This window comes from Rhodanobacter umsongensis, from assembly GCF_042654965.1.
GTDB lineage: Bacteria > Pseudomonadota > Gammaproteobacteria > Xanthomonadales > Rhodanobacteraceae > Rhodanobacter > Rhodanobacter umsongensis.
Genome location: NZ_JBHSMK010000005.1, coordinates 339,875 through 397,108, shown reverse-complemented (window position 1 = coordinate 397,108; position 57,234 = coordinate 339,875). Strand labels below are relative to the sequence as shown.

General features: G+C 66.3%; 48 protein-coding genes (2 of these 48 only partly in view). 21 read left to right on the top strand and 27 right to left on the bottom strand.

The genetic code is table 11. The features are described 5' to 3' along the window. A protein-coding gene (gene fabB, locus ACFPME_RS10885) for a beta-ketoacyl-ACP synthase I (RefSeq protein WP_377305099.1) crosses the window boundary here: on the top strand, positions 1 to 1,184 show its 3' portion. The gene continues 25 nt to the left of window position 1, outside the view; the window shows 1,184 of its 1,209 coding nt (coding positions 26-1,209); the start codon falls outside the window, past its left edge; its stop codon occupies positions 1,182 to 1,184. A gap of 109 nt (positions 1,185 to 1,293) precedes the next feature. Beyond that, complete coding sequence (gene trhA, locus ACFPME_RS10880; RefSeq protein WP_377305097.1) at positions 1,294 to 1,950, top strand: PAQR family membrane homeostasis protein TrhA; 657 nt, start codon at positions 1,294 to 1,296, stop codon at positions 1,948 to 1,950. 115 nt (positions 1,951 to 2,065) lie between these two features. Here the strand turns inward: trhA and ACFPME_RS10875 are convergent, their stop codons facing one another. Further along, the gene (locus ACFPME_RS10875) at positions 2,066 to 2,953 is read right to left on the bottom strand and encodes a U32 family peptidase (RefSeq protein WP_377305095.1); all 888 of its coding nucleotides are present in this window, start codon (positions 2,951 to 2,953) and stop codon (positions 2,066 to 2,068) included. 19 nt (positions 2,954 to 2,972) lie between these two features. Continuing rightward, entirely contained in the window at positions 2,973 to 4,037 is a 1,065-nt protein-coding gene (gene ubiU / locus ACFPME_RS10870; protein WP_377305093.1) for a ubiquinone anaerobic biosynthesis protein UbiU, read from the bottom strand. A 78-nt stretch (positions 4,038 to 4,115) separates the two neighbouring features. Between ubiU and ACFPME_RS10865 the strand changes: the two genes are divergently transcribed. Further along, positions 4,116 to 4,607: a DnrO protein gene (locus ACFPME_RS10865; RefSeq protein ID WP_377305090.1), complete on the top strand. Its 492-nt coding sequence runs from the start codon at positions 4,116 to 4,118 to the stop codon at positions 4,605 to 4,607. Positions 4,608 to 4,623: 16 nt separating this feature from the next. Continuing rightward, the gene (locus ACFPME_RS10860) at positions 4,624 to 4,950 is read left to right on the top strand and encodes a hypothetical protein (protein ID WP_377305088.1); all 327 of its coding nucleotides are present in this window, start codon (positions 4,624 to 4,626) and stop codon (positions 4,948 to 4,950) included. Here the strand turns inward: ACFPME_RS10860 and ACFPME_RS10855 are convergent. The 6 genes from ACFPME_RS10855 to ACFPME_RS10830 form a co-directional block, all read right to left on the bottom strand. Next, entirely contained in the window at positions 4,942 to 6,414 is a 1,473-nt protein-coding gene (locus tag ACFPME_RS10855) for a UbiD family decarboxylase (RefSeq protein ID WP_377305086.1), read from the bottom strand. The two genes, ACFPME_RS10860 and ACFPME_RS10855, sit on opposite strands and share 9 nt — an antisense overlap. Further along, positions 6,411 to 7,232 carry a prephenate dehydrogenase/arogenate dehydrogenase family protein gene (locus ACFPME_RS10850; protein WP_377305083.1) on the bottom strand — a complete coding sequence of 274 codons (822 nt, stop codon included), beginning with the start codon at positions 7,230 to 7,232 and terminating at the stop codon, positions 6,411 to 6,413. Before ACFPME_RS10850 ends, ACFPME_RS10855 begins: the two co-directional genes overlap by 4 nt. After that, a complete protein-coding gene (locus ACFPME_RS10845) occupies positions 7,229 to 8,365 on the bottom strand; it encodes a PLP-dependent cysteine synthase family protein (protein WP_377305081.1) in 1,137 nt (378 codons plus the stop codon). Before ACFPME_RS10845 ends, ACFPME_RS10850 begins: the two co-directional genes overlap by 4 nt. After that, a complete protein-coding gene (locus ACFPME_RS10840; RefSeq protein WP_377305078.1) occupies positions 8,362 to 10,326 on the bottom strand; it encodes a pyridoxal phosphate-dependent decarboxylase family protein in 1,965 nt (654 codons plus the stop codon). Before ACFPME_RS10840 ends, ACFPME_RS10845 begins: the two co-directional genes overlap by 4 nt. Beyond that, the gene (locus ACFPME_RS10835; RefSeq protein ID WP_377305429.1) at positions 10,323 to 10,727 is read right to left on the bottom strand and encodes a SirB2 family protein; all 405 of its coding nucleotides are present in this window, start codon (positions 10,725 to 10,727) and stop codon (positions 10,323 to 10,325) included. The genes ACFPME_RS10840 and ACFPME_RS10835 overlap by 4 nt, the downstream gene beginning before the upstream one ends. A 75-nt stretch (positions 10,728 to 10,802) precedes the next feature. Beyond that, on the bottom strand, positions 10,803 to 13,121 hold the full coding sequence (locus ACFPME_RS10830; protein ID WP_377305076.1) for a nitric-oxide reductase large subunit: 2,319 nt from the start codon (positions 13,119 to 13,121) through the stop codon (positions 10,803 to 10,805). Positions 13,122 to 13,373: 252 nt separating this feature from the next. On the opposite strand from ACFPME_RS10830, the gene ACFPME_RS10825 reads away from it, so the two are divergent. Together ACFPME_RS10825 and tpx are read left to right on the top strand one after the other, a co-directional pair. Further along, on the top strand, positions 13,374 to 13,811 hold the full coding sequence (locus ACFPME_RS10825; RefSeq protein WP_377305074.1) for a CopD family copper resistance protein: 438 nt from the start codon (positions 13,374 to 13,376) through the stop codon (positions 13,809 to 13,811). A gap of 27 nt (positions 13,812 to 13,838) precedes the next feature. Then, the gene (tpx, locus tag ACFPME_RS10820; protein ID WP_377305073.1) at positions 13,839 to 14,339 is read left to right on the top strand and encodes a thiol peroxidase; all 501 of its coding nucleotides are present in this window, start codon (positions 13,839 to 13,841) and stop codon (positions 14,337 to 14,339) included. 8 nt (positions 14,340 to 14,347) lie between these two features. Here the strand turns inward: tpx and ACFPME_RS10815 are convergent, their stop codons facing one another. Both ACFPME_RS10815 and azu read right to left on the bottom strand, forming a co-directional pair. Then, on the bottom strand, positions 14,348 to 14,758 hold the full coding sequence (locus tag ACFPME_RS10815; protein WP_377305427.1) for a group III truncated hemoglobin: 411 nt from the start codon (positions 14,756 to 14,758) through the stop codon (positions 14,348 to 14,350). Positions 14,759 to 14,855: 97 nt separating this feature from the next. Then, complete coding sequence (gene azu / locus ACFPME_RS10810; protein ID WP_377305071.1) at positions 14,856 to 15,302, bottom strand: azurin; 447 nt, start codon at positions 15,300 to 15,302, stop codon at positions 14,856 to 14,858. A gap of 143 nt (positions 15,303 to 15,445) precedes the next feature. Here azu and fdxA point away from each other — a divergent pair, with 143 nt between their 5' ends. Together fdxA and ACFPME_RS10800 are read left to right on the top strand one after the other, a co-directional pair. Then, a complete protein-coding gene (fdxA, locus tag ACFPME_RS10805; RefSeq protein ID WP_377305068.1) occupies positions 15,446 to 15,769 on the top strand; it encodes a ferredoxin FdxA in 324 nt (107 codons plus the stop codon). Positions 15,770 to 15,958: 189 nt separating this feature from the next. Beyond that, on the top strand, positions 15,959 to 18,265 hold the full coding sequence (locus tag ACFPME_RS10800) for a nitric-oxide reductase large subunit (RefSeq protein WP_377305066.1): 2,307 nt from the start codon (positions 15,959 to 15,961) through the stop codon (positions 18,263 to 18,265). Between the two features lie 71 nt (positions 18,266 to 18,336). On the opposite strand, the gene gap is transcribed toward ACFPME_RS10800, so the two are convergent. Next, positions 18,337 to 19,338, bottom strand: coding sequence for a type I glyceraldehyde-3-phosphate dehydrogenase (gene gap / locus ACFPME_RS10795; protein WP_377305064.1), 1,002 nt, complete (start codon positions 19,336 to 19,338; stop codon positions 18,337 to 18,339). A gap of 160 nt (positions 19,339 to 19,498) precedes the next feature. Between gap and ACFPME_RS10790 the strand changes: the two genes are divergently transcribed. The 4 genes from ACFPME_RS10790 to ACFPME_RS10775 all read left to right on the top strand — a co-directional run bounded on the left by ACFPME_RS10790 (position 19,499) and on the right by ACFPME_RS10775 (position 23,594). Further along, positions 19,499 to 20,317, top strand: a complete 819-nt coding sequence (locus ACFPME_RS10790; protein ID WP_377305062.1) for a S1/P1 nuclease — start codon at positions 19,499 to 19,501, stop codon at positions 20,315 to 20,317. A gap of 118 nt (positions 20,318 to 20,435) precedes the next feature. After that, positions 20,436 to 21,905, top strand: a complete 1,470-nt coding sequence (gene pyk / locus ACFPME_RS10785) for a pyruvate kinase (protein ID WP_377305059.1) — start codon at positions 20,436 to 20,438, stop codon at positions 21,903 to 21,905. A 96-nt stretch (positions 21,906 to 22,001) separates the two neighbouring features. Beyond that, entirely contained in the window at positions 22,002 to 22,442 is a 441-nt protein-coding gene (locus ACFPME_RS10780) for an energy transducer TonB (protein ID WP_377305057.1), read from the top strand. 147 nt (positions 22,443 to 22,589) lie between these two features. Then, a complete protein-coding gene (locus tag ACFPME_RS10775) occupies positions 22,590 to 23,594 on the top strand; it encodes a class I fructose-bisphosphate aldolase (protein ID WP_377305054.1) in 1,005 nt (334 codons plus the stop codon). A 98-nt stretch (positions 23,595 to 23,692) separates the two neighbouring features. Here ACFPME_RS10775 and ACFPME_RS10770 read toward each other — a convergent pair whose 3' ends face one another. Together ACFPME_RS10770 and ACFPME_RS10765 are read right to left on the bottom strand one after the other, a co-directional pair. After that, positions 23,693 to 24,292, bottom strand: a complete 600-nt coding sequence (locus ACFPME_RS10770) for a porin family protein (protein ID WP_377305051.1) — start codon at positions 24,290 to 24,292, stop codon at positions 23,693 to 23,695. 203 nt (positions 24,293 to 24,495) lie between these two features. Continuing rightward, the gene (locus ACFPME_RS10765) at positions 24,496 to 25,149 is read right to left on the bottom strand and encodes an outer membrane beta-barrel protein (RefSeq protein ID WP_377305049.1); all 654 of its coding nucleotides are present in this window, start codon (positions 25,147 to 25,149) and stop codon (positions 24,496 to 24,498) included. 241 nt (positions 25,150 to 25,390) lie between these two features. Here ACFPME_RS10765 and tkt point away from each other — a divergent pair, with 241 nt between their 5' ends. Next, entirely contained in the window at positions 25,391 to 27,400 is a 2,010-nt protein-coding gene (gene tkt / locus ACFPME_RS10760) for a transketolase (protein ID WP_377305047.1), read from the top strand. 64 nt (positions 27,401 to 27,464) lie between these two features. Here tkt and ACFPME_RS10755 read toward each other — a convergent pair whose 3' ends face one another. Further along, positions 27,465 to 28,103, bottom strand: coding sequence for an HAD hydrolase-like protein (locus tag ACFPME_RS10755; protein WP_377305045.1), 639 nt, complete (start codon positions 28,101 to 28,103; stop codon positions 27,465 to 27,467). Continuing rightward, positions 28,103 to 29,287 (bottom strand): phosphoglycerate kinase, encoded by a 1,185-nt coding sequence (locus ACFPME_RS10750; RefSeq protein ID WP_377305043.1) that lies wholly within the window; start codon positions 29,285 to 29,287, stop codon positions 28,103 to 28,105. The genes ACFPME_RS10755 and ACFPME_RS10750 overlap by 1 nt, the downstream gene beginning before the upstream one ends. Positions 29,288 to 29,462: 175 nt before the next feature. Here ACFPME_RS10750 and maiA point away from each other — a divergent pair, with 175 nt between their 5' ends. Continuing rightward, positions 29,463 to 30,137 (top strand): maleylacetoacetate isomerase, encoded by a 675-nt coding sequence (gene maiA, locus ACFPME_RS10745; protein ID WP_377305041.1) that lies wholly within the window; start codon positions 29,463 to 29,465, stop codon positions 30,135 to 30,137. Positions 30,138 to 30,241: 104 nt separating this feature from the next. Here maiA and ACFPME_RS10740 read toward each other — a convergent pair whose 3' ends face one another. Next, on the bottom strand, positions 30,242 to 31,354 hold the full coding sequence (locus tag ACFPME_RS10740; protein ID WP_377305039.1) for a PilT/PilU family type 4a pilus ATPase: 1,113 nt from the start codon (positions 31,352 to 31,354) through the stop codon (positions 30,242 to 30,244). 81 nt (positions 31,355 to 31,435) lie between these two features. Here ACFPME_RS10740 and ACFPME_RS10735 point away from each other — a divergent pair, with 81 nt between their 5' ends. From ACFPME_RS10735 to ACFPME_RS10710, 6 genes are all read left to right on the top strand, one after another. Next, the gene (locus tag ACFPME_RS10735; RefSeq protein ID WP_377305037.1) at positions 31,436 to 32,002 is read left to right on the top strand and encodes a DUF4398 domain-containing protein; all 567 of its coding nucleotides are present in this window, start codon (positions 31,436 to 31,438) and stop codon (positions 32,000 to 32,002) included. Then, the gene (locus ACFPME_RS10730) at positions 31,999 to 32,661 is read left to right on the top strand and encodes a hypothetical protein (RefSeq protein ID WP_377305035.1); all 663 of its coding nucleotides are present in this window, start codon (positions 31,999 to 32,001) and stop codon (positions 32,659 to 32,661) included. Before ACFPME_RS10735 ends, ACFPME_RS10730 begins: the two co-directional genes overlap by 4 nt. Before the next feature lie 366 nt (positions 32,662 to 33,027). Then, on the top strand, positions 33,028 to 33,255 hold the full coding sequence (locus ACFPME_RS10725; RefSeq protein ID WP_377305033.1) for a YdcH family protein: 228 nt from the start codon (positions 33,028 to 33,030) through the stop codon (positions 33,253 to 33,255). Between the two features lie 163 nt (positions 33,256 to 33,418). After that, entirely contained in the window at positions 33,419 to 34,789 is a 1,371-nt protein-coding gene (locus ACFPME_RS10720; RefSeq protein WP_377305031.1) for a pyridoxal-phosphate dependent enzyme, read from the top strand. Between the two features lie 124 nt (positions 34,790 to 34,913). Continuing rightward, positions 34,914 to 36,743, top strand: a complete 1,830-nt coding sequence (gene glmS / locus ACFPME_RS10715; RefSeq protein ID WP_377305028.1) for a glutamine--fructose-6-phosphate transaminase (isomerizing) — start codon at positions 34,914 to 34,916, stop codon at positions 36,741 to 36,743. A 189-nt stretch (positions 36,744 to 36,932) separates the two neighbouring features. Then, on the top strand, positions 36,933 to 39,212 hold the full coding sequence (locus ACFPME_RS10710; protein ID WP_377305026.1) for a GH92 family glycosyl hydrolase: 2,280 nt from the start codon (positions 36,933 to 36,935) through the stop codon (positions 39,210 to 39,212). A 458-nt stretch (positions 39,213 to 39,670) separates the two neighbouring features. Here ACFPME_RS10710 and ACFPME_RS10705 read toward each other — a convergent pair whose 3' ends face one another. Further along, positions 39,671 to 40,258 carry a PadR family transcriptional regulator gene (locus ACFPME_RS10705; protein WP_377305425.1) on the bottom strand — a complete coding sequence of 196 codons (588 nt, stop codon included), beginning with the start codon at positions 40,256 to 40,258 and terminating at the stop codon, positions 39,671 to 39,673. 130 nt (positions 40,259 to 40,388) lie between these two features. Between ACFPME_RS10705 and ACFPME_RS10700 the strand changes: the two genes are divergently transcribed. Then, positions 40,389 to 41,597, top strand: a complete 1,209-nt coding sequence (locus ACFPME_RS10700) for an FAD-dependent oxidoreductase (protein WP_377305024.1) — start codon at positions 40,389 to 40,391, stop codon at positions 41,595 to 41,597. Between the two features lie 113 nt (positions 41,598 to 41,710). Here the strand turns inward: ACFPME_RS10700 and iolG are convergent, their stop codons facing one another. The 10 genes from iolG to iolB all read right to left on the bottom strand — a co-directional run. After that, positions 41,711 to 42,709, bottom strand: a complete 999-nt coding sequence (gene iolG / locus ACFPME_RS10695; protein WP_377305022.1) for an inositol 2-dehydrogenase — start codon at positions 42,707 to 42,709, stop codon at positions 41,711 to 41,713. After that, positions 42,702 to 43,568, bottom strand: coding sequence for a MurR/RpiR family transcriptional regulator (locus tag ACFPME_RS10690; RefSeq protein WP_377305020.1), 867 nt, complete (start codon positions 43,566 to 43,568; stop codon positions 42,702 to 42,704). Before ACFPME_RS10690 ends, iolG begins: the two co-directional genes overlap by 8 nt. A 119-nt stretch (positions 43,569 to 43,687) precedes the next feature. Then, positions 43,688 to 45,946, bottom strand: coding sequence for a GH92 family glycosyl hydrolase (locus tag ACFPME_RS10685; protein WP_377305018.1), 2,259 nt, complete (start codon positions 45,944 to 45,946; stop codon positions 43,688 to 43,690). A gap of 114 nt (positions 45,947 to 46,060) precedes the next feature. After that, entirely contained in the window at positions 46,061 to 47,038 is a 978-nt protein-coding gene (locus tag ACFPME_RS10680) for a carbohydrate kinase family protein (RefSeq protein ID WP_377305016.1), read from the bottom strand. Between the two features lie 174 nt (positions 47,039 to 47,212). Further along, positions 47,213 to 48,754, bottom strand: a complete 1,542-nt coding sequence (locus ACFPME_RS10675; protein WP_377305013.1) for a CehA/McbA family metallohydrolase — start codon at positions 48,752 to 48,754, stop codon at positions 47,213 to 47,215. Next, on the bottom strand, positions 48,751 to 49,917 hold the full coding sequence (locus tag ACFPME_RS10670; protein ID WP_377305011.1) for a phosphatidylinositol-specific phospholipase C1-like protein: 1,167 nt from the start codon (positions 49,915 to 49,917) through the stop codon (positions 48,751 to 48,753). Before ACFPME_RS10670 ends, ACFPME_RS10675 begins: the two co-directional genes overlap by 4 nt. 42 nt (positions 49,918 to 49,959) lie before the next feature. Further along, positions 49,960 to 52,497: a TonB-dependent receptor gene (locus ACFPME_RS10665; RefSeq protein ID WP_377305009.1), complete on the bottom strand. Its 2,538-nt coding sequence runs from the start codon at positions 52,495 to 52,497 to the stop codon at positions 49,960 to 49,962. 152 nt (positions 52,498 to 52,649) lie between these two features. Next, positions 52,650 to 55,091 (bottom strand): GH92 family glycosyl hydrolase, encoded by a 2,442-nt coding sequence (locus ACFPME_RS10660; RefSeq protein ID WP_377305007.1) that lies wholly within the window; start codon positions 55,089 to 55,091, stop codon positions 52,650 to 52,652. 225 nt (positions 55,092 to 55,316) lie between these two features. Continuing rightward, a complete protein-coding gene (locus tag ACFPME_RS10655; RefSeq protein ID WP_377305005.1) occupies positions 55,317 to 56,840 on the bottom strand; it encodes a CoA-acylating methylmalonate-semialdehyde dehydrogenase in 1,524 nt (507 codons plus the stop codon). Between the two features lie 24 nt (positions 56,841 to 56,864). Beyond that, positions 56,865 to 57,234: the end of a 5-deoxy-glucuronate isomerase gene (gene iolB / locus ACFPME_RS10650; protein WP_377305003.1), read on the bottom strand. Its footprint extends 428 nt past the window's final position; only the last 370 of its 798 coding nucleotides appear in the window; its start codon lies off the right edge, out of view; it ends in the stop codon at positions 56,865 to 56,867.

The window sequence follows — 57,234 nt, the reverse complement described above, 5'->3', positions numbered from 1 at the left end:
TGGGCATCGTGTCGTGCCTGGGCAACCAGCCGGGGGTGGTATCGCGCGCGCTGCGCGAGAGCCTCAGCGGCATCCGCGCCATGCCCGGCTACGCCGAGCTCGGCCTGCGCAGTCAGGTGGCGGGCGTGCCGCAGATCGACCTGGATGCCGAGATCGACCGCAAGCTGCGCCGCTTCATGGGTGACGCCGCCGCCTACGCCTACGTGGCGATGCGTTCGGCGATCGCCGATGCCGGGCTTGCCATCGAACATATCTGCCACCCGCGTACCGGCGTGATCGCCGGCTCCGGCGGCGGCTCGCCCAGGTGGCAGATCGAGACCGGCGACCTGCTGCGCAACAAGGGCGTGCGCAAGGTCGGCCCGTTCATGGTGCCGCGCACGATGTGCTCCACCGTGTCGGCCACGCTGGCCACCGCATTCGGCATCCTTGGCCTGAGCTATTCCATAGCGGCGGCCTGCGCCACCTCGGGACATTGCATCGGCGCCGCGGCGGACCTGATCCGGCATGGCGCGCAGGACGTGATGTTCGCCGGTGGCGGCGAGGAAGAACACTGGGGCATGACCGCGCAGTTCGATGCCATGGGCGCGCTGTCCACCGGCAGCAACGACACGCCGCAGCGGGCGTCGCGCCCGTATGACGTCGCCCGCGACGGCTTCGTCATCGCCGGCGGCGGCGGCATGCTGGTGCTGGAGGAATACGAGCATGCCCGTGCCCGCGGCGCCCACATCCATGCCGAGCTGGTCGGCTACGGCGTCACCTCCGACGGCGCCGACATGGTGGCGCCGTCCGGCGAAGGCGCGGTGCGTTGCATGCAGATGGCGCTGGCCAACGTGGACGCGCCGATCGACTACCTCAACACCCATGGTACGGCCACGCCGCTGGGCGACATCGTCGAGCTGCAGGCGGTGCGCAATGCGTTCGGCGACGGCGTGCCGCCGCTGTCCTCGACCAAGGCGCTGACCGGCCATTCACTCGGAGCGGCCAGCGTGCACGAGGCGATCTACAGCCTGCTGATGCTCAACGAAAGCTTCATCGCCGGCTCGGCCCACATCGACGAGCTGGACCCGCGCGCCGAAGGATTCCCGATCGTGCGCGCGAGCCGCGACGCGCAGCTGCACACGGTGATGTCCAACAGCTTCGGCTTCGGCGGCACCAACGCCAGCCTGGTGTTCGCCAAGGCGTGATGGCCGCACCTGCGTCGCTGCCGCAGGGCCCGCCCGCGGGTTCCTGCACGCGGGCGGCAGCCTCTGGCCATTCGCCTTTCACCCTTCGCCCTTCCACCGGAAAAGCACCATGTCATCCGCTCCCGCTCCCGCCTCGCGCCCATCGACCTTTGGCGAGGAACTCGCCAACAGCATCAGTCATGGCCTCGGTGTGCTGCTGGCCATCGTTGGCCTGCCGATCCTGATCGTCAACGCCGTGCGCATCGGCAGCACGGCGGCGATGGTGGGCGCGGCGGTGTTCGGCGGCAGCGCGATCCTGCTGTACATGGCCTCGACGCTGTATCACGCGGTATCCCACGAGCGGGCCAAGGGATGGCTGCAGCGGCTGGACTACGGCGCGATCTATCTGCTGATCGCCGGCACCTACACGCCGATCGCGCTGGGCGTGTTGCGCGGCGGCTGGGGCCTCGCCCTGCTTGGCGTGGTCTGGAGCCTGGCGTTGCTGGGGCTGGTGTTCAAGCTGGTGGTCGGCGCGCGGTTCGAGCGGCTCTCCACGGCGCTGTATGTGGCGATGGGCTGGATGGCGCTCATCGCGATCCGGCCGCTGTGGCAGCACATGCCGGCGGGCGGATTGATCCTGCTGTTCGGCGGCGGTCTGGCGTATACGCTGGGCGTGGTGTTTTTCATGCTGCACGAGCGGCTGCGCTACAGCCATTTCATCTGGCATCTGTTCGTGCTGGCCGGTACCGGCTGCCACTACGCCGCGGTGCTGCGTTACGCGTACTGAGGCGCGCCGGCCAGCCACCAGCGCCGTGTCGCGGCAGGCGACTCGGCAACCCTCGAACATCCAGCGCAGCCTGCGATGACGGCCGCACATGCCGCCAGGGCGTCCCGGGCGCGGGTTACGCCACGCTGTTTGGCCGCATGCCAGGCTCGCCGTGCCAGTAGCCGTTGCGCGCGCCGATACGCGGCGGCGCCACCGGCGAGCGGCGGGCGAGATGGAAGTGCGCCACCATCCCGGCCATGCCTTCGGCTTGCGGGTACAGCCGCAGGATGTCCACGCCGAGTTCGCGCAGCATCGGCAGTTCGGGGCCGAGGTCGGTGATCTCCTCGCCCTGGATCTGGATGCCGTTGATGCGCAGGAACGGCCGGCCTTCGCGCGTGGCCAGCGGCATGCCGTCGGGATAGTCGATGCAACGGAAGTTGCATTGATCCTTGGCGACGTCGAGCGCACGCGCGGTGAAGCAGCGTGCCGAGTACGCCAGCGGCAGCCGACCGAACGCGATCACTTCCAGTTCGGGCATCGCGCGGTCTTCGAGCCGCATCGCCTCGCGCAACTCGCGCAGCAAGCTGTGGCCTTGCTCCACGCCGGGCACCCAGCGACGCAGCCCGTCGTCCATCAGCATCCCCAGTGCGTGATGGTTGTAGACATTGAGCGTGGGACCGGCGACGAACGGCAGCTGGCGCTCGCGGCACAGCTGCACCGCGGAGAGGTCGTTCGCCTCGATCCAGCAGCCGCCGTGATCGACCAGACGCTGCAGCACGCCCAGTTCGGATTCGGCTTCGATCAGCGCCAGCGAGGACAGCACCACCTGCTTGCCGCCGGCGGCCAGCTCGCCGGCCAGCGCGATCCAGTCGCGCGTGCCCAGCTCGCGCCGCTTGCTGCATACCGTCTCGCCCAGGTAGACGATGTCGACCGGCCAGTCGGCGGCCTCGCGATAGAACGCCAGCGTGCGTTCGCGCGGCCAGAAGTACTGCAGCGGGCCCAGGCTCAGTTTCATCGTGTTCATCGGTTCGGTACCCGGAAAATCAGTGCCAGGAGCGGTGATAGGGGCCGAGCGTGGTCTGGTGACCCTCGGCGTGCTTCGACAGCGCGGACTGCCAGCGTGGTTGCGCCGACCAGTCCTGCGGCGAAGCGCGGTAGCGGTCCAGCGCGTCGCGCCAGGTGCGCGTGACCGAGCCGACATAGGCCACGCCGCGCTGGCGCCCCTCGATCTTCAGTGCCGCCACGCCGGCCTGTGCCAATCGCGGCAGCAGCTCTAGCGTGTTGAGGCTGGTCGGCTCTTCCAGTGCGTGGAAGATCTCGCCGCCCACATCGAAGCGGCCCTTGCACACGGTGGGATAGCCGGCCGGTTCGGCCGGCTCGAACTTGTCGATCAGCACCTGGTTCAGGCGCACGCTGCGGCGGCCGTCCTCGTGCTCCTCCCAGCGCACGAAGCTGGCCGGCGAGCACACGCCGTGGCGATTCGGCGAGGCGCCGGTGACATAGCTGGACAGCTGGCAGCGGCCCTCGACCATGATGCACAGGCTGCCGAACGCGAACACCTCCAGCGGCACCGGCGAGCCCTCGCACAGGCGCTCGACCTGCTGGATCGACAACACCCGCGGCAGCACCGCGCGGCTGATACCGAAGCGCTCGTGCGCGTAGCGCAGCGCAGGCGCGGTGGTCGCCGATCCCTGTACCGACAGATGCCGCTTGAGCGAAGGGTGGGTGCGCGTGGCGTAGTCGAGCACGGCCATTTCCGCCGCGATGATCGCGTCGCAGCCGAACTCGGCGGCCTTGTCCACGGCGCTGTACCACTGCTGCAGCCGCGCGCTGTCGGGGTAGGTATTCAGCGCCAGATACACCTGCCGGCCGCGCTGGTGCGCATACGCGATGCCGTCGCGCAGCTCCGCATCGCTGAAGTTGAGGCCGGGAAAAGCGCGTGCGTTGGTCTGGTCGCGGAAGCCCGCGTAGACCGCATCGGCGCCGGCGTCGATCGCCGCTTGCAGCGCCGGCAGGTTGCCGGCAGGACAGACCAGTTGCATGGGCACCTCGGGGGGCAGGGATTCGGCACGCATCGTGGCGCGCGCTTTGCCGCGCGTCGTTGACATGGATCACTCGGACCTGCGCGGGAGATCGCTACCATGGCCTTGTCCGCGGCCATGGCGCCGCCCGCAGGAGTTGCCATCATGAGATCCGTGAAGTTCAGTCTGCTGCTGCTCGGCGGTTTCGCGCTGAGCGGGCTGGCGTGGTCGGCGCCGCAGCACGAGCACACGACGCCCGCCGAACATGCCGCCCACGCGCCGATCCCGGCGCAGCGCTGGACCCCGGATGCGCCGCTGCGCGAAGGCATGGGCCGGGTGCACACGGCGCTGGAGGAACTGCGCCACTACGAGATGGGCCACATGAGCGAGGCGATGGCGCTCGATCGCGTCGCCACGATCGAGGCGGCGACCACCTACATGTTCGCCCACTGCAAGCTCGCGCCGGACGCCGATGCCGCCTTGCACGGCATGCTGGTGCCGCTGGTCGCCTCCACCCAGACGCTGAAGAGGAACCCGAAGGACATGGCAGCCGTCGCCGCGATGCGCGCGGCAGTGGCGGACTACCCACGCTACTTCAACGACCCGGGCTGGGACACGCCGGCGCCGGTCATGCATGAGATGCACGACGAGCCTTGAGCTGAGCTGGCCGCGCGTGACCGACTGGATTCCAGCCTGGCAGTGCATCGGCTGCGGCAAGATCGAAGCGCCGCAGCCGTGCATCGGCGTCTGCCGCGACCGCAGGATCCTGATGGTGGGCAAGGACGAGCACGAGCAGGCGCTGGCTGCCCTGGCGTGCGCGCAGCAGCAGGTGAAGGGGTTGCACGCGGTGCTGATCCAGCTGGCCTGGTCGCGGCCACGCGATGGACAGTGGGAAGCGTCCTGGCGCGCCTTGCAGCAACGGGCGCGCGAATGGATCGCCGATCCCGCCGCGGCTCGGCCACAGGCTGCCGCGGAGGACGGCGCGGGTACGTCAACCTGAGCGCGTGAGGCCGGTCCACAACGCCTCGACGCGCCGTTCCACCGCGGCGTCCGGGACGATGGGGCGGCTCCAGGTACGCGTGGTTTCGGACGGCCATTTGTTCGTCGCGTCGAGGCCGAGCTTGGAGCCGAGCCCGGCGACCGGGCTGGCGAAATCGAGGTAGTCGATCGGGGTGTTCTCCACCAGCATCGCGTCGCGCGCCGGGTCGACCCGGGTCGACACGGCCCAGATCACCTGCGCCCAATCACGCACGTCGATGTCGTCGTCGGTGACGATCACGAACTTGGTGTAGGTGAACTGGCGCAGGTACGACCAGACGCCCATCATCACCCGCCGCGCATGGCCGGCGTACTGCTTGCGGATGCTGACCACCGCGATGCGGTACGAACACGCCTCCGGCGGCAGGTAGAAGTCCACGATTTCCGGAAACACTTTTTGCAGGATCGGCACGAACACGTCGTTCAGCGCCAGCGCCAGCACCGATGGTTCGTCGTGCGGCGCGCGGCCCATGTAGCTGCCGTGGTAGATCGCCTCGCGGCGCAGGCGCATGCGCTCGATGGTCAACACCGGAAAGTGATCCTGCGCGTTGTAGTAACCGGTGTGGTCGCCGAACGGGCCTTCCAGCGCCCTGTCGCCGGGGTGGACGAAACCTTCCATCAGGATCTCCGCGCCGGCCGGCGCATCCAGGCCGGTAAGCTCGCTGCGCCACACGCGCGTGCGCTGGCCGCGCAGCAGGCCGGCGAATTCGTATTCGGACAGGGTGTCGGGTACCGGCGCCACCGCCGCCAGCATCGTCGCCGGGTCTGCACCGATCGCCACCAGCACGGGGAAGGGTTGTTGCGGATGCGCGGCGCACCAGTCGGCGTAGTCGAGCGCGCCGCCGCGATGCGGCAGCCAGCGCATGATCACCCGGTTCGGCCCGAGCACCTGCTGGCGGTAGATCGCCACGTTCTGGCGCGGCTTGGCTGGGCCGCGCGTCACCACCAGGCCGAACGTGATCAGCTTGCCGGCGTCGTCGGGCCAGCAATGCTGGATCGGCAGGCGCGCCAGGTCGATCTCGCCGCCGCGCAGGGTTTCCTCCTCGAACGCCGCCTCACGCACACGCTGCGGCGCCACGTGCGCCAGTTGCGCCAGTTCCGGCCAGGTCGCCAGCGCCTGCCGCAGGCTGGACGGCCAGCGTGGCTCCTTGATCGCGGCGAGAAGCTGGCCGAGTTCGCGCAAGGAAGCCAGCGGCCGTCCAGCCAGCGCCAGCTCGATGCGCCGACGGTGGCCGAACAGGTTGCCTAGCAGCGCATGCGTCGAGTCGCCGGGACGCTCCATCAGCAGCGCGGGGCCGTCCTCGCGCAGCGCACGCAGGCTGAGCGCGGTGGATTCCAGATGCGGATCGACCGGCACCCGCACGCGCAGCAGTTGCCCGTCGCGTTCCAGCCGGTCGAGAAAGCCGCGCAGGTCGTGAAAGCTCACGGGACGAGGCCGGGGCGGCAGGGAATGGCCAGGCTGCCATCCTCGCCATCGCTGTCGGCCAGCAGCTTGCGATGGATCGATTCCAGCGACGCGATCAGCCGCGCGCGCGCTTCGGCGGCATACGCGTTCTCCTGCTGGATCGCGGCGAACAGGTGGCCGGCATCGCCGCGCACGGCCGCCAGCATGTGCTTCAGGCCCTGGAACGACGGCGGCGCCAGCGTCATGTCGTCGTCCACGCCCAGGTCGATCAGGCCTTTGGCAAGGAAGAACGCCAGCGCATGGGTGTTCGCCATGGCGCGGTCGTGGCTGGCCGGCTCCTGCTCGATCACGTCGCAACCGAGTTCGATGAACAGCCGGCGCGCCCGCGCTGCGGCGTGCGGGTGCCGTGCGCTGGCGCAGATCACCGCACGCCGCGGGCGCTCGCCGCGGGCCAGGCTGAGCGGACCGAACAGCGGATGCGTGCCGACATGCGCAATCTCCGCGCCAAGCAGTTCGTCCATCAGTGCGCACGGCCGCATCTTGACGCTGCCCACGTCGAGCACCGTCTGCCCTGCGTGCAGTTGTGGCCGCAGCATGCGCAAGGCCTCGCCCATGTGCGGTACCGGCATCGCCAGCACGATCCAAGACGCGTCGTCGACCGCGGCGGACATCGACGCGGCGGCCAGCGCGGCGGGGACGTCGGCGTGCGGATCGAACGCGCGAACACGATGTCCCGCCTGCAGCAGCAACCCCGCAAAGGCCTGGCCAAAGCGGCCGTAGCCCAATACGGCAAACGTCGTCGCCGGTTCGGCGACCATGCGCGGAGCGATGGTGCTCATGCGGCGGGGCGGGTTGCCACGGGTGTGGTGCCGCTGGCCAGGCTCGCCCGCAGGGCGGCGTCCCATGGCGCGGTATCGATGCCGTAGGCGGCCAGCCACGACGGATCGAACAGCGTCTGCGCGTAGCGTTCGCCGCGATCGCACAGCAGGCTGACGATGCTGCCGCGCTCGCCGCGCACGCGCATCGACGCGGCCAGCTGCAGGCAGGCCACGAAGTTGGTGCCTGACGAGCCGCCGTAGCGGCGGCCCAGCAATTCTTCCAGCAGCCAGGCGGCCGCGATCGAGGCGCTGTCCGGCACCTCGACGACGCGGTCGACCACGTCGAACAGAAAACCGGGCTCGACCCGCGGCCGGCCGATGCCCTCGATCAGGGTCGGCTGGCTGGCGACGGCACGCGGGTCGCGCGTGCGCCAGCCATGCACGAAGCCGCTGCCGGCCGGTTCGGCCACGCACAGGCGGCTGTGCAGCCGGCGGTAGCGCAGGTAGCGGCCGATCGTGGCCGAGGTGCCGCCGGTGCCGGCGCCGCAGACGATCCACTCCGGCTCCGGTTCCTCCTCCAGCGCGAGCTGGCCGATGATCGACTCGGCAATGTTGTTGTTGCCGCGCCAGTCGGTGGCGCGCTCGGCCAGACCGAACTGGTCCAGGTGGCAGGCGCCGCGCGCGGCGTGCTGGGCGGCGCGCGCATGCACTTGCGCGGGGTCGTCGACCAGATCGCACTCGCCGCCCAGCGCCTGCACGTCGCGGATCTTGCCCGGCGCAGTGGATGCCGGCATCACCGCGATGAACGGCAGCCCCAGCATGCGCGCGAACCACGCCTCGGAAATCGCGGTGCTGCCGGACGAGGCATCGACCACGGTCTGGCCGTCGCGCAGGCGCCCGTTGCACAGCGCGTACAGGAACAGCGAGCGCGCCAGCCGGTGCTTGAGGCTGCCGGTGGGATGCGAGGCCTCGTCCTTGAAATAGAAATCGATGCCGTGGAAGCCGGGGAAATTCAGCTTGAGCAGATGCGTGTCGGCCGAGCGCGCCGACTCCTGCTGCAGCTTCGCCAGCGCGGTGTGAACCCAGCGCCGCTCGGCGTCGCGTTGCGGGTTGACGAGGCGGAAGGTGTTGTCCAGTGAAGGTTCGGCGTTCATGGCGGCGCGAGTCCGTGGGTGGTGGTCAGCGCGCGCACGCGGCGACCGAGAAACTCGAAATAGCGGTCGATGTAGCTGATGCCGTTCTCATGGTCGATCAGGTACGGGTTCATCAGGGTGTGGCGCAGGATCAGCAGGCGATCGTCGTCGCCGTCATGCTCGAGCGTCCCGGCGTCCAGTGCCAGCCCGCTGAGGATGCGCGTGGTCTCGGCGGTACCGAGCACCTCCGGGCGCAGGCTGGTCACCGAGCCGAAGAACTCCTTCAGCTGCAGCGGCTGGCTGGGATCGCAGCGAAGCGTGTCGTGCAGGGCGCGCACGAAGGCATTTGCGCCGGCCACCGATGCATTGCCGCGTGGATTGAGTGCAAGGCAGACCAGGTTGCTGTCCGGTGCGAACGGCACCAGTGCCTGCACGCTATCGGCGAGCTCCCGCGCGAACTGCTGCGCGCGCGCATGAAACGCCTCGGCCGCACGCACGGTGGCGCGCGGCAGCTGGCCGAAGTGGCGATGATCGAGCGGCAGCACCTTGTGCGTCACGTAGACCGCTGCCGCCGCGGCACCGGATTTGGAACCCTCGGGAATGAACTGGCCCAGGCTTCGGTAGCGCGCCAGGTAGCCGGCGGGCGTGGCTGCATGGAACACGTAGTCGGCGCGTTCGGCCAGCAGTGCCATCGGCCGATGGTCGCGGCAGATGAAGGCGCCGGTACCGTAGGGCAGATAGCCGAGCTTGTGCGGATCGACCGTGGCCGAATCGGTGTCGCCCAGCGCGGCGAACGCCGCGTGCACCGCCGGCGTGGGGAACTGCACGTAGTCGGCGGCCACCTCGGCGCGCGTGCGCAGCGACCCATCCTCGTGGCGGAACAGCGTGGCCAGATAGCCGCCCCAGGCGGCGTCCACGTGCACGGCGAAGTCCAGCCCGCGCCCGCGCGATTCGTCGCGCGCGGCGAGCACTTCGTGGATCGGGTCGATGGTGCCGTACTCGGTGCTGCCCAGCACCGCCACGCACATCAGCACCGGCTGCCGCTCGCGCGCGCAGCGGACGAGCGCGTCGCGCAGTGCAGCCGGGTCCAGCCGCATGCCGGCGGTGGGTAGCAATGCCAGCTGGTCGCGGCCCAGGCCGAGCAGCTTCAATCCCTTGCTCCACGAGTAATGCGCGGTGACCGGTGCCAGCACCAGCGGTACGCGCAGCGATGGATGCGCGGCGAAGAAGCCGACCATGCCGCGCTGCTCGATGCGCTCGGCCTCCACCTGCTGCAGCCAGTGCGTGCGCGCTGCCGGCGTCTGCGCGGCCAGCCAGCGCTGCCATGCTTCCAGCACGGCGACACCGTCGGCGTGGGAGAGGTTGAAGGCGAGCCAGTCGTCCGCAGGCAGCTCGATCCCGGGCACCCTGGCCGCGCGCAACGCCACCGGAAACGCCTTCATGGCGAGCGCCAGCCGCAGCGCCTGGTAGTTCGCCAGGGTGCCGCCGGAGGTGAGGTGGCCGAACGCGCAGGCGTCCTGCGCCGGGTCGTGCGGATAGCCGAGCATGCGCGCCAGCTGCAGGCCGGCCTGCACCTCCATGTCGACGGTGACCGGCGCGGCATCCTCGCTGACGTTGTTGGGGTTGTACGGCAAGGTCAGCATCTGCGCGGCCAGCCCGGGCAGCAGCAGGTCCGAGGCCATGTGGCCGATGTAGCGCGGGCTGTGGAACGGCACCGATTTCTTCAGCGCGGCCGACAGCCGGTGCAGCTCGCCGCGCATGCGCGATTCGAATGCGAGGTAATCCGGATGGTGCACGGCGGCGGTGGCGATTGCCGGCGGATCCTCCGGATGGAAGTTGCGCCGCCAGTACACGTGATCGCGCAGAAACTCCACCATCAGCTTTTCCAGCAGCGCGTCATTCTCGCCGTAGGGGCCGAGGAAGCAGGCGTCCAGCGTGTGGTCGCGCGGCGCCGGCGTGGGCAGCGGCACGGTCGCGCTCATGCCAGCCACCCATGCAGCCAGCCCAGTGGATGGTGCATGCGGGCGACGCCCAGCATGAACACGTAGGTGCACAGCGCGGCGACGTAGCAAAGTTGCCGCGTGCGCGGGGTGCGTCCGCGTTTCAGCGCCAGCGTGCCGAGCAGCACGTAAAGCACCAGCAGGATCAGCTTGGTGGTGAGCCAGCCGTTGGCGAACATCGCGCCGGGCAGGATCGTCAGCAGCATCAGCGCGGCGGTGAGCAGGGCGGTGTCGATGCTGTAGCTGAGCAGCCGCAGCGGGGTCCATTGCGCGGCGCCGGCATGCCCCAGCTGTACCGCCAGCCCGCGCAGAGCGAACAGCAAGCCGCTGGCCAGCACGCAGGCGATATGCACCCATTTGATCTGCGGATAGAACTCGAACATCGTGATCCCTGCGCGTTCGTGGTGGCCGGCGCTGCCGGCGAAGAAGCGGGGCGCACGCATGCGCCCCGCCAGCACTTACACGGTTTCTGCGACGGCCTCGGCACGAGCCGGCGGCGCACCTTCGGGCAATGCCCGCGCCGCCGCGTTCGCCCGCGCCTGCGGCTTCTGCGCCAGCCACAGCGAGGCGACGAACACGGCGATCAGCAGCGCGCCGATCGCGAACATGATGTCGCCTGGCATGCGCATCCACACAAGCATGTGGATCAGCGGGCGGTCCATGAACTCGGCCGAGCGGGCGAACCAGTAGCCGTGGTCAAGTACCGCGCGCAACTGCAGCAGACCCAGCGGCAGCAGGGTCAGGATGCCCATCAGCGACAGTCCGATGTTGAGGCTCCAGAACGAGCCGCGCAGCAGACCTTCGCGCCACATCGCCTGCGGTTTGATCCCGCGCAGGCAGAACAGCATCAGGCCCATGCCGAGCATGCCGTACACGCCGAACAGCGCGGTATGGCCGTGCAGCGCGGTGAGGTTGAGGCCCTGCATGTAGTACAGCGCGATCGGCGTGTTGACCAGGAAACCGAACATGCCCGCACCGACCAGGTTCCAGAAACTCACCGCCACGAAGAACATGATCGGCCAGCGGTAGCGCGCCATCCACGGCGCGGAGTGCTGGCGCTTCCAGGTGCCGTAGGCTTCCAGGCCGATCAGCGCCAGCGGTACCACTTCCAGCACCGAGAAGCTGGCGCCGAGCGCGATCACCGCGGTGGTGGTGCCGCTGAAGTACAGGTGATGCAGGGTGCCGAGCACGCCGCCGGCCATGAACACGATGGTGGCGAACAGCACGCCGACGGTGGCCGTGTGCACGCGGATCAGGCCAAGCTTCATGAACAGGTAGCTGATCACTGCGGTGGCAAACACCTCGAAGAAGCCTTCCACCCACAGGTGCACCACCCACCAGCGCCAGTACTCGACCATCGCGATATGGGTGTGCTCGCCCCACATCAGGCCGGCGCCGTAGAGCAGGCCGATCGCCACGGTGGACAGGAACAGCAGGCCGACGATCGAGGCGCTTTCGCCCTTGCTGCGCATCACCGGCCACAGCGCGCGGCCGACCAGGAACACCCACAGCATCAGGCCGATGAACAGGAAGATCTGCCAGAAGCGGCCGAGGTCGGTGTATTCCCAGCCCTGGTGGCCGAACCAGAAGTTGTACTGCAGCCCCATCTTGTCCATCACCGCAAACCACTGGCCGGCAAACGAGCCGACCACGATCACCAGCAGGCAGACCCACAGGAAGTTCACCCCGAGCCGCTGGAACTTCGGCTCGTAGCCGGAAATCATCGGCGCGATGTACAGGCCGGTGGCCAGCCACGCGGTGGCGATCCACAACACCGCCAGTTCGGTATGCCAGGTACGCGTGAGCGCGTAGGGCAGGTAGTTGGCCAGGGCGAAGCCGTAGGCCTGCTGTCCCTCGACCTGGTAGTGCGCGGTGGTTGCGCCCAGCAGGATCTGCGCCAGGAACAGCGCCAGCACGGTCCAGAAATATTTCGCGGTGGCCTTCATCGACGGCGTCGGTTTCAGATCGGCCAGCGGATCGCGCAGCGGCGGCATCGCCGGCTTCTCCTCGCTGCCATGCACCGCGTGGTGCCACCCCAGCAAGCCGATGCCGAGGATCATGAACAGGATGCTGAAGATCGACCACAGGAACGCGGTCGAGGTCGGCGTGTTGCCGGCGAGCGGCTCGTACGGCCAGTTCTGCGTGTAGCTCATGGCTTCGTGCGGGCGCTGCGCGGCCGCCGCCCAGCTGGTCCACCAGAAGAACGCGGTGACCGCGCGGCGATGCGGCATTTCGGCGATGGTGTTGTCGCGCATCGCGTAGTCTTCGCGCAGCTTCTTCGTCGCCGGATCGTTGCTGAACAGGCTCATGTAGTGCGCGGCAACCGCCTCCATCGCATGCGCGCGCAGATCCGATACGGTGATCGTGTCGGTGCTTGCGTCATACGTATTGGTGCGCAGCTCCCGCATGACGCGCGACTTCAGCGCGGCCTGCTGCGGCCCATCCAGCGACGCGTACGGGCCGAGGCCTTCATCGCGCGCCAGCAGCTCCAGCATCGTGGTGGCTTCGCGATGCAGCCAGTCGGCGCTCCAGTCCGGCGCCAGCAGCGCACCGTGGCCCCAGATGGATCCCAACTGCTGGCCGCCGATGCTCTGCCAGACCTGCCGGCCCAGTTCCATGTCGGCCTTGGTGTACAGCGTCTGGCCGCCGCTGGTCAGCACCGCGGTGGGCAGCGGCGGTGCCTGCTGGTGCACCACACGGCCGACCCACAGCAGCACCGCGAATGACACGGTCAGCAAGGCTGCCAGGCCGAGCCACAGTTTTCGGGTGGTACTCATCGCGCATCTCCCTTCAATGATGCGCGCATGCTGGAGCCAATGCCGATCGATCCTCTTGATTCAGGTCAGCGAATGCTGCGTCGGTGCGGCACGAATTGTCGCAGGCGATCACGCGGCGCGATGTTTCCGGCTCCGCCCGGGGCGGGCGTGTCGCCATGCCTGCAGGCGTGGAGCGACCGCCCTTGATGCAGGTCATGGCCGACGCGTCCGTTGCAGCGGAGCCTGTCCGCTTGACCTGCACCGAGGTTCGCCGTGATCGCCTGGTACCCATGGGTCGTCCTGCTGCACCTGGCCTGCGCGATCGTGTTTGTCGGCGCGGTGGCGTTCGAGGTGCTGGTGGTCGAGTCGCTGCACAAGCACTTCGACACCGCCACCATGCAGCGCATCGAGCAGGCGGTGATGGCGCGGGTGCGCCGGTTCATGCCGCTGGTGGTGGTCGCGCTGTTCGTCAGCGGCGGGGTGTTGTTCGACATCCGTTGCGACGGCATCGCCTGCGTCGGTTCGCGTTTCGGCAACCTGTTGCTGCTGAAGGTGCTGCTGGCGTTCGGCGTGCTGGCCGTGTTCGTCAACGCGATGTGGGCGATGCGCCGCGGCAGGATGGATGTCTGCCGCTTCCGGCATACCCACCGGGTCGTGCTGGGCCTGATGGTGGGCATCGTGTTTCTGGCCAAGACCATGTTCTACTTGTAGCCGTCCATTCAACTACGAGGTAGTGCGATGTCCGATGTCAGGTTCAAGGGCCAGCCGATCAGCATCGGCGGCCAGTTTCCGGCGGTGGGCAGCAGGGCGCCGGCGTTCCGGCTGGTCGGCAGCGACCTGTCCGATGTCGCGTTGTCGAGCTATGCCGGCAAACGCAAGGTGCTCAATATTTTCCCCAGCGTGGATACCGGCGTATGCGCCACGTCGGTGCGCCGCTTCAACGCGCTGGCCGGTGGCTTGAGCAACACGGTGGTGCTGTGCGTCTCGGCCGACCTGCCGTTTGCGCAGGCGCGCTTCTGCGGCGCCGAGGGGCTCGATCAGGTGGTAACCCTGTCGCTGATGCGCGGCCGCCAGTTCCTCGACGACTACGGCGTGGCCATCGCCAGCGGCCCGCTGGCCGGCCTGGCCGCGCGCGCGGTGCTGGTGCTGGACGAGCACGACAAGGTCATCCACGCCGAACTGGTCAGCGAGATCGGGCATGAGCCCGATTACGATGCAGCGCTGAAGGCGCTGGCCTGAAAGCGATGTTATGACTGCTCGATGCCGACGATCGGCACGCCGAACGAGCGTGCCTGCGGATGGATGCCGAGCCCATATTTCAGGCTGCGGCCGATGCGGCTGGCGTATTCCAGCATCAGCGCGGCATTGGCTTCGTCCAGTTCCTCGGTGCAGGTTTCGCGCCATAGCGCGAGCCAGTGGTCGAAGTGCTCGGCCTGGATCGGATGCGGCCGGTGCGCCGCCATCGGGTTGCCGCGATAACTGCCCGCACGCAGGGCCACCGAGGCCCAGAACGAGGTGAGCAGGCGCTTGTGCTCGTCCCAGTCGTGTACGGCGGCATTGAAGATCGGGCCGATCCGCGCGTCGCGCCGCACCCTTTCATAGAAGCGGTCGACCAGGCGGGCGAGGGCTGCTTCATCCAGGGGCGACGGCGGGTTCATGCGGGACATGATGGATCCATACGCGGAACGATGTGACGTCGGCATCCGCAAAACGCATCCGGCCGTGACGGCCGGATGCGTTGCCTGTGCGGGGAGCTTACTGGCCCAGGCTCAAGCTGCCCTTCATCAGCGCGGCGTGGCCGGGGAAGGTGCAGAAGTAGGCGTACTGCTCGCCGGCCTTCAGCTTGGCCACGTTGATGGTGGCCGTGTCCGAGCCGCCACCGCCAATCAGTTTGGTGTGGGCGATGATGCGCGTGTCGCCGGGTTTCTCGTAGCTGTTGCCGGCACCGGCCTTCATGCCATCGGCGATCACGCCGGCTTCGTCGCTGCTGTGCGACAGCACCCAGTTGTGGCCCATTGCGGTCACCGGCAACTTGCCGGTGTGCTTCAGGGTTACCGTGAACGACTTGCAGGTCTTGGGCACGGTGATCGTCTTGGTGTTGAACTGCATGGCGTCGCTGGCCTCGACCGTGGTCGAGCATTCGGCAGCCATCAGCGGGGTGGAAAGCAGGCCGAGCAGGGCAATCGCGATGAGTTTGCGCATGGAGGTGTCGCTCCTTGGGGGAAGTGGGTTCAAATGATTCTGCAACGGTGGCGCGCGGACGGCACTGATCTGGATCATGGCTGGCCCTGCCGTGTGTCAACCACACTTTAATCACATGCCGGCAGTCGTCGGAAGGAGGCACAATGACGCACGTCGTCACCGAGAACTGCATCAACTGCAAGCACACCGACTGCGTCGAGGTGTGTCCGGTGGACTGCTTCCACGCGGGCCCGAACTTCCTGGTGATCGACCCGGACGAATGCATCGACTGCACGCTGTGCGTGGAAGAGTGCCCGGTGGGCGCGATCTTCCCCGAACTCGATGTCCCGGCCGGGCAGGAGATCTTCATGTCGATCAACGCCGAGCTGGCGCGCGAGTGGCCGGTGCTGACCAGCAAGATCGCGGCGATGGAAGATGCCGCCAAGTGGGACGGTGTGCCGGGCAAGCTGCCCTTGCTCAAGCGCTGAGCGCCATCTTCGCCGCCGCGCTACCCTCGCGGCGCCCGAGGGTTTAAGGTTGGCCCTCCGGGGGAGCGCATCGGTGATGATGCCAGCGTCCGGTGTGTGCAAGTCAGTTCGGCATGCGGGCGGATGCAGCACCCTGTGTCCTGTCGCGTCGTCGACTTGCAGTCTCTAGTTTCGCTGGAGGACGCAGCCATGAATGAAGCAGCACAGCCCTTGACCGACGACGACACCGAGCTGTCACCGTGGTGGCTGAGGACGGTGGTGATCGTGATGGTGATCGGTTTCGCCGGGTTGCTGGCGATCACCTCGCTGGCCTATCGCAATGCGCCACCCATTCCCGCCCAGGTGGTGGATGCCCAGGGCGCCAGCCTTTTCAGCGGCGATGACATCCGCGATGGCCAGACGGTGTTTCTGAAATACGGCCTGATGGACAACGGCAGCATCTGGGGGCATGGCGCGTACCTGGGCCCCGATTATTCCGCCGAAGCCCTGCATCGACTCGGTGAAGACACCGCTGCCGCCATCGCCGGCAAGCAATACGGCAAGCCCATGGCAACGCTCGATGCGCAGCAGCAGGCGGCAGTTCATGCGGAAACGGCGGTGGCCCTCAAAAGCAACCGTTACGACGCCCAAACCGGCGTATTGCGCCTGATCGAGCCGGAGGCGATCGCTTACCAGCAACAGCTCGGCTACTGGACCAATTACTTCCGCGACCCGACGAAGAATGGCGGGCTCAAGCCCGATCTCATCAGCGATCCCGCGGAACTGCGCCAGTTCACCGCGTTCGTGACCTGGGCGGCATGGGCTTCGGTGGCAACACGGCCCGGGACGGATGCGTCATATACCAACAATTTTCCCTATGACCCCAGCGTCGGCAATGTGGCGACGGGAAGCGCGCTCCTGTGGAGCGCGCTGAGCCTGCTCGTGCTGCTGGCGGGTATCGCCACGGTGTTGCTGGCGTTCGGCAAGTTCGACTATCTGGGCTGGATCAGCAGCGGTCATCACGTGCACCCCCAGCTGCTGCCGGGGCAATCCGGTCCGGGTCAACGCGCATTGGTGAAATTCTTTGTCGTGGTGGCCCTGCTGTTTCTGATGCAGACCCTGGTCGGCGGCGGCGTGGCGCACTTCCGCGCCGATCCCGGCAGCTTCTACGGCTTGCAGCTGGAGAACATCTTCCCCAGCAATCTGCTGCGCACGTGGCATCTGCAAACCGCGATCTTCTGGATCGCCACCGCCTATGTCGCGGCCGCCTTGTTCCTGGGGCGATCGTTGCGCGCAGCCGACGATGAACCGCGATGGCTCGCGGGCTGGATCCATGTGCTGTTCGCCGCCTTCGTGGTGGTGATCGGCGGCAGCCTGCTCGGCGAGTGGGCCGGCATCGCACAGAAAGTCGGCCGTTGGTGGTTCTGGCTGGGCGACCAGGGTTGGGAGTATCTCGAACTGGGTCGGCTATGGCAGTACCTGCTGGTGATCGGCCTGCTGGCCTGGTTTGCCATCCTGTGGGCACTGGCGCGGCCGCGCGCCGTGGTCAACGTGGCGGCGCGACCGCTGGCGAAGATGTTCCTGTTTGCGGCAGTGGCGATCCCGGTGTTCTATGTGCCCGCGTTGTTCTTCGGCGCCAAGACCAATTACACCGTGGTCGACACCTGGCGCTTCTGGATCATCCATCTGTGGGTCGAGGGATTCTTCGAGTTCTTCGCCACCACCGTGGTGGCGCTGACTTTCTACCAACTTGGCCTGACCCGCCGCAACGTGGCGTTGCGGGTGATCTACCTGGACGCGATCCTGTACTTCCTGGGTGGCCTGATCGGCACCGGTCACCATTGGTACTTCACCGGGCATACCAACTTCAACATGGCATTGTCGGCGCTGTTCTCGGTGCTCGAGGTGGTGCCGCTGACCTTGCTGACGCTGGATGCCTGGGATTTCGTGCGCACCACGCGCGGCGATTGCGACGTTTGCGGCAAGGCGGTTGCGGTGCCGCACAAGTGGACGTTCTACTTCCTGATGGCGGTGGGCTTCTGGAATTTCGTCGGCGCGGGGATGTTCGGTTTCTTTCTCAACCTGCCGATCGTCAGCTATTACGAGGTCGGCACGCAGATCACGCCAACCCATGGTCATGCCGCGTTGATGGGAGTGTTCGGCATGCTGGCGATCGCGTTGATGGTGTTCTGCCTGCGTCAGGCCAGCAGCGACGAGCGTTGGCCCGGCATCGAGAAGTACGTCAGGGTCGCCTTCTGGGGAACCAATGTCGGCCTGGCGCTGATGATCCTGATGAGCCTGTTCCCCAGCGGCGTGATGCAATTGTGGGATGTGGTGGAGCATGGCTACTGGCATGCGCGGAGCCCCGCCTACATGGCCATGCCTCGCTCGCATCTGGTCGAGTGGCTGCGCCTGCCGGGCGATCTGACCTTCATCATCTTCGGCGCGGTCCCGCTGGTGATCGCCTCGATCAAGGGCTGGTTGGGCGTGCGCGCGAAGCCGGCCGAGGTGCGCTAGCCTGCGACTGCCCATGAAAAAGCCCGCGTCGATGATGGTCGGCGCGGGCCAGGTGCTTCCGGCGAGAAACTCTACTTGGCGACGACGCGAACCATCTCCAGGCACTTGTTCGAGTAGCCCCATTCGTTGTCGTACCAGCTGACCAGCTTGACGAAAGTGCTGTCCAGCGCGATGCCGGCATCGGCGTCGAACACCGAGGTACAGGTCTCGCCGCGGAAGTCGGTGGCGACGACTTTGTCTTCGGTGTAGCCGAGGATGCCCTTCAGCGCGCCTTCGCTCTGCGCTTTCATCTCGGCGCAGATCTCCGCGTAGGTCGCAGGCTTTTCCAGCTCGACGGTGAGGTCGACCACGGACACATCCGAGGTCGGCACGCGGAAGCTCATCCCGGTGAGCTTCTTGTTGAGGTCGGGGATCACCACGCCGACGGCCTTGGCGGCGCCGGTGGAGGAGGGAATGATGTTTTCCAGGATGCCGCGGCCGCCGCGCCAGTCCTTGTTGCTCGGACCGTCGACGGTTTTCTGCGTGGCGGTGGCGGCATGCACGGTGGTCATCAGGCCGCGCTTGATGCCCCACTTGTCGTGCATGACCTTGGCGATCGGCGCCAGGCAATTGGTGGTGCAGCTGGCGTTGGAGATGATCGCCTCGCCCTTGTAGGTCTTGTCGTTGACGCCGTAGACGAACATCGGCGTGTCGTCCTTCGACGGCGCCGACAGGATCACCTTCTTCGCGCCGGCATCCAGGTGCTTCTGCGCGGCCTCCTTGGTCAGGAACAGGCCGGTGGATTCGAGCACCACGTCGGCGTTCACCTCGTTCCACTTCAGGTTGGCCGGGTCGCGTTCCTGGGTCAGGCGGATGCGCTTGCCATTGACCAGCAGGTGGCCATTGTCGATCTTCACGTCGCCCTTGAAGCGCCCGTGCACCGAGTCGTAGCTCAGCATGTAGGCAAGGTAATCCGGCTCAAGCAGGTCGTTGATCGCCACGATCTCGATGTCGCTGCCGAAGTTCTGCACAGCGGCGCGCAGCACGTTGCGACCGATGCGGCCGAAGCCGTTGATGCCGACCTTGATGGTCATGAGGGAACGTCCTCCTGAGGATGGTGGGATGTCGCGAAGGCGGGCACCACGGGGCGGCGGCACCGCTATTTCAGCCGTGAAATCTTACAATGAAAGCGCTGTGGCCGCCCGCGTCCAATCGCCGCTATGGCAGACTGCGGCCTTTGTGCCGGAACCCGCCATGCGCAGTTCAAACCGCTCGATCGCCCTTGTCCTGGCCCTGTTCGTGGTCACGCCGCAGGCCGCGGCGTGGGGGCCGCTGGGCCACAGCGTGGTGGCCGAGCTGGCACAGCGCCACCTGAGTCCCGCCGCGGAGACCGAGGTCGAGCGCCTGCTGGCGCCAGAGCACACGCGTTCGCTGGCCGATGTCGCCAACTGGCCCGATCAGATGCAGGATGATCCGGCGCGCGCCGCGCTGTGGAAGCAGACCCGCGGCCAGCATTACGTCAACTTCCGCGGCGGCAGCGACTGTGATTACGAACCGCCGCGAGATTGCCGCGACGGTCGCTGCGTGGTGGTGGCGCTGTCGTATTACGTGCGCGTGCTGGGCGATCGCAACCAGTCCGATGGCGCCCGTCGCGAGGCGCTGAAGTTCGTGGTGCATTTCGTGGGCGATATCCACCAGCCGCTGCACGCCGGCTATCGCGACGACCAGGGCGGCAATACGTATCAGGTGCAGTTCGATGGCGAGGGCAGCAACCTGCACAAGGTGTGGGATTCGAAGATGCTGTACACCCGCGGGCTTGACTGGCAGGCATATGCGCAGCAGCTCGATTCGGCCGTGCCGGCGACCATGCCGCCGCCAACCGCGCCGCTGGACAACCCCTACGCGCAATGGGCGGAAGAGTCCTGCCGCCTTACCGCGCAAGCCGGCTTCTATCCGGATGGCCACGTGATCGACCCGGCGTACGTCAAGGCCGAACTGCCGCAGGCCGAGCTGCGCCTGCGCCAAGCTGGCCGGCGCCTGGCCAATGTGCTCAACCTGGCGCTGGCTCGCTGAGCTGCGGCATCGTCCCATGGAGTGAATCCGTGCGGCGCTTCGCCCCCTGGCATTCGGACGTCCATTGCATACGTTTGCAGCGCTGGCAGGAGGCTCCACTTCTGCTAGCCTCGACTGCATGACCGATACCACCCTGCGCCGCACCAAGATTGTCGCCACGCTCGGCCCCGCCACCGACGCGCCGGGCATGCTCGAAAAACTGATCGCCGAAGGCGTCGACGTCGTCCGGCTGAACCTGTCCCATGGCGTCCCGGACGACCATCGGGCCCGGGCCAACGCCGTACGCGCAGCTTCGGCGGCAGCCGGGCGCGAGGTCGGCGTGCTGGCCGATCTGCAAGGTCCGAAGATCCGCATCGAGACCTTTGCGAACGGGCCGGTGGAACTGGTCGACGGCGCGTCGTTCGTGCTCGATTGCCGCCCCGACGCGCCGCCGGGCGACGTCACCCGCGTCGGCGTCAGCTATTACGGCCTGCCACAGGACGTGCGCGCTGGCGATGTATTGTTGCTGGATGACGGCCTGATCGCCTTGGCCGTGCTGGACGTGGTCGGCACCGAGGTGCGTTGCCAGGTGCTGATCGGCGGCAAGCTTTCCAACCGCAAGGGGCTGAACCGGCAGGGCGGCGGGCTCTCGGTAACGGCGCTGTCGGACAAGGACAAGGCCGACATCAAGCTGGCCGCCGAAATCGGCGCGGACTTTCTGGCGGTATCGTTCGTGCGTTCGGCCGACGACATGCACCAGGCCCGCCGCCTGCTGCACGAGGCGGGCGGCAACGCCGCGCTGGTCGCTAAAATCGAGCGCGCCGACGCGATCCCGGTGCTGGGCGAGATCATCGATGCGTCCGACGTGGTGATGGTGGCGCGCGGCGACCTCGGCGTGGAGATCGGCGACGCCGAGTTGCCCGGCCTGCAGAAGAAGATCATCCGCGAGTCGGTGCAGCGCAACCGCGCGGTGATCACCGCCACGCAGATGCTGCAGTCGATGGTGCGCTCGCCGATCCCGACCCGCGCCGAAGTGCTGGACGTTGCGAACGCGGTGATCGACGGCACCGATGCAGTGATGCTGTCGGAAGAAACCGCCGCCGGCGCGCACCCGGACAAGGCGGTGGCGGCGATGCGCCGGATCTGCCTCGGCGCCGAGCGCCAGTTCGAGCCGAAGGAGGACCTCGCCGCAGGTGGCCACCGGCTGGACCGCACCGATCAGGCGATCGCGCTGGCGGCCATGCTGCTGGCCGGCGAACTCGGGGTGCGCGCGATCGTGGCGCTGACCGAGTCCGGTGCCACCGCCCAGTGGCTGTCGCGCTATCGCACCGCCATTCCGATCTACGCGTTGTCGCCGCTGCCCGATGCGCGCCGGCGCATGCTGCTGCTGCGCGATGTGCGGCCGGTGGCGTTCTCGCATGCTGGCATGAGTTCGGCGGCGACCGCCCGTGCGGCGGTGCAGCAGCTGTTCGCGCAGGGCCGCCTGAGCGAGGGCGACCGCGTGGTGCTCACCCACGGCGATCACGTGGGACAGGGCGGCGGCACCAACACATTGAAGCTGCTTTCGGTCGGCGCCGACGGCATGGTCGAGAGTCTGCGCAATCTTTGATGGCTGGCAGGGGCTGGGGCCGGCGTGGGGTGAAGTGTCGCCGACGGACAGGGCGGCTACACTCTGAGTACGCGCCATTCCGGCTGGGAGGTCATCATGGAATCCATCTATCGCCCGCTTCGCCAGGGTCTGCTGCTGGCATCCTCGCTGGTCTTTCTGGGGCCGGCATTTGCGCAGTCGCGCAAGGTCGATCAGCAGAACCTGTACCGCTACTGGATCCTGCTCAACACCAAGGTGCAGATGGATGCGCCCAATAGCGGCCTGAACCTGGACAAGCCCGGTTGCGCGACAGTGACCTATACCATCGGCTCCGATGGGGTGCCGATGGACGTGCAGGTGGTCAAGGTGGCGCCCAAGAGCGACCTGGGTCCGGTGGCGCTCAGCGCAGTGTCCCACTTCCGTTATGGCCCGTCGCTGGGCAACCGCATCGGCGAACCGGTGGCGACCTATTACATCGTGCCGTTCAATGCGCCAAAAGATCCGGCGCAGCGCCAGCAGCTGATGGATCCCTGCAAGTTGCCCGGTTACGGCGCCTGAGCCGGCACTGACGCAGGTGCGGTGCGGGGCCTGAACGTCCGGCTCGCCAATCTGGCCTATAATTGATGTTTTGAACCATGCCGCTTCGGATTCGAGGCGGCGTCAACCTTGTGCTGGCGGGCCACGCCCTCGCACCATGGAGTCGTCATGAGTATTGAAGATCTCGAAAGCATCGCCCTGGCGATGGTTGCGCCCGGCAAGGGCATCATCGCCATCGACGAGTCGACCAACACCATCAAGAAGCGCTTCGAGGCCGTCGGCATCGAGAACACCGAGGAAAACCGTCGCGCCTACCGCGAGCTGCTGCTGACCACGCCGGGCCTGAACGAGCACATCTCCGGGGCGATCCTGTACGACGAGACGATCCGCCAGTCGACCAAGGACGGCGTGCCGTTCACCCAGTTGATGAAGAAGCTTGGCATCATCCCCGGCATCAAGGTCGACAAGGGTCCGCAGCCGCTGGCCGGTTTCCCGGGCGACGTGGTCACCGAAGGCCTTGACGGACTGCGCGAGCGCCTGCAGGAATATGCCCGGCTCGGCGCGCAGTTCGCCAAGTGGCGGGCGGTGATCAACATCAGCGAAGACAATCCCAGCTCTACCGCGATCGAGGCAAACTGCCACGTGCTGGCACGCTACGCCGCGCTGTGCCAGGAAGCGGGTCTGGTGCCGATGGTCGAGCCTGAAGTCATCATGGACGGCGACCACAGCATCGAGGTCAGCTACGAGGTGCACGAAGCCGTGCTGCGCAGCCTGTTCAATGCACTGTACGAGCAGAACGTGATGCTGGAAGGCACCATCCTGAAGATCAGCATGGTGATTCCGGGCAAGGACTCGGACGAACAGGTCGACGTCGAGGAAGTGGCCGAGGCGACCGTGCGCGTGCTCAAGTCCACCGTGCCGGCGTCGCTGCCCGGGATCGTGTTCCTGTCCGGCGGACAGACCGACCAGCAGTCCACCGCCCACCTCAACGCGATGAACCAGATCGGCCCGCACCCGTGGCCGCTGTCGTTCTCGTACGGTCGCGCCATGCAGCAGGCGGCGCTGAAATTGTGGTCGAAGGACATGAAAGCGAACTACGCCGAAGCGCAGAAAACCGTGTACGCCCGCGCACGTGACAACGGCCTGGCTGCGCTGGGGCAGTGGAACGGCTGATCGCCGACCACCATGCAAAAAGTAAACGGGCGCCGCTAGGCGCCCGTTTTCATTTCATGGCGCCCGTACCGGCGCGCCACCCTGATCGGATGACCGGGTCAGAAGCGGTATTCCGCACTGACCGACACCATGTCGGTGCTCAGGTCGACGCGATCCTTCTTTGCGTCGTAATAGTCGTAGTTCAGGCCGAGGCTGACGTTGTTGCTGAAGTCGTAGCCCACGCCGGCACCCGCGTACCAGCTGGTGTCGTCCAGGCCCTTGCGGACCGGGCTCGCGTCATTGCTCAGGCCGTGGCCCTTCCAGCCGTAGATGCCGGTGCGGGCGCTGACGTACCAGTTCGGGCTGACGTTGAAATGCCCGTTCACGCCGGCCGTCCAGCCATGCAGCTGGGATTTGTTGTCTGCCACGACTGGCTGGCTGTTGAAGATGTTCTTGGCGTGAATGTTGCCCAGGTCGTTGTATCCCACCTCGGCACCCAGCGCCACGGACGGGCTCAGCGCCCAGCGGTAGCCGCCGTTGACGCCGTAGCCGGTATCGTTGTCGTTGTACGCGCCATGGTTGATCGACGTCTGGCCGACATTGCCGTTGACGAACCAGCCGTCGTTGTGGGTCGGGGCGCTCTGTGCAAACACGGCAGGAACGGCCAGCAGACCGGCGGAAGTCACGGCGAGGGCAAGCAGGGTCTTTTTGATTTTCATGGGAAGCTTCTCCAGTTGTTGTCATGGCAGTCGGTCCAGAGGGGGATGACCGCTGCTGAAAGCGCGCAGCCCAATCAAAGGCGGCGACACCTGAACGCTTAGATGGTGTGCTGGCCGAAAGATTCAATACCGACAAGTATAGTATTAAGCCCGCGTTAATCCGGGGCGAAATGGGGAAGAATCCCCATTTCGCCGCATCCGGTTCAGAAGCGGTATTCGGCCGTCAGCGACGCGGTATCGGTGGACAGGCTGATGCCGTCCTTCTTGGCGTGGTAGTAGTCGTACGCCAGGCCGACGCCGAAGTGGTTGTTGACGTCGTAGCCCACGCCAGCACCGGCGTAGTAGTCGACCTTGTCCAGATCATGCCGGTTGATGTCCTGGTTGGCGTAGCCGTGGCCCTTCCATGCATACACGCCGGCGCGCCCGCTGACATACAGGCCCTGCCAGACGTTGATCTTGCCATTCACGCCGGCGGTCCAGCCGCGCAGGGCATTGCGCTGGTCTTTCAGATTGACGTCATTGCTGTTGAACGCATTCTTCAGCTTGAAATTGCCGAGGTCGTTGTAGCCGGCATCCACGCCGAGCCCTAGATCCTCACCCACCTTCCAGCGGTAGCCGCCAGTGATGGCATACGTCGTCGGATGGTCGTTGTACGGACCCTTGTTCACATGGGCCTGACCCACGCGGCCGTCGACGAACCAGTTGCCGCTGCCGATAGCCTGGCCCGGCTGGTAGTTGCCGGTGGTGGGGGCGGCGCTGTCGCTGGCTGCCGGAGCGGGGGTGCCGTTCTGCGCCAGGGCGGGCAGGGTGCACAAAGCAGTGGATGCGATGGCGAGCGCGATTAGCGTCTTTTTCATGGGGTAGCTCCTCTTTTATTGAACCGGGCCGCAGGCCGTGGGGACGACGTAGCAGTCGGGCAGCGCCTGGGGATGGCTCTGCGGGGCGTATTACTAGCGGGGCGATGCTGAAGCTCGCTGAACCGCGCCGGCCGGTGTTAAGCGGTTATTAATTCCGGCACTGCCAGCCGACACTCCCGAGCGACAGCCGACGGACATATCGGCGACAATGAGCGCTTTTGCACCCTCCGGAGACTGCCCGATGACCACCCGCCGCGAACTCGCCAATGCCGTGCGAGCCCTTGCCATGGACGCCGTGGAAGCGGCCAAATCCGGTCATCCGGGCATGCCGATGGGCATGGCCGACCTCGCCGAGGTGCTGTGGAACGACTTCCTGCACTTCAATCCGGCCAACCCGAAATGGTTCAACCGCGACCGCTTCGTGCTGTCCAATGGCCACGGTTCGATGCTGCAGTACGCGCTGCTGCACCTGGCCGGCTTCGACCTGCCGATGGACCAGCTGAAGCGTTTCCGCCAGCTGCATTCGAAGACCGCCGGCCACCCGGAAGCCAGCGAAACGCCGGGAGTGGAGACCACCACCGGCCCGCTCGGCCAGGGCCTGGCGAACGCGGTCGGCTTCGCGCTGGCCGAGAAGGTGCTGGCGGCGCACTTCAACCGCCCGGGCCACGCCGTGGTCGATCACCACACCTACGTCTTCCTCGGCGACGGCTGCCTGATGGAGGGCATCTCGCACGAAGTCGCCTCGCTGGCCGGCACCTGGGGCTTGGGCAAATTGGTGGCGATCTACGACGACAACGGCATCTCGATCGATGGCGAAGTGCACGGCTGGTTCACCGACGACACGCCGGCGCGCTTCGAGGCGTACGGCTGGAACGTGATCCGCGGCGTGGACGGGCATGACGCCGAAGCCATCAAGCGTGCGCTTCTCCAGGCGACCAGCCGGCACGACAAGCCCACGCTCATTTGCGCCAAGACCATCATCGGTTTCGGCGCGCCGCACAAGCAGGGCAAGGAGGAAAGCCACGGCGCGCCGCTGGGCAAGGACGAGATCGCCGCCGCCCGCGAGCAGCTGGGCTGGCGCCATGCGCCGTTCGAGATCCCGGCCGAGGTCTACGCCGGCTGGGACCACCGCAAGGCCGGTGGTGCAGCCGAGCAGGCCTGGAAGGAGGCGTTCGCCGCCTATGCCGCCGCCCACCCGGAGCTGGCCGCCGAATTCGACCGCCGCATGAGCGGCGAGCTGCCGGCCGACTGGGCGGCGAAGTCGCAGGCGTTCATCGACAAGCTGCAGACCGACGGTCCCGAAGTGGCCTCGCGCAAGGCTTCGCAGATGAGCATCGAGGCGTTCGCGCCGCTGCTGCCGGAGCTGATCGGCGGTTCGGCCGACCTGGCCGGCTCCAACCTGACCAAGTGGAAGGGCAGCCTGGACGCCGCCACCGGCGACAGTGCCGATGGCAAGGGCAACTACGTCTACTACGGCGTGCGCGAGTTCGGCATGACCGCGATCGCCAACGGCGTGGCGCTGCATGGCGGCTTCATCCCGTACGACGCGACGTTCCTGGTGTTCTCCGACTACGCGCGCAACGCGGTGCGCATGAGCGCGCTGATCCCGGCCCATGCGATCCACGTCTATACGCACGACTCGATCGGCCTGGGCGAGGACGGCCCGACCCACCAGCCGGTCGAGCACATGGCGTCCCTGCGCTACATCCCGAACAACCAGCTGTGGCGTCCGTGCGACGCGGTGGAATCGGCGGCGTCGTGGAAGGCGGCGATCGAGCGCAAGGGCGCGCCGTCCTGCCTGATCTTCTCGCGGCAGAACCTCAGGCATCAGCAGCGCAGCGCGCAGCAGGTCGCCGACATCCTGCGCGGCGGCTACGTGCTGTCCGATCCACTGGACACGAAGTTCCAGGCGATCCTGATCGCCACCGGTTCGGAAGTGGAGCTGGCGATGGAAGCCTCGCGCGCGCTGGCGCAGCAGGGCGTGGCCGTGCGCGTGGTATCGATGCCGTGCACCGAGGTGTTCGACGCGCAGCCGCTGGAATACCGCGAAGGCGTGCTGCCGCTCTGGTGCCGCGCCCGCGTGGCGGTGGAAGCGGCGACCGCCGACTTCTGGCGCAAGTACGTAGGCCTGGATGGCGACGTGGTCGGCATGACCACGTTCGGCGCCTCCGCTCCCGCGCCGCAGCTGTTCGAGCACTTCGGCTTCACCGTTGCCCATGTGGTCGACGCGGTGAAGCGCGTCGTGCGCTGAGCGCAGGTTCCTTCAGCCACAAAAAAGCCGCGGCACGCCGCGGCTTTTTTGTGCACCGGTAATCTCAGGCGAGCAGCAGCCGGGCCAGCTCGTCCGGCGTCGCTGCGATCGCACTGGCGCCGGCCTGCTCCAGTTCCGCGCGGCCGCCGAAGCCCCACAGCACGCCGAAGCCACGCACGCGGTTGGCGACGGCGCCGTCGATGTCGAAGTGGCGGTCGCCGATCATCACCGTGTCGGCCGGGTCGGCGCCGAAGTCCGCCAACGCCTCGCCGATCATCGTGGCCTTCTCGCTGTGCGCACTGTCCGGGTGCGGGCCATACAGGCGCAGGAATGCGTCGCCGAACGGCAGGTGGGCGATGATCGGCGCCGCGTGGCGGTGCGGTTTGCTGGTGACCACGGCGAGCTGATGGCCGGCGCCGCGCAGCCGCTCGATCAGCCGCTCGATGCCCGGATAGATCTCGTGCTCGCGCCAGCCGAGCGTGTTGAAGCGTTCGTGGTAGTACGCCACCGCCGCCTCGATGCGCTCGGCGTCGTCGTCCAGCAGCGGCGCGAAGCTGTGCCGCAGCGGCGGTCCGATCCAGCGGCGCAGTTCCGCATGCGCCGGCGCCGGCACGTCCAGCCGCGCCAGTGCATGCTTCACGCAGGCGGTGATGCCGTGCTCGGAATCGATCAGCGTGCCGTCGAGGTCGAACAGGCAGAGCATTACTTCGCGGCTCGCGCCTTCAACGCGGTGACCGCCGGCAGTTCCTTGCCTTCGAGGAATTCGAGGAAGGCGCCACCGCCGGTGGAGATGTAGGAGACCTGGTCGGCGATGCCGTACTTGTCGACCGCAGCCAGGGTGTCGCCGCCGCCGGCGATCGAGAACGCGTTCGACGCGGCGATCGCGCGCGCCAGCGTCTCGGTGCCCTTGCCGAACGCGTCGAACTCGAACACGCCGACCGGGCCGTTCCACACCACGGTGCCGGCCTTGGCGATCAGGGCGGCGTAGAGTTCGGCGGTCTGCGGGCCGATGTCGAGGATCATCTCGTCCTTGCCGACCTGGTCGACCGGCTTGACCGTGGCCGGGGCCTGCGCGGAGAACGCCGGCGCCACCACCACGTCGATCGGCATCGGCACCTCGGCGCCGCGGCGCTTGGCGTCGGCCAGCACCTTCTTCGCGGCGTCGATCAGGTCCGGCTCGTACAGCGAGTTGCCTACCGAATGGCCCATCGCGGCGATGAAGGTGTTGGCGATGCCGCCGCCGACGATCAGCTGGTCGACCTTGCCGATCAGGTTGTCCAGCAAGGTCAACTTGGTCGACACCTTGGAGCCGGCGACGATCGCCAGCAACGGATGGGCCGGGTGCTCCAGCGCCTTGCCCAGTGCGTCCAGCTCGGCGCATAGCAGCGGGCCGGCCGCGGCGATCGGGGCAAACTTGATCACGCCATGGGTGGAGGCCTGGGCGCGGTGCGCGGTGCCGAACGCGTCCATCACGAAGATGTCGCACAGCGCGGCGTATTTCTTCGCCAGCGTGTCGTTGTCCTTGCCCTCGCCGACATTCATGCGGCAGTTTTCCAGCAATACCACTTCGCCCGCGGCCACCTCCACGCCGTTGACCAGGTAGTCGGCCACCAGCCGTACCGGCTGGTCCAGCCTGCCGCCCAGCCACAGCGCCACCGGCGCCAGCGAGGACTCGGCGTCGAACTGGCCTTCCTTCGGCCGGCCCAGGTGCGACATCACCATCACTTTCGCCCCGGCGTCGCGGGCGGCCCGGATCGTCGGAAGGGCGGCGTCGAGGCGCTGGGTCGAGGTGATCCGACCGTGGTCGTCGATCGGCACATTCAGGTCTTCGCGGATCAGCACCCGCTGATCGCGCAAATCAAGGTCACTCATGCGGATGACGGACACGGCGGAACTCCGGTGGGAGGTTGCAGGGATCGAGCCGGTTGGGCGGTAACCGTCTATTGTCCGGCGCGTCGGGTGCCGATGCAAACCGCCGCCTGGCCGGTCCGCCGCCGGAACGTACGACGGCGCGGCTTCGCGATGTGGTAAAAATGCGGCTATCCGTGCAGGGGAGTAGCTCATGGCTAGCGGGTTGGTGCTCTACGGCTACTGGCGTTCCAGTGCCGCATATCGCGTGCGCATTGCGCTGAACTTGAAGGGCTTGAGCTACGAGACGCGGCCAGTGCATCTGGTGCGCGAGGGCGGCGAGCAGCATGCCGCGGACTATCGTGCACTCAATCCGCAGGGGCTGGTGCCATGCCTGTGCGACGGCGACCGCGTGATCACCCAGTCGCTGGCGATCATGGAATATCTCGACGAAATGCATCCGGAGCTGGAGACGGCGTTGCTGCCGGTCGATGCGCGCGGGCGCGCACAGGTTCGCGCGCTGGCCATGATGGTGACCAGCGATATCCACCCGCTGGGCAATCTGCGTGTGCTGCAGCGGCTGGAATCGCAGTTCGGTGCCGACGAGGCGCAACGCGCGGAATGGTCGCGACACTGGATAGCGCTGGGCTTTCAGGCGATCGAGGCGGTGCTGGCCGACAACGCCGCGACAGGTCGCTACTGCCACGGCGAGACACCGAGCATGGCTGATGCCTGTCTGATACCGCAGGTCTACAACGCACTGCGCTGGAAATTGCCGCTGGACGATTACCCGACCGTATGGCGGGTCTACCAGGCGTGCACCGAGCTGGAGGCGTTCCAGCGTGCGGCGCCGGAAGTGCAGCCGGACGCGCCTGCTGCCGTCGGATAGATGTTTCTCACGGAAGCAGCCCATCCCATCCCGGGCCGTCTACGTCCGGGACCAACCTGCCGCGCCGTCGCGGAGCCACCCCGGGCGGCTGATGGCCGCGGATCCTAAAAGCCCATGCCGTACGGATCGTTGCCGACCAGCTCCTGATCGCTGCTGCCGCCTTCGGCGAGGCGGATCTTCAGGGCCAGGCCATCGCGCGAATCGGACTTGCTGAGTGCCTCTTCCAGTTCCACCCGGCCCTCCTTGTAGAGCCGGTACAGCGACTGGTCGAACGTCTGCATGCCTTCCTGCAGGCTGCGGTCCATCGCTTCCTTGATCTCGTGGATCTGGCCGCGGCGGATCATGTCGCGGATCAACGGCGTGTTCAGCAGCACTTCCGCCGCCGGGATGCGCCGGCCGTCCTTGCCCACCACCAGGCGCTGGCTGATCACCGCGCGAAGGTTCAGCGCCAGGTTCATCAGCACGTTCTTGTGCGCCGACTCGGGGAAGAAGTTGAGGATGCGCTCCAGCGTCTGGTCGGAGTTGTTCGAATGCAGCGTGGCCAGGCACAGGTGGCCGGTTTCGGAGAACGCGATCGCCGCCTCCATCGTGTCGGTGTCGCGGATCTCGCCGATCATGATCACGTCCGGCGCCTCGCGCATCGCGTTCTTCAGCGCCTCGTGGTAGCTGTGCGTGTCCAGCCCCACTTCGCGCTGGTTGACGATGGATTTCTTGTGCCGGTGCAGGTACTCGATCGGATCCTCGATGGTGAGGATGTGGCCGGGCGTGTTCGAGTTGCGCTGATCGATCATCGCCGCCAGCGTGGTCGACTTGCCGGAGCCGGTGGCGCCGACCACCAGGATCAGGCCGCGCGGCTCCATGATCAGGTCACGGAAAATGCCAGGCAGCTGCAGCTGGTCGATGCTGGGGATCTCGCTCTTGATCGCGCGGATCACCATGCCGACTTCGCCGCGCTGCTTGAACACGTTGATGCGGAAGCGGCCGGCTTCCTTCACCGCCAGCGCCATGTTCAGTTCGAGGTTGCGCTCGAACTGCGGCACCTGGCCCTCGTCCATCAGCGAGTAGGCGATCTTCTTGACCATGCCGCCGGGGAGGCCGGTATTGCCCAGTGGATACAGCTTGCCCTCGACCTTGATGTTCACCGGGGCGCCGGTGGTCAGGAACATGTCCGACGCGCCCTTGTCTACCATAAGCTTGAGGAAGTAGCCGATATCCACGAATGACCCCTGTTTCTATGCGCGTTGCAATGATGGATTATGCCTGTCCACAATACGTCGCGACATACCATGAGGACTGTGATGCACATCTTTTCCCCGCTGGCCGGATCGGTTGGCCGCATCGGCAAGGCAACGGCCTTCCTGGCACTGACGCTGGCGCTCGCCGGTTGCGCTACCGTACCGCCGCCCGATGACTCGATGAATTTCGCGCAGACGCAGTTGCAGGCGGCGCGCGATGCGGGCGCAGCGGATTATGCGCCGGTCGACCTGGGCTTTGCGCAGGACAAGTTCCAGCAGGCCCAGGCCGCGATGGCCGCGCGCAAATATGCCGACGCGGCCAACCTGGCCGAGGAGTCCCGTGCCGACGCCGAACTGGCGCGGGCCAAGGCCCGGCTGGGCGCGGCACGTGCACAGATCCAGAGCAAGGTGCAGGACAACACGCGCTTGCGGGCCCAGGGCGAACAGGCGGCTGCGGCCGATGCGCCATCGGCTCCGGCGGCTGCGGCCGCGCCGGCTCCCACCGAGGACATGCCGGCACCGGCCTCGACCGAGCTGTCGATGCCTCCCTCGGGGGGCGGTTTCCAGACCTTGCCCGATAACGGTCAGCAGCCCGCTCCCAGCTCCAGTGTCCAGGAAATGCAGCCATGAAGCGGTTCAACCTCATCTTCGCCTCGGTTGCGCTGGCACTGGCTGCCGCAGGATCGGCACATGCACGCCAGGACGACATCGACGTCAGCCGTCTGAACAGCAGCCTCGACCAGCTTGCCAACGATCCCAGCCTGGGCAACTACGCGCAGGCCGAGCAGGCGCGCGCGCGCGATGCGATCAACCGGCTGGCGCAGGCGGGCTCGCACGAGCGCGCACACGACCTGTACCTGGCCGAACGTCGCGTGGACCTGGCCAAGGCTGCCGCTCAGCTGCAGGACGCCCAGACCAAGCTGACCCAGCTCGATCGCGAACACGACCAGATCCTGCTCGACAACAGTCGCCGCGATGCCGAAATGGCGCGCCGCGAACTCGAACGCCAGCGCTTGCAATACCAGCTGGCACAGGAAGAGACTGCGCGCCTGCAGCAGCAGGGACAGGAATACTCGCAGGCGGCCGACCAGGCACGAGCCGAGGCCGAACAAGCCAGGAAGCTGGCGGCAGCGCAAAGCAAGGTAGCCAAGGCGGCTCGCCGCGAGGCCGCCCTTGCGGCGCAGGCAGCCCGGGCGATGCGTTCGCAGATGCAGGACGGCAGCAGTTCCGCGGAGACGCCGCCGGCCGCGCCGAAGAAGCCCGCCAAAAAGCATCCTGCGCATCCATGAAAGCGCCCGTTCCAACCCCTCGGTAAGCGGTTGGCGCTCGCATCCGCGGCGGCCTGCATGGGCTGCCGAGGCTTCGGTTACGTAAACGTAAAATGCTGTTTCGACAGGTTATTTGCCAAAGTGTGAGCTTCGTCGTGACGGCCGCTACGCAAGCTTGCACCCCCCGGATCGGGGGAGTAGGGTCGAAGTCCCACGAGGCATCCCCGCCCCGTGGGTTACTGACCAAACCATGCGCCTAATCCCACGTTCACCGCTCCACCCGCGTCCCGACAACCGGCGTGGGCCGTGTCTGTGCGCATGGCTTCAACTGCCGGCGGGCACCTCCTGTCCCGGTGTCCGCCAGTCCACTCACGAGGAGGTCGGATCATGTTTGAAAACCAGCAGCGTGATGATGTCGAGGCATTGATGAAAACGGACGCCGAGTTTCGCCGGCTCTACCAGCATCACAGGCAACTCGACAGCAAGGTGCACGACGCCGATATCGGCGTGCTTCCCATCGACGACGTGACCCTCGCCGGCATGAAGAAGGAGAAACTGCTGGCCAAGGCGCGGCTTGAACGCATGTGGGCCGATCGCGCGCACCTCATCCACTGAGTCTGCGATTTCACGTGAAGCGCGGCCCCGGGCTCTCCCGCACGATCGGAAGAGCGCCGGGGCCGCTGCGTTTCCAGTGGGGGTGCAGCGGCTCGGCTATCATGGCGATCCTGCCGGCGGGGCGCGATGCACCCATCACCGGCGCCCTCGCAGCGGAGCCCCCATGACGGTCCACCAGAGTGTCCTCGAACTGATCGGACGTACCCCGATGGTACGCGCGCAGCGGCTGGACACCGGGCCGTGCGAGTTGTTTCTCAAGCTCGAGAGCGCCAACCCCGGCGGTTCGATCAAGGACCGCATCGGCCTGTCGATGATCGAGGGCGCCGAGAAGGATGGCCGCATCCGCCCGGGCGACATCCTGGTCGAAGGCACCGCCGGCAACACCGGCCTGGGGCTGGCCCTGGTCGCGCAGCAGAAGGGCTACCGCCTGATCCTGGTGGTGCCGGACAAGATGAGCCGCGAGAAGATCTTCAACCTCAAGGCGATGGGCGCCGAGGTGGTGCTGACCCGCTCCGACGTGGCCAAGGGCCACCCCGAGTACTACCAGGACATGGCCGAGCGGATCGCGCGCGAAACGCCCGGCGCGTACTTCATCAACCAGTTCGGCAACCCCGACAACCCGGCCGCGCACATCGCCACCACCGGGCCGGAGATTCTCGAACAGATGGACGGCCGGGTCGACGCCATCGTGGTCGGCTGCGGCTCGTCGGGCACGCTGAGCGGCCTGTCGAAATTCTTCGCCGGGCACTCGCCGCAAACCGAACTCATCCTGGCCGACCCGGTTGGTTCCATCCTGGCGCAGTACATCAACGAGGGCACGCTCTCGACCAAGTCCGCCAGCTGGATGGTCGAGGGCATCGGCGAGGATTTCCTGCCTTCGATCAGCGACTTCAGCCGGGTGAAGAAGGCCTACGCGATCTCCGACAAGGAAAGTTTCCTCACCGCGCGCGAACTGCTGGCGAAGGAAGGCATCCTGGGTGGTTCGTCCACCGGTACGCTGGTGGCCGCGGCACTGCGTTACTGCCGCGAACAGACGGCGCCCAAGCGCGTGGCCACCCTGGTCTGCGATACCGGCAACAAGTATCTGTCCAAGCTGTACAACGACTACTGGATGCTCGACAACGGGTTCCTCGAACGCGAGCAGCACGGTGACCTGCGCGACCTGTTGCTGCGCCCGTTCGCCCAGCGCGACACCGTGGTGATCGGACCGAACGAGCTGTTGATCACTGCGTATACCCGCATGAAGCTGTACGACGTATCGCAGTTGCCGGTGATGGACGGTCACAAGCTGGTCGGCATCGTCGACGAGTCCGACGTGCTGATGCACGTGCACGCCGACGAGACGCGTTTCCGCGATCAGGTTTCCACCGCCATGATGACCAGCCTGCAAAAGCTCCAGGTCGGCGAGACGATCGAGGCGCTGCTGCCGGTGTTTGAGCGCGGCCACGTGGCCATCGTGGTCGATGGCGAGCAATTCCTCGGGCTCATCACCCGCATCGACCTGCTGAACTATCTGCGCCGCAAGGTGAACTGAGCGATTCGACCGGCTGTTCGCGCCGAAACGACAACCGGTGTGCAAGAAAGTTTGCCGCAAGGCGGTCGCGTCATCATGGTCGACGTGACTGGGCCTTGAGGCTCGCATCCCCAGGAGATTTACGATGTGCGGAATTGTTGCTGCTGCTGCCCAGCGTGACGTCGCGCCGCTGCTGATTGCCGGTCTGAAGGCACTCGAATACCGCGGCTATGACTCATCCGGCGTGGCCGTGCTCGAACACGGCACCATTCGGCGCGTGCGGGCCAAGGGCAAGGTGCGCGAGATGGAGGCGCTGTATCTCGCGCAGCCGTTTCCGGGCAATACCGGCATCGCGCATACCCGCTGGGCTACGCATGGCGTCCCCAACGAGGCCAACGCGCACCCACACATCGCCGGTCGCGTCGCCATCGTGCACAACGGCATTATCGAAAATCACAACGGCTTGCGCAGCGAGCTGCAGGCCGGTGGCCACGTTTTCACGTCCGAGACCGATACCGAGGTAATGGCGGCGCTGATCGATCGGCGCATCGGCCAGGGCATGAACCTGCGCGACGCCGTGCTGGCCACCGTGGGCGAACTGGAAGGTGCCTATGCGATCGCCGTGATCAGCCGCGACGAGCCGGGCCGCGTGGTAGGTGCGCGCCTGGGCGCGCCGCTGCTCGTAGGCCTGGGCATCGGCGAGAATTTTCTGGGTTCGGATGCGCAGGCGCTGATCAAGGTGACCAACCGCATGGTCCATCTCGATGAAGGCGACGTGGTCGACATCACCCGCGACAGCATGCAGGTCTACGACCTGGACGGGCAGCCGGTCGAGCGTGCGATGCACGAGAGCGAGCTGTCCACCGATGCGGTGGAGCGCGGCGAATACCGCCATTACATGCAGAAGGAAATCTTCGAGCAGCCGCGCGCGGTGGCCGACACGCTGGAAGCCCGCATCGGCCCGCATGGCCTGCTGCCGAACATCTTCGGCATCGACAGCGACGCCTTGCTGCAGGCCACCCGCGGCCTGCACATCATCGCCTGCGGCACCAGCTATCACGCCGGCCTGGTCGCCAAGTACTGGATCGAGGAATACGCGAAGCTGCCGGTAAGCGTCGAAGTGGCCAGCGAGTACCGCTACCGCGACGCGGTGGTGCCGGCCAGCACGCTGTTCGTCGCCATCTCGCAGTCCGGCGAAACCGCCGACACGCTTGCGGCCATGCGCGAGTCGCGCCGCCGTGGTTACCTCGGCACCCTGGTCATCTGCAACTCGCCCGAGTCGTCGCTGGTGCGCGAAGCCGATCTCAAGCTGATGACCCGCGCAGGTCCGGAAATCGGCGTGGCCTCCACCAAGGCCTTCACCACCCAGCTCGCCGGCCTGGCCATGCTGGCGCTGGAGCTGGCGCGCCGCAACGGACTCGACGCCGGTCGTTACGCCGCGCTGTGCGCCGAACTGCAGCACCTGCCGCGGGCCATCGAAGACGCACTGCAACTGGAGCCGGCGATCATCGAGCTTGCCGGTGAATTCATCCATCGCCAGCACGCGCTGTTCCTCGGCCGCGGCGTGCAATACCCGGTCGCGCTGGAGGGCGCGCTGAAGCTCAAGGAAATCTCCTACATCCACGCCGAGGCCTATCCGGCCGGCGAACTCAAGCATGGCCCGCTGGCGCTGGTGGACGAGAACATGCCGGTGATCGCGGTGGCGCCGAACGGCCCGCTGCTGGACAAGCTGAAATCCAACCTGCAGGAAGTGCGCGCCCGCGGCGGCCGCCTGATCGTGTTCGCCGACGGCGCCGCCGGCATGGACGACATGGCCGGCCACGGTGCCATGCTAAGGGTGGATTCCGGCGGATCCTTCATCGCGCCAGCGGTGTTCACCGTGCCCCTGCAACTGCTCGCCTACCACGTGGCCGTGCTGCGCGGCACCGATGTGGATCAGCCGCGCAACCTGGCCAAGTCGGTGACGGTGGAATAGTTTTCGCCGGGGTAATCCGAGCTGGTGCGACTGAAGGGAATTTCCGACTTGGCGCCAAGTTGAGCGGGTCGCCCACTAAAGGCAACGGTTCACTGATCAAACGCTTTTGCATCATCATGAGTTGCCGTCGCGGGTAACTGTGCCGGCAACCTTTTTTTGCGACCTCCCGCCGACAAGGGTCCATCCGAGATGAACTGGTCCGTTAGCCGCCTTCCCTGCTGGGCCCGCCAATGGGGCATCCGGCTCGCCTGCGCTGGCTTGCTCGCCATCGCCACCTCGGTGAGTGCCGCCGACCATGCGAAGGACGTGGATCCGTTCATCGGCGTGGACTGGGACGGCGAGGTTTTTCTGGGCGCCACGGTGCCGTTCGGGATGGTCAAGCTCGGCCCGGACGTGCGCACCTTCGATGGCAAGATGATCAAGTCCGGCTACCACAGCACGGGCGAGGTGGTGGGTTTCAGCCACCTGCATCTGAGCGGCGGTGCCGGCAAGTACGGCAACATCCTGGTGGCCCCGGTCACGGGCCCCCTGCAGCCAACCGACATCCACTCGCCGCGCAGTGACGAGGAGGCCAGTGTCGCTTATTACTCGACCTACCTGAGTCGCTACCGGACCCGGGCCGAGCTGACCGCCAGTCGGCGCTCCGGTCTACACCGCTACAGCTTCACCGATGCCGGCGACGCGCATGTCACGGTGGACCTCCAGCACGCCATCAACACCGGCACCGGCCCGGAAGACCAGCGCTTTCTCGGCGGCGACGTCAACGTGGTGTCCAGCCACGAGATCGAAGGCGTCGGCCGTTACATCGGCGGCTGGAACGAGGGCGGCGAATACCGCGTGTATTTCTATCTGGCGACCGACGTACCGGCTGCCGCTGCGCAAACCTGGCAGGATCGCCAACTTGGCTCGGCCCATCACGCGCATACCGATACTGACCAGGATCTCGGCGCCTCGCTGGACTACCGGGTCAAGGCCGGCCAGGCGATCCAGGTGAAGGTAGGTATCTCCTTCATCAGCCTGACGCAGGCACGTCGGAATGCCGAACAGGAAATTCGCGGCTGGAACTTCGCGGCCGTGCGTCAGGCGGCAGTGGCGCAGTGGAATCAGGCGCTGTCGCGGATCGAGATCCACGGCGCGAACGAAGTCGAGCGGCGCAAGTTCTACACCGCGCTGTACCACACCATGCTGATGCCCGCCGACCACAGCGGCGAAAATCCGAAGTGGTCGTCGGATGAGCCCTATTACGACGACTTCCAGGCGATCTGGGACACCTTCCGCAGCGACGGCCCGCTGCTGACCCTGATCGCGCCGGATCGCCAGCGCGACATCGTGCGTTCGCTGGTCGACACGTATCGCCATGCGGATTACATGCCCGACGCCCGTGTCGGCAACGACAACGGCCGCACCCAGGGCGGCAGCAACGCCAACGTGCTGGTGGCCGACGCGTACGTGAAGGGCCTGGCCGGCATCGACTACGCCACCGGCCTGCAGGCGATGCTCAAGGACGCGCAGGTGCCGCCGGCCGATCCGCGCAAGCATGGTCGCGGCGGCCTGGACACCTACAACACGCTAGGCTACATCGCCCAGCCCACGGAACGCGCCGGCTCGCGCACCGTCGAATACGCGTACAACGACTTCACCATCGCCGAACTGGCGTGCGGACTGGGCCACACGCAGGAAGCGAAGCGCTATACCAAGCAGGCCGGCAACTGGGCCAATCTGTGGGATGCCTCGCTGGAGCAGGAAGGCGTCAAGGGTTTCCTGCGTCCGCGCAACGTCGACACCAGCTGGGCCGCGCCGTATCTGGTCAAGCGTGGCACCTGGCCGGATTTCTTCTATGAAGCCGATCTGTGGACGTATTCGCTGTACGCGCCGCAAGACGTGCGTCGGCTGATCGGCCTGGCCGGCGGCAGGGACGCGTTCGTGCAGCGCCTCGACCGCCTGTTCGAGCGCGGTCACTTCGACATGGGCAACGAGCCAGGCTTCCTGATTCCGGATCTGTACCTGTGGGCCGGCCGCCCCGACCGCACTGCGGACCGCATCATCGACCTGTTGCGACGCGACTTCGGCGACAGCCGCGCCGGCATCCCCGGCAACGACGACTCGGGCGCCATGTCGAGCTGGTACGCCTTCCAATCGATGGGCTTCTATCCGAACGCGGGCCAGGACGTGTACCTGATCGGCACACCTTCGTTCCCGCAGGTAGACATCCAGCTGGGCAACGGCAAGACTTTCAGTATCGTCGCCGAGAATTTCCGACGCGACCGCCTCAACCGCTACGTGCAATCGGCCACGCTCGACGGCAAGCCGCTGGACACGGCCTGGTTCCGCCACGGCCAGATCGCCGATGGCGGCACGTTGAAACTGGTGATGGGCTCGGCGCCTTCGCGCTGGGGCACCGCCACGCCGCCGCCATCGCTATCGGATCCGGGCTTTGCGCTGTGCGGGCACCATGGCGGCTCTCGCTGACAGCGGTTGGCGTAATCCAACCAGGCAAACCCGATGTCGTCCCTGATCTGGTCGCGAGCAAGCCGCGCGGCGGCGCGGGAGATTTTCCGCAGGTGTCGACAGCGGCGCCCGGGATGGGGTGCGGGTCGGTGCGCCCAAGGCAAGTGTGCGCTGACCGCGGTTTTTGAGGTTGGACCCCGGCAGACAATGGGAGAGATGCGCAACGGTGCAGAGCAGCGAATAAGGTCCAGAAGCGAGACAGAGGGGGCTATCAGAAATTAATTCCCTCCGTCCCGTTATTTCGTGGTGATGGGCTCGGTGCCTTCACGCTGGGGCATCGCCACGCCACCGCCGTCGCTGTCGGATCCGGGTCCCGTACGCCCTTTGCAACACTCCTGTTGCCTAGGCAGTCGTCAGGGTGTCGCGTCGACCGATTGAATCCGCAGTCGACAGGGGACATTGGCGCCCTGTTTTTCGCCTCAACCCAGCTTGCCCGTCTCCAGTTGTGCCGCTAACTGGCGCAGCCATTTCTCGGCCCAGGTCACCTGGCCTGATTCGAGATCTGCGATCAGTCCATCCAGCCATTTGATCTCGGCCTTCAACAGCACGTTCTTGTACTCATCATCCAGCATGACCAAGCGTGGCAGACCTTTCACCAGGCGTTCTTTGAAGTGGGATACGGACTCATCCAGCCGTTGCCTGAGGGCTTGGCGGCGTCGTTGCAATTGCACGGCCACTGCATCAGGCGATAGCGCCATTACCGTGGCCAATGCAGCGGGAAACTCATTGAACTCGCGCCGTGGTTCACCAAGCATGCTCTCCAGCCAGGCGTAGAATGTTTTCTTGCCCGACGGCGTAATCTCGTAAACCACGCGTTCTGGTCGTCCTTCGTTCTGCTGCGTTTCGCGCACCCGTATGAGGTCGGCATTCTGCAGCTGGGCAATTGTCTGATAGACGCTGTTGCGCTGCGCTACGTTGACTATCTTGTCCTTGCCACGCTGCTTGATGAGCTCATGCATGCGGTATGCGTGCGAAGGAGCCTCCAAGACGAAGCCGAGAACCACCATCGCCAAAGGCGATCGCTGTCGTGGACGAGTTTTCACGTTTCGTAGCCTGAAGCCAACATGGGGGCATCTTGCATCGTTAGTCATTTTATGTCTATATATAGTCATATTATGACCTTGGGGGGGTAAACACATGGCAGCCGCAAGATATGCACTAGTCATAGGGGGCGGCATTGCCGGCCCGGCCGTGGCATTGGCACTGGGAAAAGCCGGCATTCGTTCCACGATCTACGAGTCGTATCCCGTTGCCGCGGATGGCGTGGGCGCAGGCATGATGCTGGCACCCAATGGCCTCGAAGCACTGAAAATCATTGGCGTAGATCCCGAGTTGCAGGCCGTTGGCCGGCCGGTTTCGCACATGGCCGTAGCTGACAGTCGTGGAAAGCTGTTGTGCCGCTTCAGCGGGCTGGAAGGCATGCAACCCGGTCGCGTGGTATGGCGGTCCGATCTCTGCAAGGCGCTCGGCAAGGCGGTCGAGAATGCCGGCATACCGATCGTGTACGGAAAGCGATTGATCAGGGCAGCGGAGACGCCCGAATGCGTTCATGTGCAGTTCGCCGACGGCAGCCACGCCAGCGGCGACATCTTGATCGGAGCGGATGGCATCCGTTCCACCGTGCGCGAATTGATCGATCCGCATGCCCCGTCACCTCAGTACACGGGGCACCTTGGGTTTGGCGGCGTTGCACCACGCGGAACGATTGACGCGTCCTCTGACACGATGACCTTTGTTTTTGGCAAGCGCGCCTTTCTCGGCTATTGGCTAGACCCCAACCTGGGCATTTGCTGGTTCAGCGCTCTTCCGCACGACGCGCCACTGACATCGGAGCAGGTCCGCAAGGTACCTGCTTCCCAATGGCTGGATCGTCTGCGCAATCTTTGCCGCGACGACCAACCCGCGCAATCACTGCTACGACATGCCGATCCGGAGCAGCTCGTCGTCACGGGCGCGAGTGAGATGATGCCGCCAGTTCCACGCTGGCACAGCGAAAGAATGGTGCTGGTTGGCGACGCTGTGCACGCACCGTCATCCAGTTCCGGGCAGGGCGCTTCGCTCGCGATCGAAAGCGCTATCCAACTTGCACGTTGCTTGCGTGACTTGCCGAGGCCTTCCGACGCTTTTGAATGTTACGAACAGCTACGTCGAGAACGTGTTGAAGGAGTGGCTGCCAAGGCCGCCAAGTCCAACAGCCAGAAGGCGTCCGGGCCATTGGCGAAAGCGTTGATGCACATCCTGATGCCAATTGCACTGAGGACGTTCTTCACACCAGACAAGATGTTCGGCGCACAACATCGTTACAGGATCAACTGGGAAGCCTCTGCCCTTCAGACCCCTCGCTGATGTGAAGCCACCCTCTTTAAGAATGGGAGGGCCGATCCTCGGTTTGCACGAAGGAGCACTCATACCCGGAGCATTCGCTTTGGGTCAGTCGCGCAGCTTGGCAGCGCGGACCGTCAGGCGATGCTCAACGCCCGACCCTCACGCCAGGACTGCGTCGCCAGCTCGGCCAGCTCCAGCGCCTTGATCCCGTCCTCGATCGTGGTGCGCACGGGCGTGCCATTGCTCAGTGCATCGAGGAAGTGCTCGATCTCCAGCGCGTAGGCATCGCGGTAACGCTCCAGGAAGAAGGCCTCGGGCTTGTCGCTGCTGATCGACTGCTCGCTCCAGGCGGTCACCTGGGTCGGACGCACGTTGCCGGCCTGCAGCAGGCCGCGGCTGCCCAGCACTTCGAAGCGCTGGTCGTAGCCGTAGGCTGCGCGGCGCGAGGTGTTGATCTGGCACAGTGCGCCGGTGCTCGTACGCAGCGTCACGGCGGTGTGCGACAGATCGCCGGCCGCGGCGATGTCGGGCAGGCCGGGACAGCCGCCGGTGGCATGGACGCTGACCGCTTCGCCGCCGAGGATCCAGCGGAAGATGTCGAAGTCGTGGATCAGCATGTCCTTGAACACGCCGCCGGAATGCGCGATGTAGCTGGCGGGTGGCGGCGCCGGATCGCGGCTGGTGATGACCAGCATTTCCGGAACGCCGATCTCGCCGGCATCCAGCCGCTGCTTGAGCGCGGCGAAGGTGGGGTCGAAGCGCCGCTGGAAACCGATCATGCAGGTCACGCCCGTCTTGCGCACGGCGGCCGCGCACGCGCGTGCGCGCTCGACGTCGAGGTCGACGGGTTTTTCGCAGAAGATCGCCTTGCCCGCCGCGGCGGCACGCAGGATCAGGTCCGCGTGCGTGTCCGTGCTCGAGCAGATCATCACCGCGCGCACGGCCGGATCGGCCAGCGCGTCCTCCACCGACGAGGTCCGCGCGCCGTGTCGTTCGGCCAGCGTCTGGGCGGCCGCCGCATTCACGTCCGCCACGTAACGCAGCCGCGCGCGGGCATGGCGCGCGAGATTGCCGGCGTGGATGGTGCCGATGCGTCCGGCGCCAAACACGGCAACGTCCATGTGTTCAATCATCGTATCCGCCATGGTGCGTGGTTTCCTCGACCTTGAGTTCGAGCTTGTAAGCCAGCGCCACGAACAGGGACTGGCACAGGCAGATCGTGCTGGTCAGCCCGCGAAAGCCAAACGCACTGCCTTCGCTCACCTTCAGCGTCACGCGGGCCTCGCGACCCAGCGGACCGAGCGCGCTGTCGGTGATGGCCAGCACATGGGCCTTGTGCTGTTGGGCGACGCGACTGCAATAAAGCGTTTCCCTGCCATACGGAGGGAAGCTGATCGCGATGAGTACGTCGTTCTTGCCGATGCTGCGTATCTGTTCGCGGTACATGCCGCCCAGGCCGCTCACCAGATGCACCCGCTTGTGGGTGTGTTGCAAGGCATAGACGATGTAGGTGGCGATGCTGAAGGTACGGCGCACCGCCACTACATAGATGTTTTCGGCCTTCACCAGCAGATCGACCGCGGTGTTGAACTGCTTGCTGTCGAATGTCCCGGCCAATTCATCCAGCCCCGCGCGACTTGCGTCGATGAACCGGCGCGCGATCTGGGCGGATCCCATCGCCTGCTTGCCATCCGCGATGACCTGGCGCACCCGTTGCTGGTAGCTGCGCGTCGGCGTGACCGTCTCGGTGTAGTTGCTGCGGAATACCGACTGCAGTTCGCGGAAACCGGAAAAACCGAAACGCTTGGCGAAGCGCACCACTGCCGAGGGATGCACGCCGCTGCCCTCGGCCACCTCGCTGATGCGCTGGACCATGATGTTCGCGCGCTGCTGCTCGAGGTAGCTGGCGATGTTCTGCAGCTGGTGCGGCAATGTTTCGAAGTCGCGCGCGATGCTCAGCAACAGTTCGTCGACTGTCTTCTGACTGCTCATGGATTAAGTCGCCGGGTGAGTGCGGTGCGTGGCAAGTGTAGCAACCCACCGACGTGCGAAGACCGCGGGGATCCAAGCCGGCGGCGTCCTTGCGCACGATGGCGGCATGCGTGTCTTCATCATGGCTTGGCATCGGCCACGATGGCCTGCGGTCGCCAATCCGCCGCCCAGCGCGACGGCCGCGGGCCCATCACGAAGTCCAGCGTGCCGCCGGCCATGATCTGCGGGTAGCGGATCATGGGGGCGTCGAGCGGCTTGCCGTTGAGCGTGGCCGACTGGATGTAGACGTTGCCGGGGGAGTTGCCCTTCGCGTTCACCGTGAAGGTCTTGCCGTTCGCCAGACGCAGCGTGACGCGGCTGAACAGCGGGCTGCCGATCATGTAGTCGGCGGAGGCCGGATTGAGCGGGTAGAAGCCCATGGCGGTGAATACATACCAGGCGGACATCTGGCCGCAGTCCTCGTTGCCGAGGATGCCGGTGGGGGTGTCCGAGTAAGCGTCACCGGCGATCTGGCGCACCCGCGCCTGCGTCTTCCATGGCGCGCCGACGAAGTCGTACAGGTAGCCGTAGTGGTGGCTGGGTTCGTTGTCGTGGTGGTTGTGGCCGCCGTTGAAATGCGCGTCCAGCTTCGCCTCGGCAGCGGCCGGCCCGCCCAGCAGTGCCACGGTGCCGGGGACGTCATGCAGCGCGGCGAACAGATAAACCCACTGGTCGCCCTCGGTCCATCCCTCGTCGGGCGAGGCCCAGGAGCCGTCGGCGTTCCTGGCCTGCATGAAGCCACGAGTCGGATTGAACAGCTTGCGGTAATCCAGTGAGCGCTTGAGGAAGTGCGCGTGGTCCTGCGCATGCCCGGTGGCCTGAGCCACCTGGGCCACCGCGTAGTCATCGTAGGCATCCTCCAGCGTGCGCGATACCGATTCGGCCACCTTGTCGGCAGGGACATAGCCCAGCTTCAGGGCATAGCTCAGGCCCGCGCGTGCCTCATACGGCGTATGCGGCTCGCGATCGAACCAGCGCCGTGTGGTGTCGCCCTCCGGCGGCGTGGTGGCGTCCTTGCGCACGGCCGCGTAGGCGCGTTGCCAATCGAAACCCTTGAAGCCCTTGGCGATCGCTTCGGCGACCAGTGAATCGGCATGGGTGCCGATCATGATGTTGGTGTAGGACGGATTGGGCCACTTGGGCATCCAGCCACCCTCGTCGGCATCCTGCAGCAGCGCCTTGACCATATCGTCGATGCGCTCGGGCGCGAACAGGGTCAGCAAGCTGTTCTCGGCGCGGAAGGTATCCCAGATCGAATAGTCGGTGTAGGAGACGCCCGCATGCACCTTGTCGTCGAACGCGCTGTAGTAATGCCCGTGCTCGGAGAACAGCCGCGGATACAGCAGCGCGTGATAGAGCGCCGTGTAGAAGACCCGTCGCTGCGGCGCATCCGCGCCATCGATGTCGACCCTGCCCAGCTGCTGGTTCCAGGCCGCCTTGAGCGCATCGCGCGTCGCCTCGAAATTCCAGGTCGGCAACTCCGCATCGAGGTTCGCCCGGGCCTGCGCCAGACTGATGAACGAGGTGCCGACCTGCGCCTCGACCGGTTGCCTCGAGGGCGTAGCGAAGGACACGAAGGCCCCGACGTTGTCACCCTCGACCCGCAGGTCGCCCGGCCGCACCAGCACACCCTCGTAGACGCTCTGCGCCGAAAACGCCTGCTTGAAGCGCACCACGAAATAGCCCTTGAACCGGGCCAGTTTCAGCGGCCCGAGGACGGCGTCCTGGCGGTCGGGGTTGTAGCCACGGACCTCACGCTTCAGCACGTCGACCTCGACGTAGCCGTGAATGCCCGGACGGGTCGCCTCGATAAGCACGCCGGGCCGGGATGTCGCCGGAAAGTCGAAGCGCAGGTAGCCGCAATGATCGGTCGCAGTCATCTCTGCGCGAATCTTGCGGCCATTCCCTGCGTCCATCGTCACCGCGTAGCCGTATGGTGTGGCCACCTCGTCCCTGCGCGAGAACGGCAGCTGCCGCGCCTCGGGCGCGTAGCGGAGCCCGTCGAGTTCCGGCATCAGGGTGACGTAACCGTAGTCGCCCATCCAGATGGCGGCCTGATGGGTGCCGATGAAACCCTGGATATGCGTGTCTGCGTAATTGTACGAGCTGACGCTGACACGGTTCTGCCGGGTCTGTGGAGTCCAGTTGGTCATGCCGAAAGGGGTGGTCGCCAGCGGCATGGTGCCGCCGTATTCGGAGCCGCTCCCGGCGGTGCCGATATAGGGATTGACCCAGTCGACCGGCGTCGTCGGCGCAGCGGAGGCGAAGGCCACCGTGGGCAGGATCAGCGCAAATAGAAGGCCGCTGATCGAGAGAGTACGGACTACCTTGTTACGCATCGGAGCAGCTCCTTAGTGACTGTGAGGCAGCCGCATGCATTGTCGCGCCTGGCGGTGTCGCGATGGGGTCGCGCGTTGAGGCGTCGCGGCGGAAGTTCGGGATCGCCGGTGTCGTCATGCCTGCACTTTCATGAAACGGGCCACCCCGGCGGCATCGGGCATCGCCGCAAAGGATCCACGCCGCGTCACCGCCAGCGCACCACAGGCACTGGCATGGCGCAGGGCGGCTTGCAGCCCCGACAGGGTGCCCACCCAGCGATCAAGGTCCGCGGCACGGACGTCCTGTCCGGCGAGCTGATGCAGCAAGCCGCCCACGAAGGCATCGCCCGCGCCGGTGCTGTCCACCGCATCGACGCGGTAGCTGGGCAACTCGCCTTTGGCGTCGGGATGGAACCAGCGCAGCGGTTGCGCGGCGTCGGTCACGATCAGCAGCCGCGTGGAACCGCGCCACAGCCGATCCAGCGCTGCATTCTCGCCCTCATCGGCGAGCCAGGCGAACTCCTCGGCGCTCAATTTCACGACGTCCGCCAGGTGCAGTGCCGGCCAGGACCACTCGCGTGGCTCGCTGTCGCGCGGCCACAACGCCGGGCGCAGGTTCAGGTCGAAACTGACCAGCGTGCCGGCACGGCGCGCGCGCCGCATGCCCTCCAGGGTCACGGCGGCCAGCTCCGGATCGGTCAGGCTATTGGAGCAGGCGTGGAAGGCCGCGGTGTCCTCGAACGCGTCATTCCGGAAGTGCCCGGCGCGAAACAGCAGATCGGCAGCCGGTGGACGGTAGAAGCTGAAACTGCGTTCGCCGCGCGCATCCAGCGTGATGAAGGCGAGCGCCGTGTTGGCGGCATCGGTACGGGCCACGTCCGCGGTATCGACGCCCGCCTGTTGCAAGCTGTCGAGCAGAAAATCGCCGAAGCGGTCCTGCGAAAGCATGCCGGCGAAACGGGCATGGCCGCCGAGTCGCGCGACCGCCACGGCAGTGTTGGCCGGTGCGCCGCCGGCGAACGGCCGGAGCTGCTGCGCAAAGCCCCGCTCGTCGAATTCCCCGGCATGCAGATCGATCAGGGCCTCGCCAAAGCAGAGGATGGAACGCGTCATCGATAAACCCCCATGGTTCGTGCCTGAGGACGCAGGCAGCGCGGCGTGCGATGGCGGCCCGGGACCGCCGCGCCAACGAGTGCGGCGCGGGACGGCCGGGCGAGCGGCATCGCTGCCGTTTCCTGGCTGCGCTCCGGACGGTTCCGGGCGATCCCCGGAATACAGCGATCGGGCTCAGTCGCCATTGATGTAGATCGGGTTGCCCACGAGCAACGGTTGATGGGCTGCGCCACGCACGCTGGCACGCAACCAATGGCGCTTGCCGTCGCTGGTCCAGTCAAAGGAGACGGACTGATGCCCAAGGTGGAGTGTCAGGTCGGCGCCGGGATGGATGACCTTGCCGTCCTCGATGATCTCGATCGCGCCGCCGGCAGGCGCCGTGACGTTGACCGTGAAGCGCACGGTGCCGCCTGCCGGAACGGCCAGTGCGTCGCCCATCTCCGCCGTCCGGTTTCCGCTGCGTGCGGTCAGATCCAGCAGGTGGTCGCGACTGCCCTGCACATCGATGAACACATGGCCGGCACGAATGGCCGCGAGGATGGATTGCATGGACAGGTCGCCGGCGTGCACCACGGTGGTGGGCGTGCCGACCACGCTGGCGTCCGGTAACGCCAGCGCGCGCCTGGCGTCGTGGTTGTCGCTGCCGCCGATGGCGGTAAGCCGATAGCCCTGATCGAGCAGGCTTTGCCAGAACGAAATGCCGGAGTCCGGCAAGACGGCGTCGATCCCGTTGACGGCCTCGATCGCCTGCACCTTGTGCAGATCCACGCCGCCCTTGGGCACCCAACCGCAGCCCATGCAGGTTTCGTCGTCCGGCCGGATCGGATGGTTGATCGAGATCAGCCCGTGCAAGGGTGCGACCTGCTGCAGCAAGGCATTCCAGTCCTGCTTGCCGTCGACGCGAAAATCCACCGGCGCGGTAGTACCGAACAGATTCGCGTGGCCCTGGAACGTGGTCAATTCGCGCGCGGGGATCAGCAGCAGTCGATCGAAGTACGGCTGCAGCTCGCGCATCGCGTTGGCCTGCGACACGGTGTTGTGATCGGTGATCGCGATGAAATCCAGCCCCCGGCCGACCGCATCCTGGACGGTGAGGAACAAGGGACAGGGCACCTCGTGCCCGCTCTGGCTGGCGCAACTGCCGTCGCTGTGCGCGGTGTGCATGTGCAGGTCGCCGCGATACCAGCCGGCGTCCCGGCGCAACGGCGGATTCAGCACGGCCGGTTCCCACGCGGGATCGTTTGGACGGCCAAACCACAGCTTGGCGGTGTAGTGCGCGAGGCTATGTTTGCGAATGTTCGGGATGCCCAGCAGCAAGGTCCAGCGACCCGGGTCGATCGGTCCGGGCAAGTACGCGGGGGTAGCGTCCGTGGCGGACACGGTGAACAACATCTTCGAGCCGCCGCTCCAGCCACGAAAGCCATCCTTCCCGCGAAAACCGTCCGGCCCGAGCAGGCCCAGATCGATCGTCGTGTGTTCGTCGTCGTGGCCGTTGTAATCGAACTGCACCGTAATGCGACGTGTCCCCGCGGGCACGTCGAACGGCAGCGTGCGGTAGGTCTGGTGGTCGGCCCCGTCCAGCGTGCCACGCAGCACCAGGTCGGGTTTTTCCTGCGTGGCCTGCACGCCGGTCGCGTGCGCGGCCCAGGGCAGTGGCATCAGGCCGGCCACGAGCAGGCCGACCAGAAGACGGCCAAGCCGATGGCGCAAGCTCATGGGTGCTTCCCTGCGGCAGCGGCATGGCATCTAGGAGCGCGCAGCGGATTGCAACGTGCCGCCTCGCCGCCGGGCAGTTGCACGCGGTAGTCGCCGAAGCGGGGGTCGGGCCATAGATAATCGGTGGAGATGTATTGCGCGCCGCTGGCGAAGGCGGCCTCACGCCGGCGCGGGTCGTTGCGCCGCGCCTCGACGGTATTCGCGTCGGCGCGGGTGCGGATCATGTAGCCGGCCGCGACGTCGCGGCCGATCCGCGCGGCCTCGGCCTGCGGATCGTTCAAGGTCAGGTAGGCTGCGGCGGGCGAGGCCTCATCCGTGTTGATGAACATCACCCGGCCCTCCAGCGAATGCCGCGCGCCGCGATACAGCGCAACCTTGGGCGGGTCCTCGTCGAGCACGAAGAACTCCTTGCCGCGCGCGGCGCCCAGGGTCGGCCAGCGCCCGGCCCGCACGGCCTCGCGCAGGGTGGGGTAGTCGCCCTGCACGTCATCCGGCGTGACCAGGTCAGCGGCGCCGAGCACCGTGCGGATCTCCGCATCCAGCGCATCGAACGCGGCCTCGGTAAAGCGTAGCGGGGTGACGGCGCCGGGGCCGCTGCGACCGTCCTTCGCATTGATCAGCAGCATGATCGGCACGTGCCGCGGATGCCTGCGCGACCAGTCGTGGATGATCATCAGGCAGGTGACGAAGGTCTGGCAGCTGCTGCGGAAATCGATGTCCGCCATGTGCATCACCTTGAAGCCCGGCTGCTGCATCTGCCGGGTTGCGACGGGCGACCACGGCGAACGTGTGTAGCCCTTGCGCAAGGCGCCTGGCGGATGCGTGTAATAGCCGCCGTGGGGGTCGTAATAGACGTCCAGTTCCAGCGTGCGTGCGCCGCGGTCGAGCTGCTCGCCGAGCGGGCGATGGCCATAGTCGATGCCGTCGGCCCTCGGGTCGCGGGCGCGATGCGCGGCCAGTTCGGCCGGCGGCATCGGCTGCTTGTAGCTGTTGTGAGTGCCGACGGCCTGCAGGTCGTTCATGTGCAGCGTGCTGTCCAGCGAGACCGGATCGCAGCCGCGTGCGGGTACTTCCAAGTCGCAGGCCGCCAGCACCGGCGCCCACGGCAGCAGCATGAGGGCGAAAGCGAGGATATATCGATGGGGGCGATTCGTCTTTTTCATGCGGACCGGACTGGCCGGGCGGTTTGCCGCCCGGCCAAACCCTCAGAACCGGTACATGACGGCGGCGCGATAAGCGCGGCCCAGCAACGGTCGGGCGATGAAGGTGTTTGCCCCTGCATCCGCACTTTGCAGTTCCCCCGCACGCGGGTTGCCCTCGGTGAGACCTAGCGAGTTGTTGATGTTGTCCGCATAGAAGTACAGCGAGAACGCCTGCGACACGTCGTAGCGCGCACTGGCGCCGAGCACGTTGTATGCCGGCAGCCGCACCGAGTTGGCCGTGTCGACGAAGCGCGCGCCCTCGCGCTCGTAGGCCAGCTGCAGGCGTAGCTTGCCGTCCAGCAGGTTCAGTCCGGGCACTACGCGGAAGCTCGTCTTCGGCACGCGGATCAGCTGGTTGCCGGTGTAGTTGCGCAGTACCGGGCCGGTGCTGCTCTTGTCGGTGTAGCTCAGGCCCTTGTACTGCGGGTCCTCCCAGGTGGCGGTGACCTGCACGTCGAACCAGTCCACCGGAAACCAGGTGCTTTCCAGCTCGATGCCGGTGGTCTTCGTGGTGGCATAGCCCTGCTGCGCGGTCGACGTGCCGTTGTTGGGGTCGAACACGTAGTTGTTGAAGCCGACGTTGTCGTACTTGGTGTAGAACGCAGTGGCGTAGAGATCGAGCCAGCGGTTGGAGAACTTGTAGCCGGCTTCGCCCAGCTTCATGGTCTGGATGATCGGCTTGGCGGCTGGGTTGGTGATGTAGCTGCTCAGGTTGGGCAAGCGGAACGCCGAGGTCCAGCGCGCAAATACGCCCGAGCGCTCGGAAAACTGGTAGTTCGTGCCCAGCGTCCAGCCCAGCTTGTGGAAGGTGTGGTCGTAGGACACGGTCTGGCCGGTGCCGGCCGAGATGGACGACGTGGGCAGCGTGCCCTGGTTCAGCGTCTGCTTCTGCTCGACCCAGCCCTTGGTGTTTACGTGCTCCGAGCGCACGCCGCCATCGATGCGCAGCGCGTCGGTGACCTGCCACTCGTCGGACAGGTAGAGCGCATTCGTCGCCGAGCTGCCGTTGGCGTTCTCCCACTCGTAGCCGTAGTGGTAGATGCCATGGTCGGTCAGCGTCCCCAGCGGGTTGCCGTTGGCGTCCACCGCCACCAGATCGAGCAGCTTTGCATTGTTCCGCACGTCGAGCAATGCGGTGGAGGAATAGCGGCCGAAGCCCTGGTTGAAGTGGGCGTAGTAGTAGCCCAGCGAGATGTCGTGGGTCTGCCCGCCGATGTCGAACTTGCGCAGCAGCCGCGTGTCGTTGATGAATTCCTGAAGCGGCATGGTGACGCCGCGCAGGCCGCCGATCACCATCAGTCCGTTGCCGTTCTGGTTCTTGTTGTCGAACACCTGCGAGGGGTTGTTCGCATAGCGCAGCTGCACGCCGGCGGTGCCGGCCGGCAAGTACGGTTGCCACGCGGCGCGGTTCGCCGCCGAGGTCAGGAAGCTGTCGGCGCTCATCAGCGTGTTGGGGAACATGCCGTTGCGCTGGGTCTTGGTGTCGTCGTAGCGCATCGACTCGGCCAGCTTCCAGCCCGCACCGAGGTCATGGTCGAACTTCAGGGTCAGCTGGTCGCGCTTCACGTGCGTGCCCTCGCTGTTGTCGAAGTCGTACAGGCTGCCGTCGCCTTCCTTCATCATCACGTGCTCGGTCTCCGGACCGGCCAGCGTGCCGAAGTTGCCGTCGAAGCCGGGCACCGCCTTGATCTTGCCGTTCGGATAGGTACGCATCGGGATGCCCAGGTACAGCGCGACGTTGTCGTCCATGTGCTTGTAGTCGACGCTGAAGCGGCCGTGCTCGAAATCCTTCGACAGGTTGACCCGCACCTGGCCGCCGTCGTTCGCGTGGAAGCCCGGGTCGCGGATGCCGTCGTCGACGCGATAGAAGCCACCCACGCCGAGCTTCCAGCCATTGCCGACCGGGGTGCCGTACCAGAAGTCGGCGCGGTTCAGCCCGTAATCGCCGACGGTGTACTTGAACAGGCCGTCCGGCGTGTCGCCGACCCGGCGCGGGATGAAGTTGATCGCACCCGCCGGTGCGTTCGAATAGAACACCGACGACGGGCCGCCGCGCACCACTTCGATCCGCTCGATCGTCTCGTCCAGGCGGAACGCCTGATCGGCGTTGAGGTAACCCAGTGCCGGATCGTGCTGCACCGGGATGCCGTCTTCGAGCAGGGTCACCGAGCCGAAACCGTCGACCGGGATGCCGCGCGCGCGGATGTTGCCACTGGCCTCGCCGCCGGAGGCTTCGACCCAGAAGCCGGGCACTGACTTCATCGCCTCGGTGACGGAGGTGGGCGCCTGCATGCGCAGCCGATCCTCGTCGATCGTGGTGATCGAGTAGCTGGTCTCGGCCTTGGTGCGCGTCTCCACACCTGAACGTGCGGTGACGACCACACCGTTGAGCGTCTTGGCCTTGGTCTTGTCGGCGCTGGAAGCCGCCGCGTTCGAGTCAGGGGTACTGCTGTCCTGGGCGAAAGCAGGCGCGGCGCCGGCTAGCAGCATGCTGCCGAGCAAGGCAGTGCGAATCGCACGGCTGATGGTTTGGGGACGCATCGCGAATCTCCGGTGGGATTGTTGGGACGGCTCGACGTGTGGACACGAGACAGATGGAGCGAGTGACGTGCGTTGAAGCTCACGACGCCATGGTTGTTCCGACCGATGGCGTCGGTGTGACAGAAGCGGGAGTGCGTGTGCTTGCATCGGCATCAGCCTGGCGCGCTGCCGAACGACGGCGGCCGGTCGGCCAGCGCGGCGCCGAAGCGCTCGTTCGGCTCCGCGCCCATGTCGAACGACAAGGTGCCGCCGGCGCTCAGTTCGGCGTGGCTGATCCAGCTGCGCGTCCATGGCCGGCCGTTCCACGAGATCGACTGGATGTACGGGCGGTTCGGCCCGTTGCCCCGGCTCTCCACCGTAAGCACGCGACCCTGGCCGACATCGATGTCAGCGTGGTCCAGCAGCGGGCTGCCGAACACGTAGTGGGCGCTGACCGGATCGACCGCGTACAGGCCCAGTGCGCTCATCACGTACCACGCACTCACCTGGCCGCAATCCTCGTTGCCGGCGAAGCCGTCCGGTGCTGCGCTGTACATGGTGTCCAGCAGCATGCGCACGCGCGCCTGGGTCTTGTGGTGCGCCCCTGCGTAGGCATACAGATAGGCCATGTGATGGCTCGGTTCGTTGCCATGGGCGTACTGGCCGACCATGCCGGCGATGTCCGCCGGCGCATCGGCAGGCAAGCCGGGATCCGCGTTGAACAGTTCGTCCAGCTTGCGCTCGAAGGCGCCTTCGCCACCGAACAGGCGCATGTAGGCATACAGGTCGTGCTGGTTGAGGAAGGTGGCCTGCCAGGCGTTGGATTCGGTGAAGTCGCGCCATTGCTTCGAGTGACCCATGCCGCGCGGATCGAACGGTTCCAGCCACGCGCCGCCGCTGCCGCGCGGACGCATGAACGAGTGCTCGGGATCGAACAGGTGGCGATAGTTGCGCGAGCGCTGGCGCAGTTGCTCGGCGTCCGCGTGCGCGCCGGCAGCCTCGGCGAGATGCGCCATGGCCCAGTCGTCGTAGGCGTACTCCAGGGTCTTGCTGACGGCTTCGCTTTCCTTGTCGCTGGGGATGTAGCCCAGCTGGCGGTAGTGCGGCAGGCCGCGATAGTCGTCATCCATCGCGCGTTTGCGGAATACCGGCCAGGCACGCGCGTAATCGATGCCCTGGAAACCCTTGGCGTGCGCCTCGGCCAGCACCACGGCGGAGTGGTAGCCGATCATGCAGCCGGTCTCCACGCCTTGCAGCGGCCACACCGGAGGTCCCTCCGGGCTTTCGGCGGCCATCCGCACCAGGCCGTTGACCAGGTCCGGCACGCGCTCGGACTGGTACAGGGTGAGCAGCGGATGCTGCGCACGATAGGTGTCCCACAGCGAATAGGTGCTGTAGTTGTGCTGCCCTTCCGGCAGTGGGTGCACGGCCTGATCCATGCCGCGATAGCGCCCATCGACGTCGCTGAACAAGGTCGGTGCCAGCATGGTGTGGTACAGCGCGCTGTAGAAGGTTCGCAGCACCGTTTCGGACGCGGTTTGCACGCGGATGCGGCCCAGTTCACGCTCCCAGCTGGCCGCGGCGGCGTGCTGCACCTGCTCGAAATCCCAGCCGGGTATTTCCGCCTGCAGGTTGCGCAGTGCACCGTCGGTATCCACCGCCGAGATGCCGACCTTCACCAGCAGCGGCGCCCGGCCGGCATCGGCGTAATGCAGCGCGGCCTTGAGCTTGTTGCCCTTCGCTGCATGCGCGGAGCGGGGCAGGCGCTTGTCGTCGACATACAGTGCGGCATGCTTGAATGGGCGCGACAGCTTCATCGCAAAGTAGAGGTGTCGACCCTGCGCCCATTCGTGCACCCGACGGCTGCCGACCACGGTGTCGTTGCCTACCACCCGCAACTCGGCCTCGGTGACCTTGGCAGGCTGCGCCGGATCGGTGTGATAGCCGTGGGCGAGATCCAGCAGTAGATGCCCGGCGCCGGGCCGCTGGAAGGTGTAGCGATGCAGGCCCGCACGCAACGTGGCCGTCAGCTCGGCGAGAATGTCGTGATCGGTCAGGCGTACCCGGTAGTAGCCTGGCTGCGCGCGCTCCGAAGCACGTTCGTAGCGCGACCGATAGCCATGCCCAGGATGGACGTCGTTGTCCGGCGACAGCAGTGGCGCGGTGCTCGACACGCCGTCGTGCTTTGAATGGTAGTTTTCGTTCGGCAGACCGCGGCTGCCCGGCTGCAGCCGTACCGGACCCTGCGTGGGCATCAGCAGCACGTCGAGCATGTCGCCAATACCCGTGCCGCTGAGATGGGTGTGCGAAAAACCCATGATCGAGCCGTCGCCCTGGTGATAACCCGAGCTGGCATCCCATCCGCTGTCGTGGGTGTCGGGGCTGAGCTGCACCATGCCAAACGGCAGCGAGGCGCCCGGATAGGTGTGCCCATGCCCACCGGTGCCGGTGAATACATCGACGTAGCGGACCCATCCGTCGACTGCCTGCGCGCCGCCTTTGACCACGGAGGACGTCCGGTCAGCGGTGGCAGCGAAAACCGCCTGCAGGCCTGGCCGGCCGCCAAGCAACGCCAGTGAGGTCGCGCCTTGCAGGAACTGTCTGCGGGTGACCATTCACGCTCTCCCCCATACGCAAATCGACGACAGAAAAGGGCACTGCACCAACGTGATCGCACCGGGATCCCCGTAACGGTGCCGCGTCGGCGGAGCAAGGATGCGGGCGTCCGCATGCATTTGCAACTTGCATTGCACAAAACAGATATGGTGGAAATTAACTTCTGTTGATGACGAGACGATGACCGATGCCGCCTGAGCGCATGAAAACCATGTTGAGCAAGGTCAGTGGGTCGGCATGGCGAACTGCGCGCCGAGGCTGGCGGCGTCGACCAGCCAGCGTTGTGTGACCGCCTTCTGGCGGGTGTAGAAGCGCACAGCTTCGGTGCCGTGGGCGTGGTGGTCGCCCAGCAGGCTCTTCTTCCAGCCGCCGAAGCTGTGGAACGCCATGGGCACCGGAATGGGTATGTTGATGCCGATCATGCCGACCTGCACGCGATGGGCGAACTCGCGTGCCGCGTGGCCGTCACGGGTGAAGATCGACGTGCCGTTGCCGTATTCGTTTTCGTCGACGAGCCTGAGCGCGCTGGCGAAATCCGGCACCCGCACGATGCACAGCACCGGCCCGAAAATCTCGTCACGGTAGATGCGCATGCCGGGGGTCACGCGGTCGAACAGCGTGCCGCCCAGGAAGTAGCCGTTTTCGCGACCGGCCACGCGGCAGCCGCGCCCGTCGACCACCAGCTCGGCGCCGGCGGCGACGCCGTCGTCGATGTAGCTGGCGACTCGTTCGCGGTGCTCGGCGGTAATCAGCGGCCCCATCTCGACCTGCTCGTCCATGCCGTCGCCGATGCGCAGAGCACGCACCTTCGGTGCCAGCCGTTCGACCAGCGCATCGGCCGTCGCGTCACCGACCGCCACCACCACCGAGATCGCCATGCAACGCTCGCCCGCCGCGCCGTAGCCGGCGCCGATCAGCGCGTCGGCCGCCTTGTCCAGGTCGGCGTCCGGCATCACCACCATGTGATTCTTGGCGCCGCCCAGCGCCTGCACGCGCTTGCCGTTTGCCGCGCCGCGCGCGTAGATGTATTCGGCGACCGGTGTGGAGCCGACGAAGCTTACGGCGCGCACGCCGGGGTGATCCAGCAACGCATCGACGGCGCCCTTGTCGCCCTGCACCACGTTGAAGACGCCGTCCGGCAGGCCCGCCTCCTTGAGCAGTTCGGCCAGCAGCAAACTCATGCCGGGATCGCGTTCGGACGGCTTGAGCACGAAGCAGTTGCCGCAGGCGATCGCCATCGGGAACATCCACATCGGTACCATCGCTGGGAAATTGAACGGCGTGATGCCGACGCAGACGCCCAGCGGCTGGCGCATGGTCCAGGCGTCGATGCCGTTGGCGATCTGCTCGGTGTAATCGCCCTTAAGCAGTTCGGGAATGCCGCAGGCGTACTCGACCACTTCCATACCGCGCACCAGTTCGCCGCGGGCGTCGGAGACCACTTTGCCGTGCTCGCGGGTGATCACGGTGGCGAGTTTGTGCATGTCACGCTCGAGCAGTTCCTTGAAACGGAACATCACGCGCGCCCGCTTCAACGGCGGCGTCTGCGCCCACGCGGGGAACGCGGCCTCCGCGGCTTTGACGGCGGCATCCACCTCGCCCGGCGTGGCCAGCGCCACCGCACCGGTCTGCGCACCGCTGGCGGGATCGTAGGAAGGCACGCTGGCGCCGCTGCCGCTGAGATGGCGGCCGCCGACGTAGTGGCCGATCGTCTTGATCGAAGTGCGTTCGGAAGTGTGTACGGACATTTTCGTATTCCTCGGTGCGGTCGTTCAGCGCGACATCAACCAGTCGTGCGCCGGGTCGTTCTTGAAGTGCCATTCGCGGCGGGGACCGGCCATTACGTTGAGGTAGTAGCCGCGATAGCCGTGCGGCATCACCACCGGGTGGTAGCCGCGCGGCACCATCACCACGTCGTGATCGCCGACCGCCATCGATTCGTCCAGGTCGCGCGCGTCGGTGTACACGCGCTGGAAGGCGAAGCCCTGCGGCGGGTCGATGCGGTGGTAGTAGGTTTCCTCCAGTGCGCTTTCGGAGGGCAGGTTGTCGGTGTCGTGCTTGTGCGGCGGGTAGCTGGAGGAGTGCGCCGCCGGCGTGACCACCTCCACCACCAGCAACGATTCGGCCGGCTCGGTTTGCGGG

Bases quoted from the DNA above. Each gene is read 5' to 3' on its own strand.
- ACFPME_RS10835 (WP_377305429.1), bottom strand. From the start codon at position 10,727: ATGTTCGAGTTCTATCCGCAGATCAAATGGGTGCATATCGCCTGCGTG.
- ACFPME_RS10850 (WP_377305083.1), bottom strand. From the start codon at position 7,232: ATGAGCACCATCGCTCCGCGCATGGTCGCCGAACCGGCGACGACGTTT.
- ACFPME_RS10725 (WP_377305033.1), top strand. From the start codon at position 33,028: ATGTTTGAAAACCAGCAGCGTGATGATGTCGAGGCATTGATGAAAACG.
- ACFPME_RS10815 (WP_377305427.1), bottom strand. From the start codon at position 14,758: ATGAACCCGCCGTCGCCCCTGGATGAAGCAGCCCTCGCCCGCCTGGTC.
- ACFPME_RS10770 (WP_377305051.1), bottom strand. From the start codon at position 24,292: ATGAAAATCAAAAAGACCCTGCTTGCCCTCGCCGTGACTTCCGCCGGT.
- ACFPME_RS10690 (WP_377305020.1), bottom strand. From the start codon at position 43,568: ATGAGCAGTCAGAAGACAGTCGACGAACTGTTGCTGAGCATCGCGCGC.
- trhA (WP_377305097.1), top strand. From the start codon at position 1,294: ATGTCATCCGCTCCCGCTCCCGCCTCGCGCCCATCGACCTTTGGCGAG.
- ACFPME_RS10675 (WP_377305013.1), bottom strand. From the start codon at position 48,754: ATGAGCTTGCGCCATCGGCTTGGCCGTCTTCTGGTCGGCCTGCTCGTG.
- ACFPME_RS10845 (WP_377305081.1), bottom strand. From the start codon at position 8,365: ATGAACGCCGAACCTTCACTGGACAACACCTTCCGCCTCGTCAACCCG.
- ACFPME_RS10655 (WP_377305005.1), bottom strand. From the start codon at position 56,840: ATGTCCGTACACACTTCCGAACGCACTTCGATCAAGACGATCGGCCAC.
- ACFPME_RS10670 (WP_377305011.1), bottom strand. From the start codon at position 49,917: ATGAAAAAGACGAATCGCCCCCATCGATATATCCTCGCTTTCGCCCTC.
- ACFPME_RS10705 (WP_377305425.1), bottom strand. From the start codon at position 40,258: ATGGTGGTTCTCGGCTTCGTCTTGGAGGCTCCTTCGCACGCATACCGC.
- ACFPME_RS10765 (WP_377305049.1), bottom strand. From the start codon at position 25,149: ATGAAAAAGACGCTAATCGCGCTCGCCATCGCATCCACTGCTTTGTGC.
- ACFPME_RS10865 (WP_377305090.1), top strand. From the start codon at position 4,116: ATGAGATCCGTGAAGTTCAGTCTGCTGCTGCTCGGCGGTTTCGCGCTG.
- ACFPME_RS10710 (WP_377305026.1), top strand. From the start codon at position 36,933: ATGAACTGGTCCGTTAGCCGCCTTCCCTGCTGGGCCCGCCAATGGGGC.
- azu (WP_377305071.1), bottom strand. From the start codon at position 15,302: ATGCGCAAACTCATCGCGATTGCCCTGCTCGGCCTGCTTTCCACCCCG.
- ACFPME_RS10735 (WP_377305037.1), top strand. From the start codon at position 31,436: ATGCACATCTTTTCCCCGCTGGCCGGATCGGTTGGCCGCATCGGCAAG.
- maiA (WP_377305041.1), top strand. From the start codon at position 29,463: ATGGCTAGCGGGTTGGTGCTCTACGGCTACTGGCGTTCCAGTGCCGCA.
- ACFPME_RS10680 (WP_377305016.1), bottom strand. From the start codon at position 47,038: ATGACGCGTTCCATCCTCTGCTTTGGCGAGGCCCTGATCGATCTGCAT.
- ACFPME_RS10755 (WP_377305045.1), bottom strand. From the start codon at position 28,103: ATGCTCTGCCTGTTCGACCTCGACGGCACGCTGATCGATTCCGAGCAC.
- ACFPME_RS10840 (WP_377305078.1), bottom strand. From the start codon at position 10,326: ATGAGCGCGACCGTGCCGCTGCCCACGCCGGCGCCGCGCGACCACACG.
- ubiU (WP_377305093.1), bottom strand. From the start codon at position 4,037: ATGTCAACGACGCGCGGCAAAGCGCGCGCCACGATGCGTGCCGAATCC.
- ACFPME_RS10685 (WP_377305018.1), bottom strand. From the start codon at position 45,946: ATGCGTAACAAGGTAGTCCGTACTCTCTCGATCAGCGGCCTTCTATTT.
- tkt (WP_377305047.1), top strand. From the start codon at position 25,391: ATGACCACCCGCCGCGAACTCGCCAATGCCGTGCGAGCCCTTGCCATG.
- ACFPME_RS10780 (WP_377305057.1), top strand. From the start codon at position 22,002: ATGGAATCCATCTATCGCCCGCTTCGCCAGGGTCTGCTGCTGGCATCC.
- ACFPME_RS10730 (WP_377305035.1), top strand. From the start codon at position 31,999: ATGAAGCGGTTCAACCTCATCTTCGCCTCGGTTGCGCTGGCACTGGCT.
- fdxA (WP_377305068.1), top strand. From the start codon at position 15,446: ATGACGCACGTCGTCACCGAGAACTGCATCAACTGCAAGCACACCGAC.
- ACFPME_RS10800 (WP_377305066.1), top strand. From the start codon at position 15,959: ATGAATGAAGCAGCACAGCCCTTGACCGACGACGACACCGAGCTGTCA.
- pyk (WP_377305059.1), top strand. From the start codon at position 20,436: ATGACCGATACCACCCTGCGCCGCACCAAGATTGTCGCCACGCTCGGC.
- ACFPME_RS10830 (WP_377305076.1), bottom strand. From the start codon at position 13,121: ATGAGTACCACCCGAAAACTGTGGCTCGGCCTGGCAGCCTTGCTGACC.
- glmS (WP_377305028.1), top strand. From the start codon at position 34,914: ATGTGCGGAATTGTTGCTGCTGCTGCCCAGCGTGACGTCGCGCCGCTG.
- ACFPME_RS10875 (WP_377305095.1), bottom strand. From the start codon at position 2,953: ATGAACACGATGAAACTGAGCCTGGGCCCGCTGCAGTACTTCTGGCCG.
- ACFPME_RS10790 (WP_377305062.1), top strand. From the start codon at position 19,499: ATGCGCAGTTCAAACCGCTCGATCGCCCTTGTCCTGGCCCTGTTCGTG.
- ACFPME_RS10720 (WP_377305031.1), top strand. From the start codon at position 33,419: ATGACGGTCCACCAGAGTGTCCTCGAACTGATCGGACGTACCCCGATG.
- ACFPME_RS10700 (WP_377305024.1), top strand. From the start codon at position 40,389: ATGGCAGCCGCAAGATATGCACTAGTCATAGGGGGCGGCATTGCCGGC.
- ACFPME_RS10665 (WP_377305009.1), bottom strand. From the start codon at position 52,497: ATGCGTCCCCAAACCATCAGCCGTGCGATTCGCACTGCCTTGCTCGGC.
- ACFPME_RS10660 (WP_377305007.1), bottom strand. From the start codon at position 55,091: ATGGTCACCCGCAGACAGTTCCTGCAAGGCGCGACCTCACTGGCGTTG.
- gap (WP_377305064.1), bottom strand. From the start codon at position 19,338: ATGACCATCAAGGTCGGCATCAACGGCTTCGGCCGCATCGGTCGCAAC.
- iolG (WP_377305022.1), bottom strand. From the start codon at position 42,709: ATGATTGAACACATGGACGTTGCCGTGTTTGGCGCCGGACGCATCGGC.
- tpx (WP_377305073.1), top strand. From the start codon at position 13,839: ATGTCCGATGTCAGGTTCAAGGGCCAGCCGATCAGCATCGGCGGCCAG.
- ACFPME_RS10775 (WP_377305054.1), top strand. From the start codon at position 22,590: ATGAGTATTGAAGATCTCGAAAGCATCGCCCTGGCGATGGTTGCGCCC.